This window comes from Streptomyces sp. NPDC031111 (assembly GCF_055570675.1).
Window position 1 is genome coordinate 73,555 of sequence record NZ_JBVIGS010000018.1, and the last position, 57,671, is coordinate 131,225.

General features: G+C 71.9%; 52 protein-coding genes, 1 pseudogene and 1 riboswitch. Of the genes and pseudogenes, 37 read left to right on the forward strand and 16 right to left on the reverse strand.

The features are described 5' to 3' along the window. Positions 1–81: 81 nt before the first annotated feature. Positions 82–747: a bifunctional DNA primase/polymerase gene (locus ACZ470_RS30820; protein WP_468432488.1), complete on the reverse strand. Its 666-nt coding sequence runs from the start codon at positions 745–747 to the stop codon at positions 82–84. A 446-nt stretch (positions 748–1,193) separates the two neighbouring features. On the opposite strand from ACZ470_RS30820, the gene nsdA reads away from it, so the two are divergent. The 5 genes from nsdA (at position 1,194) to ffh (ending at position 8,819) form a co-directional block, all read left to right on the forward strand. Further along, entirely contained in the window at positions 1,194–2,690 is a 1,497-nt protein-coding gene (gene nsdA, locus ACZ470_RS30825) for a transcriptional repressor NsdA (protein ID WP_468432490.1), read from the forward strand. 348 nt (positions 2,691–3,038) lie between these two features. Next, a complete protein-coding gene (locus tag ACZ470_RS30830; RefSeq protein ID WP_468432492.1) occupies positions 3,039–4,379 on the forward strand; it encodes an ammonium transporter in 1,341 nt (446 codons plus the stop codon). Beyond that, positions 4,376–4,714: a P-II family nitrogen regulator gene (locus ACZ470_RS30835; RefSeq protein ID WP_030231663.1), complete on the forward strand. Its 339-nt coding sequence runs from the start codon at positions 4,376–4,378 to the stop codon at positions 4,712–4,714. Before ACZ470_RS30830 ends, ACZ470_RS30835 begins: the two co-directional genes overlap by 4 nt. Positions 4,715–4,758: 44 nt before the next feature. Then, positions 4,759–7,185, forward strand: coding sequence for a [protein-PII] uridylyltransferase (locus ACZ470_RS30840; protein ID WP_468432493.1), 2,427 nt, complete (start codon positions 4,759–4,761; stop codon positions 7,183–7,185). A gap of 83 nt (positions 7,186–7,268) precedes the next feature. Further along, on the forward strand, positions 7,269–8,819 hold the full coding sequence (ffh, locus tag ACZ470_RS30845) for a signal recognition particle protein (RefSeq protein ID WP_468432494.1): 1,551 nt from the start codon (positions 7,269–7,271) through the stop codon (positions 8,817–8,819). Between the two features lie 73 nt (positions 8,820–8,892). Here the strand turns inward: ffh and ACZ470_RS30850 are convergent, their stop codons facing one another. Then, the gene (locus ACZ470_RS30850) at positions 8,893–9,750 is read right to left on the reverse strand and encodes a methyltransferase domain-containing protein (protein ID WP_468432496.1); all 858 of its coding nucleotides are present in this window, start codon (positions 9,748–9,750) and stop codon (positions 8,893–8,895) included. A 596-nt stretch (positions 9,751–10,346) separates the two neighbouring features. Here ACZ470_RS30850 and ACZ470_RS30855 point away from each other — a divergent pair. The 17 genes from ACZ470_RS30855 (at position 10,347) to ACZ470_RS30935 (ending at position 23,435) form a co-directional block, all read left to right on the forward strand. After that, a complete protein-coding gene (locus ACZ470_RS30855; protein ID WP_468432498.1) occupies positions 10,347–10,946 on the forward strand; it encodes a hypothetical protein in 600 nt (199 codons plus the stop codon). 408 nt (positions 10,947–11,354) lie between these two features. Further along, positions 11,355–11,774, forward strand: coding sequence for a 30S ribosomal protein S16 (gene rpsP / locus ACZ470_RS30860; RefSeq protein WP_468432500.1), 420 nt, complete (start codon positions 11,355–11,357; stop codon positions 11,772–11,774). Positions 11,775–11,776: 2 nt separating this feature from the next. Then, entirely contained in the window at positions 11,777–12,016 is a 240-nt protein-coding gene (locus ACZ470_RS30865; RefSeq protein WP_003973401.1) for an RNA-binding protein, read from the forward strand. Between the two features lie 83 nt (positions 12,017–12,099). After that, on the forward strand, positions 12,100–12,651 hold the full coding sequence (gene rimM, locus ACZ470_RS30870; protein WP_468432501.1) for a ribosome maturation factor RimM: 552 nt from the start codon (positions 12,100–12,102) through the stop codon (positions 12,649–12,651). Continuing rightward, on the forward strand, positions 12,651–13,484 hold the full coding sequence (trmD, locus tag ACZ470_RS30875) for a tRNA (guanosine(37)-N1)-methyltransferase TrmD (RefSeq protein WP_468432677.1): 834 nt from the start codon (positions 12,651–12,653) through the stop codon (positions 13,482–13,484). Before rimM ends, trmD begins: the two co-directional genes overlap by 1 nt. Before the next feature lie 133 nt (positions 13,485–13,617). Further along, the gene (gene rplS / locus ACZ470_RS30880) at positions 13,618–13,968 is read left to right on the forward strand and encodes a 50S ribosomal protein L19 (RefSeq protein WP_142192901.1); all 351 of its coding nucleotides are present in this window, start codon (positions 13,618–13,620) and stop codon (positions 13,966–13,968) included. Positions 13,969–14,013: 45 nt separating this feature from the next. After that, the gene (gene lepB / locus ACZ470_RS30885; protein ID WP_468432503.1) at positions 14,014–14,745 is read left to right on the forward strand and encodes a signal peptidase I; all 732 of its coding nucleotides are present in this window, start codon (positions 14,014–14,016) and stop codon (positions 14,743–14,745) included. Continuing rightward, entirely contained in the window at positions 14,738–15,829 is a 1,092-nt protein-coding gene (gene lepB / locus ACZ470_RS30890) for a signal peptidase I (protein ID WP_468432505.1), read from the forward strand. The genes lepB (ACZ470_RS30885) and lepB (ACZ470_RS30890) overlap by 8 nt, the downstream gene beginning before the upstream one ends. Next, positions 15,717–16,709 carry a signal peptidase I gene (lepB, locus tag ACZ470_RS30895; RefSeq protein WP_468432507.1) on the forward strand — a complete coding sequence of 331 codons (993 nt, stop codon included), beginning with the start codon at positions 15,717–15,719 and terminating at the stop codon, positions 16,707–16,709. The genes lepB (ACZ470_RS30890) and lepB (ACZ470_RS30895) overlap by 113 nt, the downstream gene beginning before the upstream one ends. A 33-nt stretch (positions 16,710–16,742) precedes the next feature. Beyond that, positions 16,743–17,519 carry a signal peptidase I gene (gene lepB / locus ACZ470_RS30900; RefSeq protein ID WP_468432509.1) on the forward strand — a complete coding sequence of 259 codons (777 nt, stop codon included), beginning with the start codon at positions 16,743–16,745 and terminating at the stop codon, positions 17,517–17,519. Next, entirely contained in the window at positions 17,509–18,036 is a 528-nt protein-coding gene (locus ACZ470_RS30905) for an NUDIX hydrolase (protein ID WP_468432511.1), read from the forward strand. The genes lepB (ACZ470_RS30900) and ACZ470_RS30905 overlap by 11 nt, the downstream gene beginning before the upstream one ends. A 53-nt stretch (positions 18,037–18,089) precedes the next feature. Next, positions 18,090–18,398, forward strand: a complete 309-nt coding sequence (locus ACZ470_RS30910; RefSeq protein WP_003965949.1) for a DUF2469 domain-containing protein — start codon at positions 18,090–18,092, stop codon at positions 18,396–18,398. 79 nt (positions 18,399–18,477) lie between these two features. Beyond that, a complete protein-coding gene (locus ACZ470_RS30915) occupies positions 18,478–18,879 on the forward strand; it encodes a YraN family protein (protein WP_468432513.1) in 402 nt (133 codons plus the stop codon). 1 nt (position 18,880) lies between these two features. After that, positions 18,881–20,506 carry a YifB family Mg chelatase-like AAA ATPase gene (locus tag ACZ470_RS30920; protein ID WP_468432515.1) on the forward strand — a complete coding sequence of 542 codons (1,626 nt, stop codon included), beginning with the start codon at positions 18,881–18,883 and terminating at the stop codon, positions 20,504–20,506. Continuing rightward, entirely contained in the window at positions 20,503–21,663 is a 1,161-nt protein-coding gene (dprA, locus tag ACZ470_RS30925) for a DNA-processing protein DprA (protein ID WP_468432517.1), read from the forward strand. The genes ACZ470_RS30920 and dprA overlap by 4 nt, the downstream gene beginning before the upstream one ends. A gap of 281 nt (positions 21,664–21,944) precedes the next feature. Continuing rightward, positions 21,945–22,787, forward strand: a complete 843-nt coding sequence (gene whiG / locus ACZ470_RS30930; protein ID WP_391030535.1) for an RNA polymerase sigma factor WhiG — start codon at positions 21,945–21,947, stop codon at positions 22,785–22,787. A gap of 90 nt (positions 22,788–22,877) precedes the next feature. Then, a complete protein-coding gene (locus ACZ470_RS30935; RefSeq protein ID WP_468432679.1) occupies positions 22,878–23,435 on the forward strand; it encodes a TetR/AcrR family transcriptional regulator in 558 nt (185 codons plus the stop codon). A 175-nt stretch (positions 23,436–23,610) separates the two neighbouring features. On the opposite strand, the pseudogene ACZ470_RS30940 reads toward ACZ470_RS30935, so the two are convergent. Next, positions 23,611–24,210: pseudogene (locus ACZ470_RS30940) on the reverse strand (murein hydrolase activator EnvC family protein); the annotation flags it as partial. 281 nt (positions 24,211–24,491) lie between these two features. Between ACZ470_RS30940 and rpsB the strand changes: the two are divergent. The 10 genes from rpsB to ACZ470_RS30990 all read left to right on the forward strand — a co-directional run bounded on the left by rpsB (position 24,492) and on the right by ACZ470_RS30990 (position 35,209). Continuing rightward, positions 24,492–25,379, forward strand: a complete 888-nt coding sequence (gene rpsB, locus ACZ470_RS30945; protein ID WP_468432519.1) for a 30S ribosomal protein S2 — start codon at positions 24,492–24,494, stop codon at positions 25,377–25,379. Between the two features lie 153 nt (positions 25,380–25,532). Then, the gene (tsf, locus tag ACZ470_RS30950) at positions 25,533–26,369 is read left to right on the forward strand and encodes a translation elongation factor Ts (RefSeq protein ID WP_468432521.1); all 837 of its coding nucleotides are present in this window, start codon (positions 25,533–25,535) and stop codon (positions 26,367–26,369) included. 190 nt (positions 26,370–26,559) lie between these two features. After that, entirely contained in the window at positions 26,560–27,318 is a 759-nt protein-coding gene (gene pyrH, locus ACZ470_RS30955; RefSeq protein WP_030824848.1) for a UMP kinase, read from the forward strand. 120 nt (positions 27,319–27,438) lie between these two features. Beyond that, positions 27,439–27,996: a ribosome recycling factor gene (frr, locus tag ACZ470_RS30960; RefSeq protein WP_145867003.1), complete on the forward strand. Its 558-nt coding sequence runs from the start codon at positions 27,439–27,441 to the stop codon at positions 27,994–27,996. Continuing rightward, on the forward strand, positions 27,996–29,120 hold the full coding sequence (locus ACZ470_RS30965) for a phosphatidate cytidylyltransferase (protein WP_468432524.1): 1,125 nt from the start codon (positions 27,996–27,998) through the stop codon (positions 29,118–29,120). Before frr ends, ACZ470_RS30965 begins: the two co-directional genes overlap by 1 nt. Positions 29,121–29,311: 191 nt before the next feature. After that, entirely contained in the window at positions 29,312–30,424 is a 1,113-nt protein-coding gene (gene rlmN / locus ACZ470_RS30970) for a dual-specificity RNA methyltransferase RlmN (RefSeq protein WP_468432526.1), read from the forward strand. A gap of 24 nt (positions 30,425–30,448) precedes the next feature. Beyond that, a riboswitch (TPP riboswitch) is annotated at positions 30,449–30,554 on the forward strand. 78 nt (positions 30,555–30,632) lie between these two features. Then, a complete protein-coding gene (locus ACZ470_RS30975) occupies positions 30,633–31,718 on the forward strand; it encodes a thiamine ABC transporter substrate-binding protein (protein WP_468432528.1) in 1,086 nt (361 codons plus the stop codon). A gap of 47 nt (positions 31,719–31,765) precedes the next feature. Beyond that, entirely contained in the window at positions 31,766–33,367 is a 1,602-nt protein-coding gene (locus ACZ470_RS30980; protein WP_468432530.1) for an ABC transporter permease, read from the forward strand. Further along, entirely contained in the window at positions 33,368–34,387 is a 1,020-nt protein-coding gene (locus ACZ470_RS30985) for an ABC transporter ATP-binding protein (protein ID WP_468432532.1), read from the forward strand. A gap of 24 nt (positions 34,388–34,411) precedes the next feature. After that, the gene (locus ACZ470_RS30990) at positions 34,412–35,209 is read left to right on the forward strand and encodes a maleylpyruvate isomerase family mycothiol-dependent enzyme (protein WP_468432534.1); all 798 of its coding nucleotides are present in this window, start codon (positions 34,412–34,414) and stop codon (positions 35,207–35,209) included. Positions 35,210–35,277: 68 nt separating this feature from the next. Here ACZ470_RS30990 and ACZ470_RS30995 read toward each other — a convergent pair whose 3' ends face one another. From ACZ470_RS30995 to ACZ470_RS31025, 7 genes are all read right to left on the reverse strand, one after another. Then, the gene (locus ACZ470_RS30995) at positions 35,278–35,979 is read right to left on the reverse strand and encodes an LAETG motif-containing sortase-dependent surface protein (RefSeq protein ID WP_468432536.1); all 702 of its coding nucleotides are present in this window, start codon (positions 35,977–35,979) and stop codon (positions 35,278–35,280) included. 147 nt (positions 35,980–36,126) lie between these two features. After that, complete coding sequence (locus ACZ470_RS31000; protein WP_468432538.1) at positions 36,127–37,248, reverse strand: LOG family protein; 1,122 nt, start codon at positions 37,246–37,248, stop codon at positions 36,127–36,129. Positions 37,249–37,274: 26 nt separating this feature from the next. After that, positions 37,275–37,682, reverse strand: a complete 408-nt coding sequence (locus ACZ470_RS31005) for a VOC family protein (protein ID WP_468432540.1) — start codon at positions 37,680–37,682, stop codon at positions 37,275–37,277. A 121-nt stretch (positions 37,683–37,803) separates the two neighbouring features. After that, positions 37,804–39,111, reverse strand: a complete 1,308-nt coding sequence (locus ACZ470_RS31010; protein WP_468432542.1) for a hypothetical protein — start codon at positions 39,109–39,111, stop codon at positions 37,804–37,806. After that, the gene (locus ACZ470_RS31015; protein WP_468432544.1) at positions 39,093–39,842 is read right to left on the reverse strand and encodes an ABC transporter ATP-binding protein; all 750 of its coding nucleotides are present in this window, start codon (positions 39,840–39,842) and stop codon (positions 39,093–39,095) included. Before ACZ470_RS31015 ends, ACZ470_RS31010 begins: the two co-directional genes overlap by 19 nt. Before the next feature lie 226 nt (positions 39,843–40,068). Next, entirely contained in the window at positions 40,069–41,442 is a 1,374-nt protein-coding gene (locus tag ACZ470_RS31020) for an aspartate aminotransferase family protein (RefSeq protein WP_468432546.1), read from the reverse strand. 2 nt (positions 41,443–41,444) lie between these two features. After that, on the reverse strand, positions 41,445–41,963 hold the full coding sequence (locus ACZ470_RS31025; RefSeq protein WP_468432548.1) for an Lrp/AsnC family transcriptional regulator: 519 nt from the start codon (positions 41,961–41,963) through the stop codon (positions 41,445–41,447). A gap of 207 nt (positions 41,964–42,170) precedes the next feature. Here ACZ470_RS31025 and ACZ470_RS31030 point away from each other — a divergent pair, with 207 nt between their 5' ends. Next, entirely contained in the window at positions 42,171–43,610 is a 1,440-nt protein-coding gene (locus ACZ470_RS31030; RefSeq protein WP_468432550.1) for a gamma-aminobutyraldehyde dehydrogenase, read from the forward strand. A 176-nt stretch (positions 43,611–43,786) separates the two neighbouring features. Next, positions 43,787–44,317: a hypothetical protein gene (locus ACZ470_RS31035; protein WP_468432552.1), complete on the forward strand. Its 531-nt coding sequence runs from the start codon at positions 43,787–43,789 to the stop codon at positions 44,315–44,317. On the opposite strand, the gene ACZ470_RS31040 is transcribed toward ACZ470_RS31035, so the two are convergent. Continuing rightward, a complete protein-coding gene (locus tag ACZ470_RS31040; protein ID WP_468432554.1) occupies positions 44,274–46,283 on the reverse strand; it encodes an AfsR/SARP family transcriptional regulator in 2,010 nt (669 codons plus the stop codon). The two genes, ACZ470_RS31035 and ACZ470_RS31040, sit on opposite strands and share 44 nt — an antisense overlap. 106 nt (positions 46,284–46,389) lie before the next feature. On the opposite strand from ACZ470_RS31040, the gene ACZ470_RS31045 reads away from it, so the two are divergent. Next, positions 46,390–47,271 carry an alpha/beta fold hydrolase gene (locus ACZ470_RS31045; RefSeq protein WP_468432556.1) on the forward strand — a complete coding sequence of 294 codons (882 nt, stop codon included), beginning with the start codon at positions 46,390–46,392 and terminating at the stop codon, positions 47,269–47,271. Here ACZ470_RS31045 and ACZ470_RS31050 read toward each other — a convergent pair. After that, the gene (locus tag ACZ470_RS31050) at positions 47,258–47,962 is read right to left on the reverse strand and encodes a glycerophosphodiester phosphodiesterase (protein ID WP_468432558.1); all 705 of its coding nucleotides are present in this window, start codon (positions 47,960–47,962) and stop codon (positions 47,258–47,260) included. The two genes, ACZ470_RS31045 and ACZ470_RS31050, sit on opposite strands and share 14 nt — an antisense overlap. Before the next feature lie 20 nt (positions 47,963–47,982). Next, positions 47,983–49,044, reverse strand: a complete 1,062-nt coding sequence (locus ACZ470_RS31055; protein WP_468432560.1) for an adenosine deaminase — start codon at positions 49,042–49,044, stop codon at positions 47,983–47,985. A gap of 168 nt (positions 49,045–49,212) precedes the next feature. Between ACZ470_RS31055 and ACZ470_RS31060 the strand changes: the two genes are divergently transcribed. Further along, the gene (locus ACZ470_RS31060; RefSeq protein WP_468432562.1) at positions 49,213–49,950 is read left to right on the forward strand and encodes a DUF4190 domain-containing protein; all 738 of its coding nucleotides are present in this window, start codon (positions 49,213–49,215) and stop codon (positions 49,948–49,950) included. Positions 49,951–50,031: 81 nt separating this feature from the next. Here ACZ470_RS31060 and ACZ470_RS31065 read toward each other — a convergent pair whose 3' ends face one another. From ACZ470_RS31065 to ACZ470_RS31075, 3 genes are all read right to left on the reverse strand, one after another. After that, positions 50,032–51,477 (reverse strand): aldehyde dehydrogenase family protein, encoded by a 1,446-nt coding sequence (locus tag ACZ470_RS31065; protein ID WP_468432564.1) that lies wholly within the window; start codon positions 51,475–51,477, stop codon positions 50,032–50,034. Positions 51,478–52,078: 601 nt separating this feature from the next. Next, entirely contained in the window at positions 52,079–53,635 is a 1,557-nt protein-coding gene (locus ACZ470_RS31070; RefSeq protein ID WP_468432566.1) for a PucR family transcriptional regulator, read from the reverse strand. A 127-nt stretch (positions 53,636–53,762) separates the two neighbouring features. Next, the gene (locus ACZ470_RS31075; protein WP_468432568.1) at positions 53,763–55,886 is read right to left on the reverse strand and encodes an ATP-binding protein; all 2,124 of its coding nucleotides are present in this window, start codon (positions 55,884–55,886) and stop codon (positions 53,763–53,765) included. 329 nt (positions 55,887–56,215) lie between these two features. Between ACZ470_RS31075 and gabT the strand changes: the two genes are divergently transcribed. Beyond that, entirely contained in the window at positions 56,216–57,550 is a 1,335-nt protein-coding gene (gene gabT / locus ACZ470_RS31080) for a 4-aminobutyrate--2-oxoglutarate transaminase (protein WP_468432570.1), read from the forward strand. Positions 57,551–57,671 lie beyond the last annotated feature (121 nt).

Below are 57,671 nucleotides of genomic sequence, written 5' to 3' on the forward strand. Positions count from 1 at the left end.
GTTCCCCCCCCCCCCCCCCCCCCCTCCCCCCCCCCCCCCCCCCCGCGCTCGGGGGGGGGGGGGGGGGAGCGTGCCTCGGGGCTACGTGGCTGAGCGGTGGGCGACGTAGGCCAGGGTGCCGAGGAGTAGGCGGGCTTCCGGGGGGCCGGAGGGGGAGTCCAGGGCGGGGGAGCGGAGCCAGCGCACCGGGCCCAGGCCGCCCCGGTCGGACGGCGGTGCCGTGATGTGCGTACCGGGTCCGAGGCCGCGCAGGTCCAGGGCGGCCGGGTCGTCCCAGCCCATGCGGTACAGCAGATCGGGCAGGGCGGTGGCGGCACCGGGGGCGACCAGGAACTGGGCGCGGCCGTCGGGGGTGACGGCGACCGGGCCGACCGGCAGGCCCATGCGCTCCAGGCGGGCCAGGGCGTGGCGTCCGGCGGGTTCGGCGACCTCGATCACATCGAAGGCCCGTCCGACCGGCAGCATGATCGAGGCCCCCGGGAACTCGGACCAGAGCGCGGTCACCTCGTCCAGCGGGGACCCCGCGCGGATCACCGGCGCCGTGTCCAGCGGATGGGCGCCCGGTGCCCGGCAGCCGGACCGGCCGCAGGAGCAGGCCCCCGCGGCGGCTCGGACGCCCGGCACCACGTCCCAGCCCCACAGGCCGGTGTACTCCGCCACGGCGGTGCCGTCCGACGCGCGGCTCCGGCGACGCGAGCCGGACCGGATGTCACGGATGCCGCGGCTGATGCCGATCGTGAAGCCCATGCCCCCTCCAACGGGTCCGACGTACCGGTGGTTACGTTGCGAACGCGGTCTGTGACTCTCTGTTTCGGGCTTCCCGGTGCCGCCTCGCTCAACCAGCGCCTGGAAGCGCCCGGGGTGGTGAGCCCGGCGATGCGCGCCCTCAAGTGCATCGCTGCATCCACTTTTGGCTGTCCCGTGTCAAGTGAATCGCGTGATGGCAACGGTGAGTTCATTCGAAGGGGTGGCGAATGGTGGCGATTGCGGTTCCGCCATGGTGAGACGGGTGATCGTAGGGTTACTTTGTGTGCACGGCTTCTTGGGGCACATGCACTCGTGGGTATGCCGGAGGCAACTCGGCTTTCCGTCCAAAGCGTGGCAACCGACGGACGAGCGGCCCCGACAACCGGCATTCTGATAGGGCTTGGCGCACTCGGCGACAAGTGGTCTTCAGGGATGGGGGCGTTCCAGTGAGCGGCAACGGCGGTGGCGGGACGAACGCTGCGAGCGCGGAGAAGCGCCCGAACGAGCTGCTCGCCTCCTGGTTCGTCCGCAGCGGCTGGTCCAAGGGCGAGCTCGCCCGCCAAGTCAACCGCAGAGCACGCCAGTTGGGTGCCAACCACATCTCCACCGACACCTCGCGCGTACGCCGCTGGCTGGACGGTGAGAACCCGCGGGAGCCGATCCCCAGAATCCTGTCCGAACTGTTCTCCGAACGCTTCGGTGTCGTCGTCTCCGTGGAGGACCTGGGCCTGCGCACCAACCGGCCGGCACCCTCCGCGACCGGCGTCGACCTGCCCTGGACGGGCCCGCAGACCGTGGCCCTGCTCAGCGAGTTCTCGCGCAGCGACCTGATGCTGGCGCGGCGCGGCTTCCTCGGGAGCTCGCTGGCCCTCTCGGCGGGCCCGTCCCTCATCGAACCGATGCAGCGCTGGCTCGTCCCCGCCCCGTCCGCCCCGCTGTCCCGGGCCGAGGCGGACCAGACGTCCTCCTCCGCGCGTGCCCGCGGCCGGCTCTCCAAGCCGGAGCTGGACCTGCTGGAGACCACCACCGTGATGTTCCGGCAGTGGGACGCCCAGTGCGGCGGCGGCCTGCGCCGCAAGGCGGTCGTCGGACAGCTGCACGAGGTGACCGACCTGCTCCAGGAGCCCCAGCCCGAGGCCACCACCCGACGGCTGTTCAAGGTCGCCGCCGAACTCGCCGAACTGGCCGGCTGGATGTCTTACGACGTCGGGCTCCAGCCCACCGCGCAGAAGTACTTCGTCCTCGCCCTGCACTCCGCCAAGGAGGCCGGCGACCGGCCGCTCGGCTCGTACGTGCTGTCCAGCATGAGCCGGCAGATGATCCACCTCGGCCGGCCCGAGGACGCCCTGGAACTGATCCACCTCGCGCAGTACGGCAGCCGGGACTGCGCGAGCCCGCGCACCCAGTCCATGCTGTATGCGATGGAGGCCCGCGCCTACGCCAACATGGGACAGCCCGGCCGCTGCAAGCGGGCGGTCCGGATGGCCGAGGACACCTTCGCCGAGGCCGACGAGTGGGACGAGCCGGACCCCGACTGGATCCGCTTCTTCTCCGAGGCCGAGCTGTACGCGGAGAACTCCCACTCCTACCGCGACCTCGCCTATGTCGCCGGCCGCAGCCCCACCTACGCCTCCCTCGCCGAGCCGCTGATGAGGCGGGCCGTGGAGCTGTTCGGCCAGGAGGGCGGCGAGCACCAGCGCTCCTACGCCCTCAATCTGATCGGCATGGCCACCGTCCACCTCCTCCAGCGCGAGCCCGAGCAGAGCGCGGTTCTCGCCACCGACGCCATCAAGGCGGCCAAGAAGGTCCGTTCCGAGCGCGTCAACACTCGTATCCGAAAGACGGTCGACACGGCCGTACGCGACTTCGGGGACCTCGCCGAAGTCGTCGAACTCACCGAACGGCTCGCCATCGAGCTGCCCGAGACCGCGGACGCGGTCTGACACCACCGAGAAACCGCTGGACCCCGGCCGCGGCCGGCCCTCCCGAACTGCCCGACTCGGCTCCCCCATGCCAGGTCATTCGGAGGCCGACCGCGGCCGGTCGTGTGTCTCCCCGGCCACGGCTCGCCGCCGTACACCGAAGGTTGCGTCACGATAACGATCGGCGCGCCCCGGATCCGGCAGTTCATCGACCCGTAACACGCCGGGTGCCTTCGTCACGGCGGCGAAACAACGAGGGGCTTCCACCGAAACGGCGCTGCGCCAATCTCATGGCGCATAACCGGCCCACCCCTCAATCCGCTCAAGGCTTCGCCCGCACGGGGCCGTACCAACGACGAGGAGACGCCGATGGCACCAGCCATCACCCTGGCCGCAGACGCGCCCACGCTGTCCGCCGCCAACACAGGGTTCATGCTCATCTGTTCCGCCCTGGTGATGCTCATGACCCCGGGTCTGGCCTTCTTCTACGGAGGCATGGTCCGCGTCAAGAGCACCCTGAACATGCTGATGATGAGCTTCATCAGCCTGGGAATCGTCACCGTCCTGTGGGTGCTGTACGGCTTCTCCATGGCGTTCGGCACCGACTCCGGCAGCGTCATCGGCTGGAACTCCGACTGGGTCGGCCTGAGCAACATCGGACTGACCGAACTCTGGGACGGCTACACCATCCCGGTCTTCGTCTTCCTGGTCTTCCAGCTGATGTTCGCCGTCCTCACCCCCGCGCTGATCAGCGGCGCCCTCGCCGACCGCGTGAAGTTCACCGCCTGGGCGCTGTTCATCGCCCTGTGGGCCACGGTCGTCTACTTCCCGGTCGCGCACTGGGTCTGGGGCGCCGGCGGCTGGGCCTTCGAGCTCGGCGTCATCGACTTCGCCGGCGGTACGGCCGTGCACATCAACGCCGGTGCCGCCGCGCTCGGTGTGATCCTGGTGATCGGCAAGCGCGTCGGCTTCAAGAAGGACCCGATGCGCCCGCACAGCCTCCCGCTGGTCATGCTCGGCGCCGGTCTGCTGTGGTTCGGCTGGTTCGGCTTCAACGCCGGTTCCTGGCTCGGCAACGACGACGGCGTCGGCGCGCTGATGTTCGTCAACACCCAGGTCGCCACCGCCGCCGCGGTCCTCGGCTGGCTCGCCTACGAGAAGATCCGGCACGGCGCGTTCACCACGCTCGGCGCCGCCTCCGGCGCGGTCTCCGGCCTGGTCGCGATCACCCCGGCGGGCGGCGCGGTCTCCCCGCTCGGCGCGATCGCCGTCGGCCTCATCGCCGGTGTGCTGTGCGCCATGGCCGTCGGCCTGAAGTACAAGTTCGGCTACGACGACTCCCTCGACGTCGTCGGCGTCCACCTCGTCGGCGGCATCCTCGGCTCCCTGCTCATCGGCTTCTTCGCCACCGGCAAGGGCCAGTCCGACGTCGCGGGCCTCTTCTACGGCGGCGGCCTCGACCAGTTCTGGAAGCAGTGCGCCGGTGTCTTCGGCGTCCTCGCCTACTCCCTGGTCGTCTCCGCGATCCTGGCCTTCCTCCTCGACAAGACCATCGGTATGCGAGTCTCCGAGGACGACGAGGTGGCCGGCATCGACCAGGCCGAGCACGCCGAGACCGCATACGACTTCAGCGGCGCCGGCGGCGGCGCGGCCCGCACCGCCGCCACCGCCCCCGTCGCCCCGGCCGAGAGCAAGAAGGTGGACGCATGAAGCTCATCACCGCCGTCGTGAAGCCGCACCGGCTCGACGAGATCAAGGAGGCCCTCCAGGCCTTCGGAGTGCACGGTCTGACGGTCACCGAGGCCAGCGGCTACGGCCGCCAGCGCGGCCACACCGAGGTCTACCGCGGTGCCGAGTACACCGTCGACCTGGTGCCCAAGATCCGTATCGAGGTGCTGGTCGAGGACGACGACGCCGAGCAGTTGATCGACGTCGTGGTCAAGGCCGCCCGCACCGGCAAGATCGGTGACGGCAAGGTCTGGTCGATCCCGGTCGAGACGGCCGTACGGGTGCGGACCGGCGAACGCGGGCCGGACGCACTCTGACGGCAGACGAACGGAACGGGAGTCGCTGGGTGACGGGGACGGACATGCACAACGAGGCAGAGGACTCGGGACCCAGCGGCTACGCGGCGGCCCGGCTGCACCTTCTCACCGAGGAGGCGCGGTCCGGGCCGCCGCGCCGTGCCGCCCTGGCGGACCTCACGGACGACTGGCTCGGCGGACTGTTCGCGGCGGGCGCCCAGGGGGCCCGCGGGGTGTCCCTGATCGCGGTCGGCGGCTACGGGCGGGCGGAACTGTCCCCGCGCAGCGACCTCGACCTGCTCCTGCTGCACGACGGCGGCGACCCGCAGGCGGTCGCCGCCCTCGCGGACCGCCTCTGGTACCCCGTCTGGGACCTCGGTCTCGCCCTGGACCACTCCGTCCGCACTCCGGCGGAGGCCCGCAGGACCGCGGGCGAGGACCTCAAGGTCCAGCTCGGACTGCTGGACGCCCGGCACATCGCCGGCGACCTCGGCCTCACCACCGCCCTGCGCACGGCGGTGCTCGCCGACTGGCGCAACCAGGCGCCGAAACGTCTCCCCGCCCTGCGCGAGCTGTGTGAGGAACGCGCCGAACGCCAGGGCGAGTTGCAGTACCTCCTGGAACCCGACCTCAAGGAGGCCCGCGGCGGACTGCGGGACGCCACCGCCCTGCGCGCCGTCGCCGCCTCCTGGCTCGCCGACGCCCCGCGCGAGGGCCTCGCCGACGCCCGCCGCCGGCTCCTCGACGTACGGGACGCCCTGCACCTGACGACCGGCCGCGCCACCGACCGGCTCGCACTCCAGGAGCAGGACCAGGTCGCGGCCGAGCTGGGCCTGCTCGACGCGGACGTGTTGCTGCGGCAGGTCTATGAGGCCGCGCGGGTGATCGCCTACGCAGGTGACGTCACCTGGCGTGAGGTGGGACGCGTGCTGCGTTCCCGCGCGGTGCGGCCCCGGCTGCGCGCCATGCTCGGCGGCGGAAAACCCGCCCCCGAGCGCTCCCCGCTGGCCGAGGGGGTCGTGGAACAGGACGGCGAAGTGGTGCTCGCCCGCACCGCGCGCCCCGACCGCGACCCCGTACTCCCGCTGCGCGCCGCTGCCGCCGCCGCGCAGGCCGGGCTCCCGCTCTCCCTGCACGCCGTACGGCGGATGGCGGCCGGCGTACGCCCCCTGCCCGCGCCCTGGCCCGCCGAGGCCCGCGAACAGCTCGTCACCCTGCTGGGCTCCGGCCGCCCCACCGTCGAGGTCTGGGAGGCGCTGGAGGCGGAGGGCCTGGTCAGCCTGTTGCTGCCCGACTGGGAGCGGGTGCGCTGCCGCCCGCAGCGCAACGCCGTGCACATCTGGACCGTCGACCGGCACCTCATCGAGACCGCCGTGCGCGCCTCCGCGTTCACCCGCCGGGTCAGCCGCCCCGACCTGCTGCTGGTCTCCGCGCTGCTGCACGACATCGGCAAGGGCTGGCCCGGCGACCACTCGGTGGCCGGCGAGGTCATCGCCAGGGACGTGGCCGCCCGGATCGGCTTCGACCAGCACGACGTCACGGTGATCGCCACCCTCGTACGCCACCATCTGCTGCTCGTCGACACCGCCACCCGGCGCGACCTGGACGACCCGGCCACCGTGCGCGCGGTCGCCGACGCCGTCGGCGCCCAGGGCACCCTCGAACTGCTGCACGCCCTCACCGAGGCGGACGCCCTCGCCACCGGACCGGCCGCCTGGTCCTCGTGGCGCGCCTCACTCGTCTCCGATCTGGTCGAACGGGTCTCCGCCGTGCTGTCCGGGGAGGTCCCGGCCGGCCCCGAGGAGGCCGCGCCCACCGCCGAGCAGGAGCGCCTCGCCCTCGAGGCGGTCGCCACGGGCGCGCCGGTGCTGTCCCTGTGGGCCCGGGCCGAACCGCCCACCGAGCCCTCCGGCGACCCCGAGCCGCTCGGCGTGGAACTGCGCATCGCCGTCCCCGACCAGGAGGGCGTGCTGCCCGCGGTGGCCGGGGTACTCGCCATGCACCGGCTGACCGTACGGGCCGCCGAGCTGCGCGCGGTGGACCTCCCGGACGGAGTGGACGGCTCCGTGCTGCTGCTGGACTGGCGGGTGGCGGCCGAATACGGCTCGCTGCCCCAGGCCACCCGGCTCCGCGCGGACCTCGTACGCGCCCTCGACGGCACCCTGGACATCGCCGGCCGCCTCGCAGAGCGGGACGCCGCCTATCCGCGCCGCCGGGGCGTGGTCGCACCGCCCCCGCGCGTGACGGTCGCACCGGCCGCCTCCCGGCACGCCACCGTGATAGAGGTCCGGGCCCAGGACGCACCCGGACTGCTGTTCCGGATCGGCCAGGCGCTGGAGGACGCGGCCGTACGGGTGCGCAGCGCGCACGTCTCCACCCTGGGCGCGAACGCCGTGGACGCCTTCTACGTCACTGGCCCCGACGGCGTGCCGCTGCCCGGCGAGGAGGCGGTCGCGGTGGCGCGGAAACTGGAGGAGACGTTGCGTGGGTGAGGACACTCCGGCGTACCGTCGCGCCGGGATACCCTGGAGGGCGATTCCCTAGCCTGTCTCCGACTCCGAGGACCGACGCCGCCGTGTTCGATACTCTCTCCGACCGCCTCAGCGCGACCTTCAAAAACCTCCGCGGAAAAGGCCGGCTGAGCGAAGCGGACATCGACGCCACGGCGCGTGAGATCCGCATCGCCCTCCTTGAGGCGGACGTGGCCCTGCCCGTCGTCCGGGCCTTCATCAAGAACGTGAAGGAAAGGTCGCTCGGCGCCGAGGTCTCCAAGGCGCTGAACCCCGCCCAGCAAGTCCTCAAGATCGTGAACGACGAGCTCGTCACGATCCTGGGCGGCGAGACCCGCCGGCTGCGCTTCGCCAAGCAGCCCCCCACCGTGATCATGCTGGCCGGTCTCCAGGGTGCCGGTAAGACGACCCTCGCGGGCAAGCTCGGCCGCTGGCTCAAGGAGCAGGGCCACTCGCCGGTGCTGGTCGCCGCCGACCTCCAGCGCCCGAACGCGGTCAACCAGCTGAGCGTCGTCGCCGAGCGCGCCGGCGTGGCCGTCTACGCGCCCGAGCCGGGCAACGGCGTGGGCGACCCGGTGAAGGTCGCCAAGGACTCCATCGACTTCGCGCGGACCAAGGTCCACGACATCGTCATCGTGGACACTGCCGGCCGCCTGGGCATCGACCAGGAGATGATGCAGCAGGCCGCGGACATCCGGGACGCGGTCTCGCCCGACGAGATCCTGTTCGTCGTCGACGCCATGATCGGTCAGGACGCCGTCAACACCGCCGAGGCGTTCCGCGACGGCGTCGGCTTCGACGGCGTGGTGCTCTCCAAGCTCGACGGCGACGCGCGCGGTGGTGCGGCCCTGTCGATCCGGCAGATCACCGGCAAGCCGATCATGTTCGCGTCCAACGGTGAGAAGCTCGACGACTTCGACGCCTTCCACCCGGACCGCATGGCCTCCCGCATCCTCGACATGGGTGACCTGCTCACCCTGATCGAGCAGGCGGAGAAGACGTTCAGCCAGGAAGAGGCCGAGAAGATGGCCTCCAAGCTGGCGTCGAAGAAGGGCCAGGAATTCACCCTGGACGACTTCCTGGCCCAGATGGAGCAGGTCCGGAAGATGGGCAGCATCTCCAAGCTGCTCGGCATGCTCCCGGGCATGGGCCAGATCAAGGACCAGATCAACAATCTCGACGAGCGGGACGTCGACCGCACCGCCGCGATCATCAAGTCGATGACCCCGGGCGAGCGCCAGGACCCGACGATCATCAACGGCTCGCGCCGGGCCCGTATCGCCAAGGGTTCCGGTGTCGAGGTCAGCGCGGTGAAGGGCCTGGTCGAGCGGTTCTTCGAGGCCCGGAAGATGATGTCCCGCATGGCTCAGGGCGGTGGCATGCCGGGGATGCCCGGGATGCCGGGCATGGGCGGCGGCCCCGGCCGGACGAAGAAGAAGCAGAAGCAGGCCAAGGGCAAGCAGCGCTCCGGCAACCCGATGAAGCGCAAGCAGCAGGAGCAGGAGGAGGCCGCGCGCCGCGCGGCCGCCGCCGAGGGCGGCAGCGCCTTCGGTCTGCCGCAGCAGGGCGGCAAGGACTTCGAGCTGCCCGACGAGTTCAAGAAGTTCATGGGCTGAGCCGGCTCGCCGGTGTGCCGCCGGGGCGTCCCTCAGCCGAGGGGCGCCCCGGCGGCGTATCCGGAGGTCCCGCTCAGGGAACGCGGGCGACGAGGTACCGGAACACGTTCGGCATCCACACGGTGCCGTCCTGCCGCTGGTACGGATGCAGGGCCTCCGCCAGCTCCTTGTCGACCTGCACCGGGTCCGTGGCCTTGATCGCGGGGTCGAACAGCCCGGTCGACCCCAGGCCCCGTACCGCGCTGTCCAGGTCGGCGTAGCCGAACGGGCAGGCCACCCGCCCGGAGCCGTCCGGCCTCAGTCCCGCACGCTCGGCGGCCCGCTCCAGGTCGTCGCGGTCCGCGGGACGCCAGGTGCCGGTGCCGCGCAGCGGCTCCGCCAGCTTGGCGGCCACCCGCAGCACGGACGTCGTGGCGCACCGCTCCGGCGGACCCCAGCCGGCCAGCACCACGGCCGCCCCGCGGCCGGCCAGCGGCACTGCCTCGGCGAGCTGCTCACCCAGCCGCTCCGCGTCCCCCGCGACACAGCCGATCGGCTCGAAGGCGGTCACCACCGTGTACGCGGGCGTGCCCGCGCGGGTGGCGTCCGCGGGGGAGCCGTGCACGATCCGGGTGTCCGCCCTCCGCGCGTGCGCCTCCCGCCCCTCGGGCAGCAGCCGCTCCCGCGCGAGGTCCAGCCGGTCGGCACAGGTGTCGACACCGGTGACCGCGGCACCGCGCGAGGCCGCCATCAGCAGGGCCAGTCCGGAACCGCAGCCGAGGCCGAGCAGCCGCGTCGCGGGACCCACGTCCAGCCGCTCGTGGACGGCCTCGTAGAGCGGTACGAGCATCCGCTCCTGGATCTCGGACCAGTCACGCGCGCGTGCACGCGGGTCCACACGGGGGACGGCCCCCGTACGAGGCCGGTGCTGCCGCACGAGCGTAGGTGTCATAGGTCAGCGCCCCAATCAGCCGACAGTTGCCGCAGTGCCCGAATCCCTGGCCCCCGTGCGGTGCGCCCGCACTCCCTCCCGTATGCCAGGAAACTCCGCCCTCGACGTGTCGTCCAGTGGAAAGCGGCGCCGGCTTGGTAGTTGCTCGTGCCAGTGGCAAGAATTCACATTCCGGTAATGCCGGGCCGCGCGATCCGCCACGGCGAAGGCACCCGTGCGTCGGTTCCGGCCAAGGTCGGCAGGGCCGGGAGACGGCCGGGAACGGGCCCGGGCGGGGTGGTGCGCACGGCCGGTGAGGGACCCGGTAACGTCGCGCCCGTGGCGTGCCCGCCGAGCGGGACTCCGTGTCACCGTGAGAGCGGCCGAAACGCCTCTTGCGCATCCGCGGACCTCACACGCACCGGCGCGCGGAGACCGCTTACGCGCGGGGGCGTACGTCAGCCTACGCACCACCTTGAGGTGAGCTGCGAGGCTTCTCCGCAGATCAGCGCACCCGTACTCGTCAGGACGCATCAGCGGCAACTGACGGGTACGTGCAAATTATTTGGGATGCCCCGGAATCGGAACACTGAGGCACCCAGGCTCGTTGTCATTACGTGAGCACGACACAGACACCACCTGTTCTCGCCGCAGAACTGGCGCAGGCGTGGGCCGACATTCAGCGGTACCACCCCGAGCTGCCCGATCTTGCCGCGCCCGAGTCACTGATCGGGGAGTCGTCGTCCGCGTGCGGTCACGAACTCTCCTTCGAACGACTGCTGCACGAGGCAGTCCACGGCGTCGCCGCCGCGCGCGGCGTACGCGACACATCACGCGCCGGCCGTTACCACAACCGCAGATTCCTCGCTATCGCCGAGGAGCTGGGCCTGGACCACCCCGAGGAACCGCACCCCAGCAGCGGCTTCTCGCTGGTCACGCTCACTCCCGAGGCGAAGCGCCGCTACCGCGCGACGACGGAGCGCCTCCAGCGCGCCCTGAAGGCCCACTCCGCGGCGACGGCGGGCGACACCGCGCGCAGCTTCCGCGGCCCGGCCGCACGGCACGGCTCCTCCGGGGGCGGTGTGCGTGTCAAGGCCGTCTGCGACTGCGGCCGCAACGTCCGCGTCGTCCCGTCGGTCCTGGCCCAGGCCCCCATCGTCTGCGGCGGCTGCGGCAAGCCCTTCCGAATCCCCGAACCGGTAGCAGCGGCCAGCTGACGACCCCGGCATCTCGTGGATGCCGGGCCCGCGGCCGGTCCCGCCGCCGAGACGGCACCCCCACCCCCGCAGCTGCGGCCGGTCGTTCCGCTGGGGCGGCACGGGTGGGCGGTGGGGGTACCTCCCGCTCGAGCGAAGCCGAGAGTGGGGGAGGCACTCCGCAAGCGCCGGGCCGCGCGACCCACACCCGGCCACAGCAACGCCGGGTGCCGCTCAGTCGTGCCCAGGTGCCACCCCCCACAGCGAGAGTGCCCCGCAGGGTGTGGCACAATGGCTAGCTGTACTCGACAGCCGCACAGGACCCCTCTCTCCTCCGGCTGACGCGTCCATCGGGCATTCGGGTACCGCAACCCCACGCGGCACATCCCGCCGTGCCCAACCACGTCAAATCCAGGAGAACCCACTCCCGTGGCAGTCAAGATCAAGCTGAAGCGTCTGGGCAAGATCCGTTCGCCTCACTACCGCATCGTCGTCGCCGACTCCCGTACCCGCCGTGACGGCCGGGCCATCGAGGAGATCGGCAAGTACCACCCGACGTACAACCCGTCGGTGATGGAGGTCGACGCCGAGCGCGTGGCGTACTGGCTCGGCGTCGGCGCCCAGCCGACCGAGCCCGTGCTCGCCATCCTGAAGAAGACCGGCGACTGGCAGAAGTTCAAGGGCGAGCCCGCCCCGGCTCCGCTGCTCCAGCCGGCCGAGAAGTCGGCCCGCCCGGCCTTCGAGGCGCTCGGTGGCGACGACGAGGGCAAGGGTGAGGCGATCACCCAGAAGAAGAAGGCTGAGAAGAAGGACGAGGCCGCCGCCGAGTCCGCGTCGACCGAGGCCTGAGCATGCTCGAGGAGGCTCTCGAGCACCTCGTGAAGGGCATCGTCGACAACCCTGACGATGTGCAGGTCGCCTCGCGCAACCTGCGCCGCGGGCGCGTGCTCGAGGTCCGGGTCCACCCGGACGACCTCGGCAAGGTGATCGGTCGCAACGGCCGCACCGCACGCGCTCTGCGCACCGTCGTGGGCGCCATCGGCGGTCGCGGTGTCCGCGTCGACCTCGTCGACGTGGACCACGTCCGCTGACGCCAGAAGCAGCACCGGCTCGGGCCGGGGAGGGCCACTGGGCCGTCCCCGGCCCGTAGTCGTATGACAGGAGATCAAGCACAGTGCAGCTGGTAGTCGCACGCATCGGCCGCGCCCACGGCATCAAGGGCGAGGTCACCGTGGAGGTCCGCACCGACGAGCCGGAGCTGAGGCTCGGGCCCGGTGCCGTCCTGGCCACCGACCCCGCCTCCGTCGGGCCGCTCACCATCGAGACCGGCCGCGTCCACAGCGGCCGCCTCCTGCTGCGCTTCGAGGGCGTCCGCGACCGCAACGGCGCAGAGGCCCTGCGCAACACCCTCCTGATCGCGGACGTCGACCCGGAGGAACTGCCCGAGGGCGAGGACGAGTACTACGACCACCAGCTGATCGACCTCGACGTCGTCACCAAGGACGGCGAGGAGGTCGGCCGGATCACCGAGATCTCGCACCTGCCCACCCAGGACCTCTTCGTCGTCGAGCGCCCCGACGGCACCGAGGTGTTCGTGCCGTTCGTCGAGGAGATCGTCACCGAGATCGACCTGGAGGAGCAGCGCGCGGTCATCGACCCGCCGCCGGGACTGATCGACGACCGTGCCGAGATCGCCTCCGCGCGGGACGCGGAGGACAAGGCGTGATGCGGCTCGACGTCGTCACGATCTTCCCCGAGTACCTCGAACCGCTGAACGTCTCCCTCGTCGGCAAGGCACGTACTCGGGGACAGCTGAACGTGCACGTGCACGACCTGCGCTCCTGGACGTACGACCGGCACAACACCGTCGACGACACCCCCTACGGCGGCGGCCCCGGCATGGTCATGAAGACCGAGCCGTGGGGAGACGCGCTCGACTCGGTCCTGGCGAACGGCTACGAGACCGGCTCCCGCGAACCGGCCCTGATCGTCCCCACCCCCAGCGGCCGCCCCTTCACCCAGGAACTGGCCGTCCAGCTCTCCGAGCGCCCCTGGCTGATCTTCACCCCGGCCCGCTACGAGGGCATCGACCGCCGGGTCGTCGACGAGTACGCCACCCGGATGCCCGTGTACGAGGTGTCCATCGGCGACTACGTCCTGGCCGGCGGCGAGGCGGCCGTTCTCGTCATCACCGAGGCCGTCGCACGGCTGCTCCCCGGCGTCCTCGGCAACGCCGAGTCGCACCGGGACGACTCCTTCGCGCCCGGCGCCATGGCGAACCTCCTGGAGGGGCCCGTCCACACCAAGCCGCCGCAGTGGCGGGGCCGCGGGATTCCCGAGGTGCTGCTCAGCGGCCACCACGGGAAGATCGCCCGCTGGCGCCGCGACGAAGCCCTGCGACGCACCACCGCCAACCGGCCCGACCTCATCGAGCGCTGCGACCCCAAGGCGTTCGACAAGAAGGACCGCGAGATGCTGTCCATCCTGGGCTGGGAACCGGACCCCGCCGGAGAGCCGTACGGCCGATTTTGGCGCAGGACGGACGGCGTGGAAGAATAGGCCGCTGTTGTGCGTCGTCCGGCGTGCGCCCCTGCCGCAGGGGGACACGACGCCCGCTTCGAACCGCACGGCTCTGATTCCGAACCTCTAGTGCCGTTGATGACCTGCGGCATCAGCGAAGAAAGCAGACGAAATGTCTCACCTGCTCGACTCCGTCGACTCCGCGTCGCTGCGCACCGACGTCCCGGCCTTCCGCCCCGGCGACACCGTCAACGTCCACGTGCGCGTCATCGAGGGCAACCGCTCCCGTGTGCAGCAGTTCAAGGGCGTGGTGATCCGCCGCCAGGGTGCCGGCGTGCGCGAGACCTTCACGGTCCGCAAGGTCTCCTTCTCCGTCGGCGTCGAGCGCACCTTCCCGGTGCACACCCCGATCGTGGAGAAGATCGAGCTCGTCACCAAGGGTGACGTCCGCCGCGCCAAGCTGTACTACCTGCGCGAGCTGCGCGGCAAGGCGGCGAAGATCAAGGAGAAGCGCGAGAACTGAGCGCTTTACCGGCGTCACATCGCGGCCGGATAGCATCTGGCCCCGATGGACACCGAAGCACAGCCGACGGAGCGCGACCGCTCCCTCCCCCCGGCCGGACCCGAGAGCACCTCGGGGACGGCCGGTCCGGAGGGGCGGTCGCGTTCCGCGTTGGTGCCGCGTATCACGTCCTGGCTGCCCGGCGGCCGGATTACCCTGACCCTGCTGCTCTGCCTGCTGTTCCTGCTGGCGGTGAACACGTTCGTGGCGCGGCCGTTCCAGATCCCCAGCGGATCGATGGAACAGGGATTGAGGGTCGGGGACCGCGTGCTCGTAAATAAGTTGGCGTACCGCTTCGGCGCCGGGCCGCGGCGCGGTGACGTGATTGTGTTCGACGGCTCCGGGTATTTCGGTGAGGCCGACTACATCAAGCGGGTCGTCGGGGTGGGCGGAGACCACGTGGTCTGCTGCGACGAGGAGGGGAGGATCCGGGTGAACGGCCGGTCGGTCGACGAGTCGGGCTTCCTGTTCCCCGGCGACAGCCCCTCCACGGTGCCGTTCGACGTCGTCGTGCCGGACGGGCGCCTGTTCGTCCTCGGTGACCACCGCAGCGCCTCCAGCGACTCCCGCGACCATCTCGGCTCGCCGGGCGGCGGCATGATCCCGGTCGACGACGTCATCGGCCGCGCCGACGGGATCGTCTGGCCCTTCGACCACGCCACCCGGCTGCACCGGCCCGACGCCTACGCGCGCGTGCCCGCCCCGGAGACGAACGCGGCGGAGGGCGCCCATGGGTAACCGCGGCAAACCCCGTGGCGCCCCGGACAGCGCCGCGGAGAACCTGCTGCCCACCGGCTCCCGCCGCGCGGCCGTCCCGGCGCCCGGGCGCGGCCGGGCGGAGCGGCGCAAGCTCCAGCGCAAGGTCAAACGGCGCCGCAGGCGCAGCGCGGTCAAGGAGATCCCCCTCCTCATCGGTGTCGCCGTGCTGATAGCGCTGGTGCTGAAGACGTTCCTCGTCCAGGCGTTCGTCATCCCGTCCGGTTCCATGGAGCAGACGATCCGCATCGGCGACCGGGTGCTCGTCGACAAGCTCACCCCGTGGTTCGGCTCCAAGCCGCAGCGCGGGGACGTCGTCGTGTTCAAGGACCCCGGCGGCTGGCTCCGGGACGAGCAGACCGCGCCGAAGAAGGAGGACCCCGTCGGGATCAAGCAGATCAAGGAAGGGCTCACCTTCATCGGTCTGCTGCCGTCGGAGAACGAGAAGGACCTGATCAAGCGGGTCGTCGGCGTCGGCGGCGACCGGGTCCAGTGCTGCGACAAGCAGGGCCGGGTCACCGTCAACGGCGTCCCCCTGAACGAGGACTACCTGTACCCGGGCAACGCCCCCTCCCTGACACCGTTCGACATCACCGTCCCCGAGGGGCGGCTGTGGGTGATGGGCGACCACCGGTCGAACTCCGCCGACTCCCGTTCCCACCAGGACACCGACTACGGCGGCACCGTCTCCGAGGACGAGGTGGTGGGCCGTGCCATGGTCATCGCCTGGCCGCTCGGTCACTGGAGCACGCTGGAGGAACCCACGACCTACGCGTCCGTGTCGGACTCGGCGCCGGGGTCGACCGCTGCCGCCCCGCTGTCGCATAGGGTTGCCCCGGACGATCCCAAGGAGATGGTCCAGCTCCCGACCCCTGCGGAACTCCCGCTCGTTATGGGAGTGGTGGGCCTGCGTCGGGCATGGCGCGGGCGGCGGCAGAGAGTGAGGAGTTGGCGTGGGGGATGTGGCGGTTGGCGCACGGTCCGGTCAGGGCGGCGAGGAGCACCGCGGACGCCCCGCGGAGTCGGCCGACCCGGCCGCGGACGGCGCCGTACCCTCCGGGAGTGACGAGCGGGCGGTCGAGGACGGCAGCGTGAGTGAGGACGGTACGAAGCCCGGCGACCAGGGGCCGGGTGACCCTCCGGCACGGGCGAAGCAGCAGCCCCGCTCCTTCTGGAAGGAACTGCCGATCCTGATCGGTATCGCGCTGGTGCTGGCGCTGCTGATCAAGACGTTCCTCGTGCAGGCGTTCTCCATCCCCTCCGACTCGATGCAGAACACCCTCCAGCAGGGTGACCGGGTGCTGGTCGACAAGCTCACCCCCTGGTTCGGCTCCGAGCCCGAGCGCGGCGAGGTCGTCGTCTTCCACGACCCCGACAACTGGCTGGCCGGCGAGCCGACGCCCAACCCCAACCCCCTCCAGAAGGTCCTCAGCTGGATCGGCCTGATGCCGTCCGCGGAGGAGAAGGACCTGATCAAGCGCGTCATCGGCGTCGGCGGTGACACCGTCGAGTGCAAGGGCACCGGCCCGCTGACGGTCAACGGCGCGGCGCTGAACGAGTCGTACGTGTATCCCGGCAACACCCCGTGCAGCCAGGACGACCAGGGCGGACAGTTCAAGGTCAAGGTCCCCGAGGGCCACATCTGGGTCATGGGCGATCACCGGCAGAACTCCCGGGACTCGCGGTACAACCAGGGCGACAAGAACAACGGCATGGTCCCGGTGGACAAGGTCGTCGGGCGCGCCATCGTCATCGCCTGGCCGATCAACCGCTGGGACAACCTGCCCGTGCCGGAAACCTTCGACCAGCCCGCTCTGGCCGCCGGGTCGCCGTCCGGCGCGGTCCTGACGGCCGCGCCCCAGGGGCTCGCGCTCGTGGGCGCGGTGCCGCTGGTGCTCTGGCGGCGCCGGTGGTCCGGCGACGGAGAGGCCCGCCGGGAGGGCTGACCCCGTCCGGTACCGCCGGGTAGGGTGCGGCCCATGAGTGGTCAGAGCACGACACGTACGGTGCCCGGCAACAGGGGCCCGGGCAGTGCCCGGGCGGGCGGCCGGGCCGGGCAGCGGCTGTCCGGGCTGGCCGTGGCGCTGGGCATGGTGCTGTTCCTCGGCGGGTTCGCCTGGGGAGCGGTGCTGTACCGGCCGTACACCGTGCCCACCCCGTCGATGGCGCCGACGATCGGTGCCGGTGACCGGGTGCTGGCCCAGCGCGTCGACGGTGGCGAGGTCCACCGTGGTGACGTCGTCGTCTTCACGGACACGACGTGGTCGGACCTGCCCATGGTGAAGCGGGTGGTCGCCGTCGGCGGTGACAAGGTCTCCTGCTGCCGGGACGGCAAGCTGGAGGTCAACGGCAAGAAGATCGACGAGCCGTACCTGCCCGAGGGCGGTGCCGCCGAGGCCGGCAGCATCCCCGAGGTGGTCGTGCCGGAGGGGCGCCTGTTCCTGCTCGGTGACGAGCGCTCCGGATCGCTGGACTCCACGGCCCATCTGAGCGACGCCGCCAGCGGCACCGTCGCCCGCAGCGCGGTGCAGGCCCGGGTCGACGCCGTGGTCTGGCCGATGGACGGCATGCTTCAGGCGCCCACCGGCTTCGAGGAGCTCGGTGCACTGTCCTCGCCCGGTCCGCTCAGGACCGTCGTCGCGCTGGTGATCGGCGGCGCCGTGCTCATTCTCGGCGGGGCCGCGTACGGGCCCCTCGCCAAGCGGGCGGGCGCGTCCCGGGCCTCAGCGAACACGGGGACCATCGGTGCCCGCTGAGCCCGTCCCGGCGGTCGAGGACTCCTACGCGGGTGGGCTGCGCAGGGTCGCCCGGGTCGTCCTGCTCGACCCGCGGGACCGCATCCTGCTGCTGCACGGCCATGAGCCGGACGACCCGGCCGACGACTGGTGGTTCACACCCGGCGGTGGGGTGGAGGGCGACGAGACCCGTGAGGAGGCCGCCCTGCGGGAACTCGCCGAGGAGACCGGCATCACCGACGTCGAGCTCGGCCCCGTGCTGTGGCGGCGCAGGTGCTCCTTCCCGTTCGCCGGGCGCCGCTGGGACCAGGACGAGTGGTACTACCTCGCTCGCACCACGCAGACCGCGACGGCGGCCACGGCGCTGACCGAGTTGGAGCGGCGCAGCGTCGCCGGAGCACGCTGGTGGACGTGCCCGGAACTCGCTCGGGCACATGAGACGGTGTATCCGACGAGACTCGCCGGGCTGTTGCGCACACTGCTCGACGAAGGTCCCCCGGCCGGGCCCGTGACCCTGGACACCGAAATCGTCCGGTGACTCCCGGGACTGGCGCACAATGGTGGGATCGCACGGCTGAAGGGGAACATGCCATGAGCGCCGAGGACCTCGAGAAGTACGAGACCGAGATGGAGCTGAAGCTCTACCGGGAGTACCGCGATGTCGTCGGTCTGTTCAAATACGTGATCGAGACCGAGCGGCGCTTCTATCTGACCAACGACTACGAGATGCAGGTGCACTCGGTCCAGGGTGAGGTGTTCTTCGAGGTGTCGATGGCCGACGCCTGGGTGTGGGACATGTACCGACCGGCCCGGTTCGTGAAACAGGTACGGGTGTTGACGTTCAAGGACGTGAACATCGAGGAGCTCAACAAGAGTGATCTCGAACTACCGGGCGGGTGACCCGGTCCCCCCGTCGAGTGACTGAGTTGTCCACAGTCGCCGAGTTCTGCACCAAGATCCACTGCGTGGCCCGGAACGCGTGACGGTTGGCGCCGGAGGTGGTGCCGACATGAACGCACAACGGGCACGCAGCGCACTCGGCAGGTACGGCGAGACACTGGCCGCCCGGCGGCTGACCCAGGCCGGGATGACGGTCCTGGAGCGCAACTGGCGCTGTGGCAGGACCGGCGAGATCGACATCGTGGCCAGGGACGGGGACGCCCTGGTCGTCTGCGAGGTGAAGACCCGCAGGGCAGGGCCCTTCCAGCACCCCATGGAGGCGGTCACACCGGCGAAGGCGGACCGCCTGCGGGGCCTGGCCGAACGCTGGCTCCAGGAACACGGGGGAGCACCGCCCGGCGGGGTCCGCATCGACCTGGTCGGCGTGCTGCTCCCGGCCCGCGGCGCACCCGTGGTCGAGCATGTCCGGGGGGTGGCCTGACATGGCGTTCGCCCGTACGTGCTCGGTGACGCTGGTGGGCGTCGAGGGCGTGGTCGTCGAGGTCCAGGCCGACCTGGAGCCCGGAGTCGCGGCCTTCACGCTGGTGGGGCTGCCGGACAAGAGCCTGACGGAGAGCAGGGACCGGGTCAGGGCGGCCGTGGTCAACTCCGGCGGCGAGTGGCCGCAGAAGAAGCTCACCGTGGGACTCAGCCCCGCGTCGGTGCCGAAGGCCGGCAGTGGTTTCGATCTGGCGGTCGCCTGCGCCGTGCTGGGCGCCGCCGAACGGATCGATCCCCGGGTGCTCGCCGACATCGTCATGATCGGCGAACTGGGGCTGGACGGAAGGGTGCGGCCGGTGCGCGGCATCCTCCCGGCGGTCCTCGCCGCGGCCGACGCGGGATACGAACAGGTGGTGGTGCCGGAGTGCGCCGCCGCCGAGGCCTCGCTCGTACCGGGCGTGTCCGTCCTGGGCATCCGCAGCCTGCGCCAGCTGATCGCCGTGCTCACGGACGAACCCGTGCCGGAGGAGGACCCCGAGGAGCAGACGGGCCCCGACCCGCTGCTGGCCGGGCTGCGCGCCCCGGGCACGGGCGCGGACACCGGCATGCACAGCGTCGGCGCCGCGACGCAGGACCACGGCCACGACCTGGCGGACGTCGTGGGCCAGCAGTCCGCGCGCACGGCGGTGGAGGTCGCCGCGGCGGGCGGACACCACCTCTTCCTCGAAGGCCCGCCGGGCGCCGGAAAGACCATGCTCGCCGAGCGTCTGCCGTCGATCCTGCCGCCGCTGGACCGGCAGGCCTCGCTCGAGGTCACGGCCGTGCACTCGGTCGCGGGACTGCTGCCCCCGGGCAAACCCCTGATCGACACCGCCCCCTACTGCGCCCCGCACCACTCCGCCACCATGCAGGCGCTCGTCGGCGGCGGCCCCGGGACGGCCCGGCCGGGAGCGGTCTCCCTCTCGCACCGGGGCGTCCTCTTCCTCGACGAGACACCCGAGTTCAGCAGCAAGGCCCTGGACGCACTGCGCCAGCCGCTGGAGGCCGGGCACGTGGTCATCGCGCGCAGCGCGGGCGTCGTGCGTTTCCCGGCGCGCTTCCTGATGGTGCTCGCCGCCAACCCGTGCCCCTGCGGGCGCTTCTCGCAGACCAACGACCAGTGCGAATGCCCGCCCTCCGCGATCCGCCGCTACCAGGCCCGGCTGTCCGGGCCGCTGCTCGACCGGGTCGACCTGCGGGTCGAGGTCGACCGCGTCACACGCGCCGAACTGACGGCGGCCGGCGTCCGGGGCGACACCACCGCCACGGTCGCCGACCGGGTGCGGGCGGCCCGGGACCGCGCCGCGGCCCGGCTCTCCGGCACCCCGTGGCGCAGCAACAGCGAGATCCCGGGACGGGAGCTGCGCAGCCGCTGGCACGCCGCTCCGGGCGCCATGGACGACGTCGAGCGGAGCCTGGAGCGGGGCGTGCTCACCGCCCGGGGCCTCGACCGGGTCCTGCGGGTCGCCTGGACCGTCGCCGACCTGGCCGGCCACGACCGGCCCGACGCCACGGACGTCGCCCTCGCCCTCCAACTGCGCACCGGCGTCCCGCGCGGTGTGCCGATGACGATCGGGGCGGCGGTGTGAGCGCCGTGGACGGGCACGACGACGAGCGGCTCGGCCGGATCTTCCTCACCCGGGTCCTCGAACCGGGCGACGAGGCCGGCGGGCGCTGGGTGCGGGAACTCGGCGTGGACACGGTGGTGCGCCGCCTGCGGGAACGGGGGGAGCCGCTCCCCGGGGTGAGCGGGAAGCGGTGGGCCGGGCTGCTCGCCCGCGCCGAGCGGGCCGAACCGCTCAGGGACCTCGCCGTCGCCCGGGACGCCGGTGTGCGGTTCGTGTGCCCCGGCGCCGCGGAATGGCCGGGGCAGCTCGACGACCTCGGTGACGCACGGCCCCTCGGACTGTGGGTGCGCGGCGGCGCGGACCTGCGGATGTGGGCACTGCGCTCGGTCGCCGTCGTCGGCGCCCGCGCCTGCACCGAGTACGGCGCGCACATGGCCGCCACCCTCTCCGGCGGCCTCGCCGAACGCGGCTGGATCGTGGTCTCCGGCGGTGCCTACGGGGTCGACGGAGCCGCGCACCGCGGCGCCCTCGCCTCGGGCGGCGCGACGGTCGCCGTACTCGCCTGCGGAGTCGACCGGCCCTACCCGCGCGGACACACCGGGCTGATCCGCCGGATCGCGGAACAGGGGCTGGTGGTCGGCGAATTGCCGCCCGGTGACCATCCGACACCGAGCAGATTCATCCTCCGCAACAGGGTGATCGCCGCGCTCACCCGGGGCACCGTCGTCGTCGAGGCCGCCCACCGCAGCGGCTCCCTGGTGACCGCCCGGGCGGCCCGGCGTCTGGGGCGGCACACGATGGGAGTACCGGGGCCGGCCACCAGCGGACTCTCCGCGGGGGTGCACGAACTGCTCCGCCAGGACGCGGTGCTGGTCACCGACGCGGCCGAGGTCGTCGAACTCGTCGGCGACATGGGCGAACTCGCGCCGGAGCGCCGGGGACCGGTGCTGCCCCGGGACCTCCTCGACCCGGCCGGACGCCAGGTGCTCGCCGCGCTGCCGGCACGCGGGACGGTCCGGCCGCAGGAGATCGCGCGCGCCGCGCAGACCACCCCGGACGACGCGATCGCGAGACTGTACGAACTGCGAGCACTTGGCTATGTCGAACGACACGGCGACGGCTGGAAGTTGACGCGCCAGGCGATGATCTCGGTCCGGGACGGCCCCGAGCCCCGCTGACACAGCGTGTTCGGCCGTCCGGGGGAACCCCGACAGGCCTTGCAAATACGTCAGTTGGGCTACTCCATCGATCACGCAGAGCGACGGTTGTGCCCCGGCGGGACGGCTACCGGAACGAATCTGCGCACGGTCCTGCCTCGCCTCTTCGCACACCGCGACGCCGCAGTCACGCTACGCTCACGAGGATCCCGACACGGACAGGCAAGGACAGGCACCTCGACATCGGACAGACAGCACACCCAGGCAGCACCAGTCCACGGCAGAACGGCACTAGGCAACGAATGCCCCAGCACACCTCCGGGTCCGACCGGGCGGCGATCCCCCCAGCCGCCCGTGACGGTGGCAGCGTGCGGCCGCCCGCTCCCTCGACGCTCGACGAGCTGTGGCGGTCGTACAAGGCGACGGGGGACGAACGGCTCCGGGAACAGCTGATCCTGCACTACTCGCCGCTGGTGAAGTACGTCGCCGGCCGGGTCAGCGTGGGGCTGCCGCCCAATGTCGACCAGGCGGACTTCGTCTCCTCGGGCGTCTTCGGGCTGATCGACGCGATCGAGAAGTTCGACGTCGACCGGGAGATCAAGTTCGAGACCTATGCGATCACCCGCATCCGGGGCGCGATGATCGACGAGCTGCGGGCGCTGGACTGGATCCCGCGGTCGGTGCGCCAGAAGGCGCGCAACGTCGAGCGGGCCTACGCCACGCTGGAGGCGCGGCTGCGGCGAACCCCGTCGGAGAGCGAGGTCGCAGGCGAGATGGGCATCGCCGTGGAGGAGCTGCACGCGGTTTTCAGCCAGTTGTCGCTCGCGAACGTTGTCGCCCTGGAGGAGCTGCTGCACGTCGGGGGCGAGGGCGGCGACCGGCTCAGCCTGATGGACACCCTGGAGGACACCGCCGCCGACAATCCGGTGGAGGTGGCCGAGGACCGGGAGCTGCGCAGATTCCTCGCGCGGGCCATCAACACCCTTCCGGAGCGGGAGAAAACCGTGGTCACGCTGTACTACTACGAAGGGCTCACCCTCGCCGAGATCGGCAACGTCCTGGGTGTGACCGAGAGCCGGGTCAGCCAGATCCACACCAAGTCCGTGCTCCAGCTGCGCGCGAAACTGGCGAGTTTCGGCCGCTGAGCCCGACGGCGCGGACCCGGCCGGTCCCCTGGCCGCCATGGGCGGGGCCTCCGTAAAGTGGTCGACGTGCCAAGGATTCGAGCGGCCTCCGTGGCCGAGCACCGGTCGATGCAGCGAGCCGCCCTGCTGGACGCGGCACGCTCACTGCTGTCCGAGGGCGGTACGGAGGCGCTGACCTTCCCGGCCCTCGCCGAGCGCACGGGCCTCGCGCGCTCCTCCGTCTACGAGTACTTCCGCTCCCGGGCGGCCGTCGTCGAGGAACTGTGCGAGGCCGACTTCCCGGTCTGGGCGGCGGAGGTCGAGGCGGCGATGGCGGCCGCCGACGGGGCCGAGGCCAAGATCGAGGCGTACGTCCGCAAGCAGCTGGAACTGGTCGGGGACCGGCGGCACCGTGCCGTGGTCGCGATCTCCGCGAGCGAGCTCGACGCCGGCGCCCGGGAGAAGATCCGCGCGGCCCACGGCGGACTCATCGCGATGATCGTCGAGGCCCTGGCCGACCTGGGCCACACCGAGCCCCGCCTCACGGCGATGCTGCTCCAGGGCGTGGTCGACGCGGCCGTACGCCGCATCGAACTCGGAGCGGCGGAGCATCCCGACGCGATCACGGAAGCGGCGGTCGCGATGACCCTCAGAGGCGTACGCGGCTGACAGCCCCGCTGCGGCAAGTCCCGGCCAACCCCTCCTCCGGATTCCGTCCGGGCTGCGGACCATCCGGTACCGAGCGCCTCCGAAGGAGCGCCCGCCGACGGGTGCGCGCCCCGCTGTGGGGGTGCTGCTGCGCCCACCTGTGCCGCCCCAGCGGCACGACTGCCCGCAGCTGCGGAGGCATGGCAACCCCAAGTACCGGCAACAGCCGCGACGGGCCGTTGCGCAGCAGCCACGGGGGCAGCAGGGTGAGCGGGTCGAGGTAGGTGTCGCCGCGCAGCAGGCCCCAGTGCACGCACGGAGCCGCGCAGTGGGAGCCCGTGGGCTCCACCGTGCCGATCGTCTCGCCCGCCGTCACCTCGTCGCCCTCCGCCACCGACGCGCGGACCGGTTCGTAGGTGGTGCGCAGCGGGGGATCGCCCGTGCCGGTCAGTTCCACCGAGACCACGCCCCTTCCGGCCACCCGGCCCGCGAAGGAGACCCGGCCCGCCGCCACCGCCCGCACCGGCGCCCCCGGAGCCGCCGCCAGGTCCACGCCCCGGTGCCCCCGCCCGTACACCGTCGCCGGTGGTTCCCAGCCGCGCAGCACCCGCGGCCGCACCCCCACCGGCCACGCCCGCCCGACGGTCGGCGTCCCGGTGTCCTCGCCCGCCGGCGTCACCGTCTCCGTCGCCGTCACCGACAGGCTCGACGGCGACGGGGCCAGCAGCGCCGCCAGGGTCAGGACCACCAGAAGGACCAGCCGCGCACACGCCTTCGTGAATGCACTCGTTCGCATGCCGGCGAGCCTTCCGCACATGCGTGATCACGGCCCGGACCTGTGGACCACCGCTCGGTTGTGGACAACGGCGTCACCCGGCACCTCGCGGGTCCCGTACACTTCTGGTGGCGACCCGGGCCACCGGGTCGACTTCGCACGCCCCGACATCGGGACCGGTCTCGGCCGGAACCCCGATGTCAGCGCCCCTCGGTCCTTCGTGGCACGGCGCGTCGTGGGCGTCAGGCGCGGAAGCCGTCCGGCATCCGCGGCACAACCGAGAAATTCAAGGAGATACGGCCATGGCCGTCGTCACGATGCGGGAGCTGCTGGAGAGCGGCGTCCACTTCGGTCACCAGACCCGTCGTTGGAACCCGAAGATGAAGCGCTTCATCTTCACGGAGCGCAACGGCATCTACATCATCGACCTGCTCCAGTCGCTGTCGTACATCGACCGCGCCTACGAGTTCGTCAAGGAGACCGTGGCCCACGGCGGCACGGTCATGTTCGTCGGTACGAAGAAGCAGGCGCAGGAGGCCATCGCGGAGCAGGCCACCCGCGTCGGCATGCCCTACGTCAACCAGCGCTGGCTGGGCGGCATGCTCACCAACTTCTCGACCGTCTACAAGCGTCTGCAGCGCCTCAAGGAGCTCGAGCAGATCGACTTCGAGGACGTGGCCGCCTCCGGCCTCACCAAGAAGGAGCTGCTGGTCCTCTCCCGCGAGAAGGCCAAGCTGGAGAAGACCCTCGGCGGTATCCGCGAGATGCAGAAGGTGCCCAGCGCCGTCTGGATCGTGGACACCAAGAAGGAGCACATCGCGGTCGGCGAGGCCCGGAAGCTCAACATCCCGGTCGTCGCCATCCTCGACACCAACTGCGACCCCGACGAGGTCGACTACAAGATCCCGGGCAACGACGACGCGATCCGCTCCGTCACCCTGCTCACCCGCGTGATCGCCGACGCCGTCGCCGAGGGCCTGATGGCCCGCTCCGGTGTCGCCGAGGCCGGCAAGGGCGAGAAGGCCGCCGGCGAGCCGCTGGCCGAGTGGGAGCGCGACCTGCTCGCGGGCGAGAAGAAGGCCGAGGAGGCCGCTCCGGCCGCCGCCGAGGGCGAGAAGCCGGCCGAGGCCGCCGCCGAGGCCCCCGCCGCCGAGGAGGCCGCTCCGGCCGCCGAGGCCGAGCAGGCCTGACGCCTCTCAGTGCCGTTGACGGCGGGAGCGGTGACATGACATCCGCTCCCGCCGTTCACCCGTAGGTCAGCGGCGAGTCGGAGACCTGCCCTCAAGTAGGTGACCGACCCGCAGATCTCCGAACCTCCAGACTTCGAGAAAGATCACAGACTCATGGCGAACTACACCGCCGCCGACGTCAAGAAGCTCCGGGAGCTCACCGGCGCCGGCATGATGGACTGCAAGAAGGCGCTGGACGAGGCCGAGGGCAACGTCGAGAAGGCCGTCGAGGCGCTCCGCATCAAGGGCCAGAAGGGCGTCGCCAAGCGCGAGGGCCGCTCCGCCGAGAACGGCGCCGTGGTCTCGATCATCGCCGACGACAACTCCTCCGGTGTCCTCGTCGAGCTGAAGTGCGAGACGGACTTCGTCGCCAAGGGCGAGAAGTTCCAGGCCGTGGCCACCGCCATCGCCGAGCACGTCGCCAAGACCTCCCCGGCCGACCTCGAGGCCCTGCTCGCCTCCGAGATCGAGGCCGGCAAGACCGTCCAGGCGTTCGTGGACGAGGCCAACGCCAACCTCGGCGAGAAGATCGTCCTGGACCGCTTCGCGCAGTTCGCCGACGGCTACGTGACGGCGTACATGCACCGCACGATGCCCGACCTGCCCCCGCAGATCGGTGTGCTCGTCGAGCTCGACAAGCCGAACGCGGAGATCTCCAAGGGCGTCGCCCAGCACATCGCCGCCTTCTCGCCGAAGTACCTCTCCAAGGAGGACGTGCCGGCCGAGGTCGTCGAGTCCGAGCGCCGCATCGCCGAGGAGACCACCCGCGCCGAGGGCAAGCCCGAGGCCGCGATCGCCAAGATCGTCGAGGGTCGTCTGAACGGCTTCTTCAAGGACGCCACGCTGCTCGGCCAGCCCTACGCGCTGGACAACAAGAAGTCCGTCCAGAAGGTCCTGGACGAGGCCGGTGTCACCCTGAAGCGCTTCACGCGCATCAAGGTCGGCATCTGAGTCCGTACCGCGACGGGCGCGCGACCCCGATAGGGTCGACAGCAGTCGTTCGGACACGCGTCCGCGCACGCGCGCGTGCCTGACGACAGCAGATCTGACGAGGAGGCCATTGCCGTATGGGATGCGAACCACGCCCCACCGGCAATGGCCTTCTTCGTATGTGCAACACGTGAAAGAGGCGGGATCCCCGATGACCACCAAGGCTGAGAAGAGCGACGACGGCAAAGTACGCGGCCGGTTTCTGCTGAAGCTGTCCGGAGAGGCCTTCTCCGGTGGCGGGGGCCTCGGCGTCGACCCCGACGTGGTGCACGCCATCGCGCGCGAGATCGCGGCCGTCGTACGGGACGGCGCGCAGATCGCGATCGTCATCGGCGGCGGCAACTTCTTCCGCGGCGCCGAACTCCAGGTGCGCGGCATGGACCGCGCCCGCTCCGACTACATGGGCATGCTCGGCACCGTGATGAACTGCCTCGCCCTCCAGGACTTCCTGGAGAAGGAGGGCGTCGACTGCCGCGTGCAGACCGCCATCACCATGGGGCAGGTCGCCGAGCCGTACATTCCGCTGCGCGCCGTGCGGCATCTGGAGAAGGGCCGCGTGGTCATCTTCGGCGCCGGTATGGGCATGCCGTACTTCTCCACCGACACCACCGCCGCCCAGCGCGCCCTGGAGATCGACGCCGAGGCGCTGCTCATGGGCAAGAACGGTGTGGACGGCGTCTACGACTCCGACCCGAAGACCAACCCGGACGCCGTGAAGTTCGACGCGCTCGGCTACGGCGAGGTCATCACCCGGGACCTGAAGGTCGCCGACGCCACGGCCGTCACGCTCTGCCGTGACAACAGCCTCCCGATCGTGGTCTTCGAGCTCCTGAAGGAGGGCAATATCGCCCGCGCCGTCAAGGGTGAGAAGATCGGCACGCTGGTGGGTGACCAAGCCGGCCGCAACTGACCGGGGGATGGACAATGTCCTGCCGGTCGGGAACCGTGCAGGAAGAAGACGCGACGCAGCCGGCCGCCGCCCCGACAAGGAACCGCAGCCGGGCCTACTCAAGACACGCAGGAGCAAGTGGTGATCGAAGAGACCCTCCTCGAGGCCGAGGAGAAGATGGAGAAGGCCGTCGTGGTCGCCAAGGAGGACTTCGCCGCGATCCGCACCGGCCGTGCGCACCCGGCGATGTTCAACAAGATCGTGGCCGACTACTACGGCGCGCCGACGCCGATCAACCAGCTGGCCTCGTTCTCCGTGCCCGAGCCGCGCATGGCCGTGGTGACCCCGTTCGACAAGAGCGCGCTGCGCAACATCGAGCAGGCGATCCGCGACTCCGACCTGGGCGTCAACCCGAGCAACGACGGCAACATCATCCGGGTGGTGTTCCCCGAGCTGACCGAGGAGCGCCGCCGTGACTACATCAAGGTGGCCAAGGGCAAGGGTGAGGACGCCAAGGTGTCCATCCGCTCCGTGCGCCGCAAGGCCAAGGACGCCATCGACAAGCTGATCAAGGACGGCGAGGTCGGCGAGGACGAGGGCCGCCGTGCGGAGAAGGAGCTCGACGACACCACCGCGAAGTACGTCGCCCAGGTGGACGAGCTCCTGAAGCACAAGGAAGCCGAGCTGCTCGAGGTCTGATGAACGACTCTTCCTGGGGGACGCCGCAGACCGGGTACTGGGGGCCGTCCGACCACGGGCCCGGCCGGGGGGCTGCCCCCGCGGGTCACGCGTACGATGCGCACAACGTGCAGCAGACGCGTCCCATGCCCATCGTGCCCGACGTACCCGACCACGGCGGAAACCAGGATGCGGACCGAGGGGCCACTCGGCTGAGCGGCCCCTTGTTCCGAGACGAGCCGACGCGGGCCCGACCCCTCCCGGGGGAGGTGCCGCAGAATCCGGAGCCCATGCCCGACGCCCCGCAGCCGGCCCCCGCACCGCAGAAGAAGAGCGCGGGCCGCGACCTCGGCGCCGCGATAGGCGTCGGCGTCGGACTGGGCGTGGTGATCATCGCGTCGCTGTTCGTCGTCAAGGCGGTCTTCGTCGGCGTGATCGCCGTCGCCGTGGTGGTGGGCCTGTGGGAGCTGACCAAGCGGCTCGAGGAACGCAAGGGCATCAAGGCGCCGCTCGTGCCGCTCGCGCTGGGCGGCGCGGCCATGGTCGTCGCCGGATACGCCCGGGGGGCCGAGGGCGCGTGGGTCGCCATGGCGCTCACGGCGCTGGCGGTGCTCGTCTGGCGCATGACGGCACCCCCCGAGGGTTACCTCAAGGACGTCACCGCGGGTGTCTTCGCGGCGTTCTACGTGCCGTTCCTGGCGACGTTCGTCGCGATGATGCTGACGGCCGACGACGGCCCGTGGCGCGTCCTGACCTTCCTGCTGCTGACCGTCGTCAGCGACACCGGCGCGTACGCGGTCGGCTGGCGCTTCGGCAAGCGCAAGCTCGCCCCGCGCATCAGCCCCGGCAAGACCCGCGAGGGCCTGCTGGGCGCGGTGACCTTCGCGATGGTCGCGGGCGCGCTGTGCATGCAGTTCCTGATCGACGACGGCACCTGGTGGCAGGGTCTGCTGCTGGGCCTCGCGGTCGCGGCCAGCGCGACACTGGGCGACCTCGGCGAGTCCATGATCAAACGTGATCTGGGCATCAAGGACATGGGCACACTGCTCCCCGGCCATGGCGGCATCATGGACCGCCTGGACTCCCTGCTGCCGACGGCACCGGTGGTGTGGCTGCTGCTGGTGCTTTTCGTCGGCTCGGGGTGAGGCCGGCTGCTGCTGGTGATCTTCGTCGGGGCGGGTTGACGGCGAACGGGTACTCTGGAAGGGCTCGCGGCGTACTGCGGGCCCTTTCGTACGTCCCCCCGCGGGTTGTCCCTGGCTCAGGCACAGCGGTGCCGTCGTCCCCGCCCCTGCGGAGTTGCCAGACCCCCGTCGTCCTGAGGAGTTGCCCGACCGTGGCCCGTCCCGTTCCCGGTGAGCTCACCTTCGTCGCCCCCCGCGGAGCCAAGAAGCCGCCGCGGCACCTCGCCGATCTCACGCCCGCCGAGCGCAAGGAGGCGGTCGCCGCGGCCGGTGAGAAGCCGTTTCGCGCCAAGCAGTTGTCGCAGCACTACTTCGCGCGGTACGCGCACGACCCGGAGCAGTGGACCGACATCCCGGCCGGCGCGCGCGGCAAGCTCCAGGAGGCGCTGCTTCCGGAGCTGATGACCGTCGTACGGCATCTGTCGACCGACCAGGGCACGACCCGCAAGACGCTGTGGAAGCTGTTCGACGGGACGCTGGTCGAGTCGGTGCTGATGCGTTACCCGGACCGGGTGACGATGTGCATCAGCTCGCAGGCCGGCTGCGGTATGAACTGTCCGTTCTGCGCCACGGGGCAGGCCGGACTGGACCGGAACCTGTCCACCGCGGAGATCGTGCACCAGATCGTGGACGGGATGCGGGCGCTCCGGGACGGCGAGGTGCCCGGCGGTCCGGCGCGGCTCAGCAACATCGTGTTCATGGGCATGGGCGAGCCGCTCGCCAACTACAACCGCGTCGTCGGGGCGATCCGGCGTCTGACCGACCCCGAGCCGGACGGGCTGGGGCTGTCCCAGCGGGGCATCACCGTGTCCACCGTCGGCCTCGTCCCGGCGATCCACCGGTTCTCCGACGAGGGCTTCAAGTGTCGGCTCGCCATCTCGCTGCACGCCCCCGACGACGAGCTGCGCGACACCCTCGTCCCCGTGAACACGCGGTGGAAGGTGCGCGAGGTGCTCGACGCCGGGTTCGAGTACGCGGCCAGGTCGGGGCGGCGGCTCTCCATCGAGTACGCGCTCATCCGGGACATCAACGACCAGGCCTGGCGCGGTGACCGCCTCGGCCGGATGCTCAAGGGTCGGCCCGTGCACGTCAACCTCATCCCGCTCAACCCCACGCCCGGCTCCAAGTGGACCGCCTCCCGCCCCGAGGACGAGAAGGCGTTCGTGGAGGCGATCGCCGCGCACGGTGTGCCGGTGACGATCCGGGACACCCGTGGACAGGAGATCGACGGGGCGTGTGGTCAGCTCGCCGCGAGCGAGCGGTAATGTGACCCGAGTAAGTACATCTTCATATTCCGACAGGGGAGCGCCACAGCGCTGAGAGTGCGGCACCGGCCGCAGACCCTCCGAACCTGGCCCAGGTCATTCTGGGTAGGGAGATCGGTCATCACTCGAGCTGTTGCGCCCTGCCCGGGACCCCCCAAGGTTCCCGGGCAGGGCCGCGTCTCTTCCTGGTCACTCCAGGAGGAATCAAGTGGGCATCACCAAGAAGGTCACGGTCCTGGCCGTCGGGCTGGGGCTGGTCACGCTGTCCGCGTGCGGGTCGTCCGACGGGGACGACGGCAGCGGCGGCGGCGGGTCCAAGACCGTGACCCTCGTCAGCCACAACTCGTGGGCCGCGTCCAAGGACGTCGTCGCCGCCTTCGAGAAGCAGTCCGGCTTCAAGCTCAAGGTCCTAGAGGACGGCGACGCCGGGCAGGCCGTGAACAAGGCCATCCTGACCAAGGACAACCCCCAGGGCGACGTCTTCTTCGGCGTCGACAACACCCTGCTGTCCCGCGCCCTCGACAACGGGCTGTTCCAGCCGTACGAGGCCAAGCGCTCCGACCTGATCCTCCCCGAATACCGCGTCGACGAGGACAAGCACCGGGTCACCCCCATCGACAGCGGCGACATCTGCGTCAACTACGACAAGGCGTGGTTCAGCGAGCACGACCTGACCCCGCCGAAGACCTTCGACGACCTGATCAAGCCCGAGTACAAGGACCTCCTCGTCACCGAGAACGCCTCCACCTCCTCGCCCGGCCTCGGCTTCCTGCTCGGTACGGCCGCGCGGTACGGGGACGACGGCTGGCAGGACTACTGGAAGGAGCTCAAGGCCAACGGCGTGAAGGTGGTCGACGGCTGGGAGCAGGCCTACAACGAGGAGTTCTCCGGTTCGGCCGGCGGCAAGAAGGCCAAGGCCGACCGGCCGCTGGTGGTGTCCTACGCCTCCTCGCCGCCCGTCGAGGTCATCTACGCCGACCCGAAGCCGGACACCGCGCCCACCGGCGTCGCCGAGGGCACCTGCTTCCGTCAGGTCGAGTACGCCGGGCTGCTGAGCAACGCCAAGAACCCCGAGGGAGGAAAGGCACTGCTCGACTTCCTGATCAGCAAGCGGTTCCAGGACGACATGCCGCTCAACATGTTCGTCTACCCGGTGCGGGAGGCCGCCCAGGTGCCCCCGGAGTTCACGAAGTTCGGGCCGGAGGCGAAGGACCCGCAGACCATGGAGCCCGCGAAGATCGCCGACAACCGTGACCAGTGGGTCAAGTCGTGGACCTCGCTCGTACTGAGGTGACGCGGGCCGCGGCGAGGCGGCGCGGGAGCGCGGCGCGGCTCGGCCTGATGGCCGCGCCCGTCGCGTTCTTCGCCGTCTTCTTCGCCTATCCCGTCGCCGCGATCGTCGCACGCGGCCTGAAGACCGACGGGACCTGGCAACTCGGGCGGATCGGGGACGTACTGGCGCAGTCGGACATCCGGCAGGTGCTGTGGTTCACCACCTGGCAGGCGCTCGCCTCCACCGCCCTCACCCTGCTGATCGCCCTGCCCGGCGCGTATGTCTTCGCCCGCTTCGAGTTCCCCGGCAAGCAGGTCCTGCGGGCCGTGGTCACCGTGCCGTTCGTGCTGCCCACGGTCGTCGTGGGTACGGCGTTCATGGCGCTCGTCGGGCGCGGAGGACTCCTCGACGAGCTGTGGGGCGTACGGCTGGACACCACCATGTGGGCGATCCTGCTCGCGCACGTCTTCTTCAACTACGCCGTCGTCGTGCGCACGGTGGGCGGGCTCTGGTCGCAGCTGGACCCCCGGCAGGAGGAGGCCGCGCGGATGCTGGGCGCCTCGCGGTTCACGGCCTGGCGGACCGTCACCCTGCCCGCGCTCGCGCCCGCCGTGGCCGCCGCCGCGCTGATGGTCTTCCTGTTCACCTTCACCACCTTCGGTGTGGTGCAGATCCTCGGCGGGCCCACCTTCTCCACCCTCGAAGTGGAGATCTACCGGCAGACCTCCGAGATCTTCGACCTGTCCACGGCGGCCGTCCTGACGATGATCCAGTTCGTCGCCGTGGGCGCGATCCTCGCCCTGCACGCCTGGACCGTACGGCGACGGGAGACCGCGCTGCGGCTGGTGGACGCGTCGGTGACCGCCCGCCGGCCGCGCGGGGCCGGGCAGTGGGCGCTGCTCGGCGGAGTCGTCGCCACCGTCGCCGTGCTGCTCCTGCTGCCGCTCGCGGTGCTGGTGGAGCGCTCCTTCGGCGCCGCCGACCTCGGCTACTACCGGGCGCTGACCGAGGAGGACGGGGGAGCGTTCCTGGCCGCGCCGATCGAGGCGGTCGGCAACTCGCTCCAGTACGCCGTCGCCGCCACCGTCATCGCCGTGGTGATCGGCGGTCTCGCCGCCGTCGCGCTGACCCGGCGGGACGCGGGACGGCTGGTGCGGGGCTTCGACGCGCTGCTGATGCTGCCGCTCGGCGTGTCCGCGGTGACCGTCGGCTTCGGCTTCCTGATCGCCCTCGACGAGCCGCCGCTGGACCTCAGGGCCTCCTGGATCCTGGTCCCCCTCGCGCAGGCGCTGGTCGGCGTCCCCTTCGTCGTACGGACCATGCTGCCGGTGCTGCGGGCCGTGGACGTACGGCTGCGGGAGGCGGCGGCGGTGCTGGGGGCGTCGCCGTGGCGGGCGTGGCGGGAGGTGGACCTGCCGATGGTGCGGCGGGCGCTGCTGATCGCGGCCGGGTTCGCCTTCGCGGTGTCCCTGGGGGAGTTCGGGGCGACGGTCTTCATCGCGCGGCCGGAGAACCCGACCCTGCCGGTGGCCGTGGCACGGCTGCTGGGGCGGCCCGGGGACCTCAACTACGGCCAGGCCATGGCCCTGTCGACGATTCTGATGATCGTGTGCGCGGTGGCGCTGCTCGTTCTGGAGCGGCTGCGGACCGACCGGACCGGGGAGTTCTAGATGCTGCTGAGCCTGGAGGCCGCGACCGTCCGCTTCGGCGAGCGGGCGGTGCTGGACGCCGTCGACCTGGGGGTCGCCGAGCACGAGATCGTGTGCGTGCTCGGGCCCAGTGGCAGCGGCAAGTCGACGCTGCTGCGGGCGGTCGCGGGGCTCCAGCCCCTCGACTCCGGGCGGATCCTGCTCGACGGGCGTGACCAGTCGGGCGTGCCCGCGCACAAGCGCGGGGTCGGGCTGATGTTCCAGGACCACCAGCTCTTCCCGCAGCGTGACGTCGGCGGCAACGTGGCCTTCGGGCTGCGTATGCACGGCGCGTCTCGCGGCGAACAGGCCGAGCACGTAAGGGAGTTGCTGGACCTGGTGGGTCTGCCGGGGTCGGCCGGACGCGCCGTCGTCGCGCTCTCCGGGGGCGAGCAGCAGCGCGTGGCGCTCGCCCGCGCCCTCGCGCCCAGCCCGCGGCTGCTGATGCTCGACGAGCCGCTCGGGCAGCTCGACCGGTCGCTCAGGGAGCGTCTGGTCGTCGAACTGCGCGAGCTGTTCGGCCGGTTGGGCACCACCGTGCTCGCGGTGACCCACGACCAGGGTGAGGCGTTCGCGCTGGCCGACCGGGTGGTGGTGATGAGGGACGGGCGGATCGCCCAGTCCGGTACGCCTCTTGAGGTGTGGCAGCGCCCGGCCGACGCGTTCGTGGCCCGCTTCCTCGGCTTCGAGAACGTCGTCGAGGCGACGGTGGGCGACGATGTCGCGGTGACCCCCTGGGGCAAGCTCCCCGTGCCGGAGGGCGCCCCACAGGGCACGCGCACCCTTCTCGTGCGCCCCGCCGGTGTCCGCCTGGTCCCGGCGGCCGAGGGCCTGCGCTGCACGGTGGCCGCACGCACCTTCCGCGGCACCCATGTCACCGTCCACCTCCAGCCCGCCGACGCGCCCCGCCTGGAGGCGGCCTGCGCGCTCAGGACCGCGCCGGAGGTCGGGGACGAGGTCGGGGTGGACTTCGACGCCGCGGAAATCGCCGTGCTGGGCTGAGCGGGGCTTCCTATGGTGGCCGGTATGACTGGACTCGCACATGATCGCTACTGCCAGGAAATCGCCGACCAGGTCGAGCAGTTGCGCACGGTGGTGACGTCGGGCGCCGCACTGTCCGGCACGGTTCCCACCACGCCCGACTGGTCCCTCGAACAGCTCGTACGGCATCTCGGCGGCGCCCTGCGCTGGGTGGCCGTCCTGGTGCGGACCGGGGCCGAGGACGACGTCCCCGAGGAGCGGGTGCCGGGGTTCGACGGGCCCCAGGTGTGGGGCGATCCCGGCGTCCTGGACGCGTGGCTGGCGGAGTCCGGCGAGCTGGTCGTCGGTGCGCTGCGGGAGGCCGGGCCGGACGCGAAGGTGTGGAGCTGGGCGGGGATCCACAACGCCGGGTTCTGGGCCCGGCGCATGACGCACGAGGTGACCGTCCATCGCGCGGACGCCACCCTTGCCGCCGGGCTGCCCTACGAGGTGGCGCCGGAGATCGCCGCCGACGCGGTCGACGAGTGGCTGGAGATCGTGGAGTGGGCGCAGCGGACGCTGCCGGAGGACGCGGTGCGCGACATGCGCGGGCCCCGGCGCGCCATCCATCTGCACGCCACGGACGGGGTGCCGGGGCTGAACGCCGAGTGGCTGATCGAGCTCGGTGAGAACGGCGTCAGCTGGCGCCGGGGCCACGAGAAGGCCACCGTCGCCCTGCGCGGCCCGCTCACCTCCGTGCTGCTCGCCTTCTACCGCCGGCTGCCGCTGGATGCCCCCGGGCTCGAAGTGCTCGGCGAGCGGGAGCTGTTGGAGTTCTGGCTGGAGCGGGCGACGTTCGGCTGAGCGGCCCGGAACGGCAGTGGCCCGCCCCCCCGGGAAGGGGGACGGGCCACCATGGTGTCCGTGAGGCGTCAGCGTCGGCTGTTCGCCCCGCGGCGGCGCATGCCGAAGAAGACCGCGCCACCGCCGACCACGACCAGGGCGGCCGCGACGCCGGCGATCAGGCCGGTGTTGGAGTTGGCGCCGGTCTCGGCGAGGTTCGACTCACCGGCCGGGGACGGAGCGTTGCTCGCGGTGTCCGCCGGTGCGGTGCTCTCGCTCTCCGGAGCCGACGGGGTCGGCGTGCCGGGCTCCTCGGACGGGGTGGAGGAGGACTCCGACGGGGTCGGCGTGGGCTCCTCCGGAGCCGGGGGCTCCTCTTCCTTCTTGCAGGCCGTCGCCGGGGTGACCAGGTTCGGCTTGATGTCCTCGTCGACGTAGGGCGTCGCCTTGACGTGGACGCGGTACTCGGCGTTCGGCTTCCAGTCCTCCTCGAAGGTGATGGTGGTGCCCTCACGCGAGCCCTTGACCACCTGTTCGCCGACCTTCTTGATGTCGGCGCCGTTGTTCTGGAGGAACACGGTGATGGTGGCGGGGACGCCGGCCGGGTCCACGTCGGTGACGGTGATGACACCGTTGTCACCATCGCACTTGGCCTCGGCCGAGAACTCGTTGATGTTGCAGGCCGCCGCGTTGCCGGCGACGCCGATCGCGAGGGCGGCGGACGCGGAGACGACACCGAGGGCGCGCACGGAGCGCGCGACGGTACGGCGGGATACGGACAGAACTGCCACGTTTGTCCTTTACGGGAATGTCAATTGCGGGGGGTGGAGGGAGAGTTGATGCAGCATCAGCACTCCCATGTGGCTCCCAGGTCTATAAGCGCCACATAAGTAGTGTCAACGCATATGCCTACGGCGGGCCCGGCTTTTGCCTGCTTATTAACCGCCCAGACGTTTCAAGGCCTCCGGGGCCTCCTCGATCCGGTCGACCAGGGCGATCCGCGCCTCCATCGACCGCTCCCGGGCGAGCGAGCGCAGCAGCGGCCAGGCCGGCAGTTTCTCCGTCCAGTGGGCCCGGTTCACCAGGACCATGGGCGTGGGCTCGCCGCGCGACTCGTAGTAGTTCGGCGTCGTGTTGTCGAAGATCTCCTGTACGGTGCCGGCGGCGCCCGGCAGGAACACCACGCCCGAGTTGCAGCGGGCCAGCAGTCCGTCCTCGCGCGTGGCGTTGGCGAAGTACTTCGCGATGTGGGAGGCGAAGGCGTTCGGCGGCTCGTGACCGTAGAACCAGGTGGGGATGCCGATCGAGTGGTTGCCCTTCGGCCAGCGGGTGCGGACCTCGAAGGCGGCACGCGCCCAGTCCGTGATCGACGGGGTGAACGAGGGTGCGGCCGCCAGGAGTTGGCAGGCCTCGTCCAGCACGTCCGCGTCGTACGGGGCCGCGTAGGCGCCGAGGTTCGCCGCCTCCATCGCGCCGGGACCGCCGCCCGTCGCCACGGTGAAACCGGCGTGGGTCAGCGCCCGTCCGAGCCGGGCGGCACCCCGGAACTCCTCGGTGCCGCGGGCCATCGCGTGACCGCCCATCACGCCCACGACCCGTGCTCCGCGCAGGAGTTCGTCGAGGGCGTCGGACATGGAGTCGTCGTGGACCGCGCGCAGCATGGAGGCGAAGATGTCGCCGTCCGCCTTGGTCCGCTGGAACCAGGCGTAGGCCAGCGCGTCCGGTGTCGCCTCGTAGCCCTTGTCGAGCGAGGCGAACAGATCGCCGGGCGTGTAGAGATGCCCCCGGTACGGGTCGAAGGGCAGGCCCGGGACGGGCGGGAGGACCAAGGCGCCGTCGGCGCGCAGCTTCTCCGCCGCGTCCGGACGCATCCGACAGCCGAGGAACACCGCCTCGGCCGTGTCGGTAGTGAGCAACTCCCGGGTCCGGTCGGTCAGATCGACGGCCTGGACACGGAACCCGGAGAGCGTGCCGCGGGAAGAGACGACGGCGTCGAACTCCTCGAGCGTCTCTATCTCGCGGTCCCCGTGATGGACGGCATGGGCGGGACTGGTCTGCACCCGCCCATGCTAGGCCCCAGTTGTGATCAGCCCTGCACGGCGGCCGGGTCCATCCAGATGACCTCCCAGGTGTGGCCGTCGAGGTCGTCGAAGGAGCGGCCGTACATGAACCCGTGGTCCTGGGTCTCGCCGGCGGTCGAACCGCCCGCCGCCAGGGCCTTCTCCACCAGCTCGTCGACCTTCTCGCGGCTCTCGGCGCTCAGCGCCAGCAGCACCTCGCTGCTCTTCGTGGCGTCCACGATCTCCTTCTTCGTGAACTCCGCGTACTTCTGCTTCGTCAGCAGCATCGCGATGATCGTGTCGCTGATCACGACGGAGGCGGCGGTCTCGTCGCTGAACTGCGCGTTGATCGAGTAGCCGAGCTCCGTGTAGAACTTCTTCGAGGCGTCGAGGTCGTTGACGGGCAGGTTCACGAAGATCATCTGCTGGTACATGGCGGGGGCCTCTCCCTTTGGTTCCGTAGCGTTCGTGGGGGTAGACCGGGGGCCCGCGCGGAACTCATCGGCCCGCGGAGATTTTTTCGGATCAGTTTTCGGATCAGGTTCCGTACGACGCTCAGCGGGCCAGCGGCCACGCCGACAGCTCGGCCACGACCAGGGTCAGCGGCCCGAACAGGGCGAGGAGGGCACCCGCGCGGAGCGCGGCGGCCTGGCGAAGGGTGCCCGTGGCCGCCCCGAGGCGCTGGAGCGCGGCGGTGGTGCCGGCCCGGTCCTGCCGGGCCTCGACGGCGGCCGTCAGCAGCGTCGCGACCGTGCAGCCCGCCACCAGCAGCACGCCGAGCGCCACGAGCGGGCCGGAGGACGCGTCCTCGCGGTCGTGCAGCGAGGCCATGGCGTACGCGGCCGACAGGACCGCGCAGACGACGCCCAGCGGGCGTCCGATGCGCGTGGCCTCGGTCATCAGGACCCGCCCGGCCAGCAGGCGCAGCGCGCCGGGCCGGGCCGTCTGGAGCAGTCTGCCGCACAGATGGGTCAGACCGGGGCCGGCCAGGGCGAGACCGACGGCGGTCAGGGCCAGCCCCAGCAGCGCCGAGGGCCGGTCACCCGGCGCGCCCCCGCCGCCCGTACGGCTCGCGAAGGCCTCCACGGCCAGACCCACCGCCAGCACCGCGATGCCCCACGGCAGTCCGGACGGCGGGGTGAGCGGGACCTGGGGCGCCACCTCCGCGGGGGCCTCGGCATCCTCCGTCGTGGGGTCCTGCTCCGGTGCCGGGGCGGCCGTTCGCCGGCCCCGCGCCGCCGCCCCCAGCTGCCTGCCGAACCGGCCGTACGCACCGAAGGACTCCCGCCCCGCCGTGCGCCGGTACGCGCCGAACCGGCCGTACGCCGGCACCGCTCGGGCCGTGCCCGTCACCGGTTCGCGCGGTCGCAGCGCCATCGCCACCGCGGCGGACGCGCTCAGCGGCACCAGGGCCAGCAGCGTCAGGGCCGCCGGGAGCGGCAGCGGCCGGCCGGCGGCGAGGAAGTCCGTCGCGGCGCCGTCGAAGGGCATGCCGGTGAGGTCGCCGCGCAGATGCAGGAAGACGAGCAGCGCCAGCATCGAGCCCAGCGTGCACGACAGCGCCGTGGTGGCCGCGGAGATCGCCATCAGACGGGCGGGACCGAGCCCGATCGCCGACAGGCCGGGGCGGGGCCGGGTGCCCGGGTCGGTGCGGGCGACCGCGACCGCGAAGTAGACGGTGGCCGCCAGCGGCACCGCGCACCAGGCCAGCCGGAGCGCGGAGGAGGACGGGTCGGGGTTGGCCAGGGCGTGGCCGAGGGCGCTCAGCAGCAGGAAGCCCGTGCCCGCCGACGCGGCCGCGACCAGGAGACGGCGCAGCTGGACGGCGGGATGGGCGCCTCGGGTCAGACGGAGAGCGAGCACGCCGCCCGGCCTTCCGACTCGGCCGTCCCGGAGACCGGCGGCAGATGGACGGTGCGCACCCGCCGCCCGTCGAGCAGCGACACCGTGCGGTCGGCGAGGGCCGCCGTCTGCGCGTCGTTGGTCGCGAGGACCACCGTGATGCCGTGCGAGCGGGCCGCGGTGGTGAGGGTGCGCAGCACATGGGCGCGGTCGACACGGTGCAGGGGAGCGGTCGGCTCGTCGGCGAACAGCACGGACGGCGCCGGGGCGAGGGCGCGGGCGATGCAGACCCGCTGGCGTTCCGCCTGCACCAGCTCCGCCGGGTGCCTGCGGGCCTTGTCGCCGATGTCGAGGCGCTCCAGCCACTCCAGCGCGGCCGACTTGGCGCGGCGCCGGCCGGTGCCGCGCAGCATCAGGGGCAGGGCGGTGTTCTCCCAGACGTTCAGTTCGGGCACCAGCACCGGTTCCGGGTCGATCCAGCCGAAGCGGTCCCGGCGCAGCCGCTCGCGGGCCACGGGGCTCATGGTGTGCACGGGCACGCTGTTGAACCAGACCTCGCCGCTCTTCGCGGGCAGCTGCCCGGACAGACAGCGCAGCAGGGTCGTCTTGCCGCTGCCGCGCGGGCCGCCGACGGCGAGGATCTCGCTCTCCCGGACGCCGAGCGAGACCCCGCTCAGCCCGGGTGAGCCGTCGTCGTGCCGGTAGTGCAGGGCTCGTGCCCAGAGCACGTCGTTGTCCGGTGGGGCCACCATGGCGTACACCTCGGTTCGGATCGGAAATGCCGTGCGCGGTTCGGGTAAGTCCCCCGTCCGGGGGAACGAAGGCAGGGCCGATCGGTCACTGGCACGCTAGGCAGGCCACGGCGGGACGCCGGACAGCACGTGGCCCCGGGCGCCCGTTTCTCACTCGAACGGGCGGCACCGGGGCCGGTGTTGATCATCCAGAAGGAAGATCGGAACCTCGGACGGCGTAAGGGGCCTACAGCTTGGTCCACGCCTCCGAGAGGGTCGCGCGCAGGATCTGCTCGATCTCGTCGAAGGTCTCCTGGTTGGAGATCAGCGGCGGGGCGAGCTGGACGACCGGGTCGCCGCGGTCGTCGGCACGGCAGTACAGGCCGTTCTCGAAGAGCTTCTTCGACAGGAAGCCGTACAGGACGCGCTCGGTCTCCTCCGCGTCGAAGGACTCCTTGGTCGCCTTGTCCTTGACCAGTTCGATGCCGTAGAAGAAGCCGTTGCCGCGGACGTCGCCGACGATCGGCAGGTCGTGCAGCTTCTCCAGGGTGGCGCGGAAGGCTCCCTCGTTGTCGAGCACGTGCTGGTTGAGGCCCTCGCGCTCGAACAGGTCGAGGTTGGCGATGCCCACCGCGGCCGACACGGGGTGGCCGCCGAAGGTGTAGCCGTGCAGGAAGGTGTTGTCGCCGGTGTAGAACGGCTCGGCCAGCCGGTCGGAGACGATGCACGCGCCGATGGGGGAGTAGCCCGAGGTCATGCCCTTGGCGCAGGTGATCATGTCCGGCACGTAGCCGAACTTGTCGCAGGCGAACGTCGTGCCGAGCCGGCCGAAGGCGCAGATGACCTCGTCGGAGACGAGCAGCACGTCGTACTGGTCGCAGATCTCGCGCACCCGCTGGAAGTAGCCGGGCGGGGGCGGGAAGCAGCCGCCGGCGTTCTGCACCGGCTCCAGGAAGACGGCCGCCACGGTGTCGGGGCCCTCGAAGAGGATCTGCTGCTCGATCTGGTCGGCGGCCCAGTGGCCGAACGCCTCCGGGTCGTCGCCGTGGATCGGGGCGCGGTAGATGTTGGTGTTCGGCACCTTGTGCGCGCCCGGGACGAGCGGCTCGAACGGCGCCTTCAGGGCCGGCAGTCCGGTGATGGACAGGGCGCCCTGGGGGGTGCCGTGGTAGGCCACCGCGCGGGAGATGACCTTGTACTTGGTCGGCTTGCCGATCAGCTTGAAGTACTGCTTGGCGAGCTTCCAGGCGGTCTCGACCGCCTCGCCGCCGCCGGTGGTGAAGAAGACCTTGTTGAGGTCGCCCGGCGCCTCGTGCGCGAGCCGCTCCGCGAGCTCCACGGCCTTGGGGTGGGCGTAGGACCACACCGGGAAGAAGGCCAGCTCCTGGGCCTGCTTGGAGGCGGTCTCCGCGAGTTCCGTACGGCCGTGGCCCGCCTGGACCACGAACAGGCCGGCGAGACCGTCGAGGTAGCGCTTGCCCTTGTCGTCGTAGATGTGGGTGCCCTCGCCCCGGACGATGGTGGGGACGGGGGAGTTCTCGTACGAGGACATGCGGGTGAAGTGCATCCACAGGTGGTCGTACGCGGACTTGCTGAGGTCCTTGGGGCTGTCGGTGCTCACGATTATCGGGTTCCCCACATGTAGGTCTGCTTCTTGAGCTTGAGGTAGACGAAGCTCTCGGTGGAGCGCACGCCGGGCACGGCCCGGATGCGTTTGTTGATGACCTCCAGAAGGTGGTCGTCGTCCTCGCAGACGATCTCGACCATCAGGTCGAAGGAGCCCGCGGTCATCACGACGTACTCGCATTCGTCCATGGCGGTCAGCGCGTCGGCCACGGACTCCACGTCGCCCTCCACGTTGACGCCGACCATCGCCTGGCGACGGAAGCCCACGGTGAGCGGGTCCGTGACGGCGACGATCTGCATCACGCCCTGGTCGAGCAGCTTCTGCACCCGCTGGCGCACGGCCGCCTCCGACAGGCCGACGGCCTTGCCGATGGCGGCGTACGGCCGGCGGCCGTCCTCCTGGAGCTGCTCGATGATGGCGAGGGAGACGGCGTCCAGCTGGGGACCGGAGCCGTTCTTGGACTCGCGGGAGTCCTTCGGGTCTGCGCTTCGACTGGCCACGGGGCCACTGTGCACGACGTATCGACAGTTTCGCAAGGCGTGATCGATGAAATTCGTTGTCTGTGGCGTCTCAGCGTGCGGATTTCGCAGGGCCGAGGCGGGTGGGGGTGTTGAAAACGTCAGCCGTCGGTTTAGGGTGGGTGTCTCAGAGGTTGGACACCGGTCATTTATTGACACCCCAGACACCTCGGACACCCACGAGGAACACCAGGAGGGCCTGCAGTGAGCACCGAGCTGCGTCGTCTGCGCAACTACATCGGCGGGGAGTTCCGGGACGCCGCCGACGGCCGGACCACCGAGGTGGTCAACCCCGCGACGGGCGAGGCGTACGCGACCGCTCCGCTGTCCGGGCAGGCGGATGTGGACGCCGCGATGGCGGCCGCCGCCGAGGCGTTCCCCGGCTGGCGGGACACCACCCCGGCCGAGCGGCAGAAGGCCCTGCTGAAGATCGCGGACGCCTTCGAGGAGCGCGCCGAGGAACTCATCGCCGCCGAGGTGGAGAACACGGGCAAGCCCGTCGGGCTGACCCGCACCGAGGAGATCCCGCCGATGGTGGACCAGATCCGCTTCTTCGCGGGCGCGGCGCGGATGCTCGAGGGCCGCTCGGCCGGCGAGTACATGGAGGGCCTGACCTCCATCGTGCGCCGTGAGCCGGTCGGCGTGTGCGCCCAGGTCGCCCCGTGGAACTACCCGATGATGATGGCCGTGTGGAAGTTCGCCCCGGCGATCGCCGCGGGCAACACGGTCGTCCTGAAGCCCTCGGACACCACCCCCGCCTCCACGGTCCTGCTCGCCGAGATCCTCGGCTCGATCCTGCCCAAGGGCGTCTTCAACGTCATCTGCGGCGACCGCGACACCGGCCGTCTGATGGTCGAGCACCCGACCCCGGCGATGGCGTCCATCACCGGCTCGGTGCGCGCGGGCATGTCGGTCGCGGAGTCCGCGTCCAAGGACCTCAAGCGGGTCCACCTGGAGCTGGGCGGCAAGGCCCCGGTCGTGGTCTTCGAGGACACCGACATCGCCAAGGCCGTCGAGGACATCTCGGTCGCCGGCTTCTTCAACGCCGGCCAGGACTGCACGGCCGCCACGCGCGTCCTCGTCCACGAGTCCATCCACGACGAGTTCGTCACCGCGCTCGCCAAGGCCGCCGCCGACACCAGGACCGGCATGCCGGACGACGAGGACGTCCTCTTCGGCCCGCTCAACAACCCCAACCAGCTCAAGCAGGTCGAGGGCTTCATCGAGCGGCTGCCGGCGCACGCGCGCGTGGTCGCCGGCGGCAAGCGCGTCGGCGACAAGGGCTTCTTCTACGCGCCGACCGTCGTCTCGGGCCTCAACCAGGACGACGAGATCATCCAGAAGGAGGTCTTCGGACCGGTCATCACCGTCCAGTCCTTCACGGACGAGGACCAGGCGGTCGAGTACGCCAACGGCGTCGAGTACGCGCTGGCCTCCTCCGTGTGGACCAAGGACCACTCCCGCGCCATGCGGATGTCCAAGAAGCTGGACTTCGGCTGCGTGTGGATCAACACCCACATCCCGCTGGTGGCGGAGATGCCGCACGGGGGCTTCAAGAAGTCCGGCTACGGCAAGGACCTGTCGGCGTACGGCTTCGACGACTACACGCGTGTCAAGCACGTGATGACGTCCCTCGACGCGTAGGCGCTCCGCTGGGGGTAGCCGGATGAACGCCGTTCGGGTTCCCCTGTCATGAGGCCGCGGGCCGTCGGTGGCTGGTCGCGCAGTTCCCCGCGCCCCTTCGGGGGTGCGGGGAACCTGTGTTTCCGGGGATGGGTAGATTTTTTGAACATGTTCAACTCTGGGCGTACGCTGCTGCCATGAGCGACAGAGCCGCCCTGCTCAAGGGCATTCGCGCCTGGCTGGTCTTCTTCGTCGTCTGCCTGGTGCTCAGCGGTGCCACGGCCTTCCCCCTGGTGCACGAACTGCGCTGGACCGAGGAGGCGCTCCGCTCCCTGGGCGCACCGGAGCACCTCCCCGGCCTCATGGACTGGATCGAGCGCGTCCGGGACGGGCTCGACACCGCCGACGCCGAATACCCCTTCCTCCTCTACGGCACCGACTGGCTCGCCTTCGCCCACCTCGTCATCGCGGTCGCCTTCTACGGCCCCTACCGCGATCCCGTCCGCAACATCTGGGTCGTCGAGTTCGGCATGATCGCCTGCGCCGGCACCATCCCCCTCGCCCTCGTCTGCGGTCCGATCCGCGGCATCCCCTTCTGGTGGAGCGTCATCGACATGGCGTTCGGCGTGTTCGGCGTGATCCCGCTGTACGTCGTACGGCAGAGGATCAAGCGACTGGAGGCGCTCACCCCGTACGCCGGTGGGCGTCCCGTTCCAGTGCCTCAGTGAGCGTGCTCAGGTGGCCGGCCACCGGACCCAGGGTCAGCAGTCCGCTGCCCGCCGCCTGTTCGCCCGCCGCGGGGAGGAGCTGGGCACGGGCGCGGAGCATGGTGTCCCTGTCGTCCACGGTGACGGCGGCGCGCCCCACCAGGCACCACAGCGCCTCGGACATCAGGTCCCGGGGCGGGGAGGGGAGGTCGCCCAGCGCGGCGCGCGCCTCCTCGCAGAGGCCGTCGGCCGCCAGGAGCAGCGGGCGCACCCAGGGTTCGTAGGGACCCCAGTCGGTGTCCGGGTCGGCGGAGAACGGCTCGCCGTGGCGCACCGCCACGCTCAGGCGGGCCAGGGCCGGCAGGCCCCGTGCCAGTCCGGGCATGCCCGAGCCGGGGAGGAGGTCCGCGGCCCGGTCGTAGGCGGACGCGGCGTCGGCCGGGGACGCCGTCAGGGAGGTCCGCAGGGCACGGAACCACGTGGTGAAGACCGCGACCAGCGGGAGGTCGTGGCGGGCGGCCAGCGCGTCCGCCGCCCGCGCGTGCCGGTCGGCGCCCGCCAGGTCGGCCAGCGCGCAGCGCGACTGGACGCGGACGAGATGGCCCAGGACCTCGTACCGGGGAAGGTCGTTGCGCGCCGACAGCCCGACGAGCTCCGCCCCGATCGCGTCCCGCCGTGCCGCGAGCCCCGCGCGGTGGAACGTCTGCATGAACGTGCCGTTCAGGGCGAACGCCAGCAGCGAGGCGCCGTCGAGCCGGCGGGCGATCTCCTCCGCGCGGCGGGCCGCCCGGAGCGGGTGTGCCGACTCCTCAGGCGTCGCGCGGTCGGTCGGGAGGGTCCCGCGTGACTCCACGGCGATCGTCGCCAGCAGACGGCAGCGGGCCGCTTCGTGACCGTCGGGCGGCAGCAACCGCAACGTCCGTTCCGCCGCCCCCACCAGCCGGCGCGCCTGCTCCGGGTCGTCGGAGCGGGTCCAGATCGCGGGAACGTCGTACACGCCGATCACGCGGGCCGTCAGCTCCGGGTCGCCGAGCTGCTCCGCCGCGGCGACGGCCGCCGCCCGGTGCCGCCGTGCCGCCTCCAGACCGCCCCCGCCCGTCACCGCCAGGTCGCGCATCAGCCCGGCGGTCGACTCCAGCCGGGTCCGGGCCCGGGCGGCCACGGCGCTCTCGTACGCGGCCGTCGCGCTCGCCCACACCCGGTCGACGGCGGAGTCCGCCTCGGCCGCCGGGTCGAGCCGGGCCGCCTGCCGCAGGACGTCCTCCTCCAGCCGGCGCAGCCGCGGGCCCGGGTCCACGCCCAGGTGCTCACCGAGCATGCCGCGCGCCCGGCGCAGCACGGACAGCGCGTCGGCCTGCCGCCCCGACCGGTACAGCGCCAGCGCGAGCAGCCGCCAGCCGTCCTCCCGCCAGGGGTGCTCCGTCACGTGCGCGTCCAGCTCGGGCACCACCGCCGCGGCCGCTCCCAGCGTCAGACGCGCCTCCGCCCGCCGTTCGACGGCGTGCAGTCGCAGCTCCGTCAGCCGGGCGCGTTCCGCCCGCGCCCAGCGTTCCTCGCCGAAGTCCGCGTAGGCGGGCCCGCGCCACCACTCCAGCGCCTCGGTCAGCACCGTCAGCACCTCGGAGGGGTGCGCGTCGTCCGGGGTGTTCACCGCCCGCTCGAAGCGCCACGCGTCGACCTCATCCGTGGCCGCCCGCAGCGCGTAGCCCGGCCCTTCCGTGACCAGCAGGCGCGGCGGGGTCCGGGGCGGCCGGTCCGGTTCCAGCGCCCTGCGCAGCCCGGCGACGAACGTCCGGACCGTGCCCACGGCCCTGTCCGGCGGCTCGTCCCACAGGTCCTCCACCAGCCGCGCCACCGGCACCACCCGGCGGCGGGCCACCACGAGCCGGGCCAGCACCGCACGGTGCTTCGGCCCGCGCAGCGGCAGCGCGTCACCGGCCTCGTCCCAGGCCGTCACCGCGCCCAGCACCCCGAACGTCACCCGCACGACCGCGTCCGTCCTCCCGTCCGCTTCCGATCCGTTCGTTCATCGGTTGCTGATCCGGGCCCCGGAGAGTGGGACACGGACCGGCCACCGAGCGAAGAGAGCAGCCATGACCCATCCCACCATTCCCGGATTCACCCACCAGCGCGTCCCCGTCGACGAGGGAGTCGCGCTCCACGTCGCCGTCGGCGGTACCGGCTCCCCGGTCGTCCTGCTGCACGGGTTCCCCCAGACCCACCTGATGTGGCGGCACGTCGCCGCGGACCTCGCGGCCGACCACACCGTCATCTGCCCCGACCTGCGCGGCTACGGCGCCAGCGACAAGCCCGCCGAGGCCGGTCCCGACACCTACTCCAAGCGGACCATGGCGCGTGACGTCGTCACACTGGCCCGCCGGCTCGGTCACGAGCGTTTCGCTCTCGCCGGCCACGACCGGGGCGCCCTCGTGGCCTTCCGGGCCGGACTCGACCACCCGTCCGCGATCACCCACCTGGCCTGTCTGGACGTCCTGCCCACCCTCGACATGTGGGAGGCGCTGCACGGCACCTCGGCCGCCGTCGGCTTCCACCTCTACCTCATGGCGCAGCCGCCCGGACTGCCCGAGCGGATGATCGAGGCGAGCGCCGACGCGTTCTTCGCCCACTTCCTGGACCTCTGGGCCAAGGACCCCGGTGCCGTGCCCGCCGACGTCCGTGCGGCCTACCTCGCGGCCTGCCGGGACGCCGTCCCGTCGATCGTCGCCGACTACCGCGCCTCCGCCGGTGTCGACGTGGAGCACGACAAGGCCGACCGGGCGGCCGGGAACGGGCTCACCATGCCCGTCTCCGTGCTCCAGCAGGACTGGGGCGCCGCCCTCGGCTACGAGGCCGCCGCGCTGTGGGGCGCCTGGGCCGCCGACCTGCGCCACTCGACCGTGGACTGCGGCCACTTCATGGCCGAGGAGGCGCCGGCGGACATCGCCCGGGCCCTGCGCGAGCTCATCGCGCGCTAGAACGGGCCCGGTCGTCGCGCAGGGCGCACAGGACGTCGATGCGGTTGGTGGTGATCGAGTCGACGCCCAGGGCCAGCAGGCGGCGCATGGAGCGGCGGGTGTCCGGGGTCCAGACGGACAGCAGGTGGCCGCCGCGGTGGACCCGGTCGGCGAGGGCACGGTCGACCAGGCCGAAGCGGTAGTTCAGCCAGCGCGGGCGGATCGCCTCCAGCAGGCCGGCGCGCGGCGGGGCCAGGGTCGTCCTGGTGAGGGCGATCTCGGCGGCCGGGTCCGCCGCGCGCACGGCGAGCATGGCGGGGGCGCCCGCGCAGTAGTACACGCGGTCCTGGGCACCCTGGTCGCGTACGGCGTCCACGACCCGGCGCGCCGCGCGCACGTCCGGCGTGCCGGGCAGGTCGATCATCACCCGGCTGCCGTCCGTCGCCGCCAGCGCGTCGGAGAGCGTGGGCACCCCGTCGTCCGTGACCCCGCGCACCTCCTCCCACGACAGCGACAGCAGCGGACGGTCGTGCTCCCAGAGCCGCTTCAGCGTGTCGTCGTGCAGCAGCACCGGGACGCCGTCCCGGGTGAGGCGTACGTCGATCTCCACCGCGTCGGCGCCCCGGTGGAGCGCCGAACGCAGCGAGGCGAGCGTGTTCTCCCGGACGCGGTACGGGTCGCCGCGGTGCGCCACGGCGGTCACGTTCTGCATGGCGGCCTTTCGCGGGGTGGTCAGGAGGCGAGCCAGGACGAGGTGTAGGTGTCGATCTCGGCGGCCAGCCGCGCCTTGCCGGCCGGGTCCATGAACGACGCGTCGACCGCGTTCTTCGCCAGTGCGGCCAGACCCCGCTCGTCGAGCTCCAGCAGGCGCGCGGCGACCGCGTACTCGTTGTTGAGGTCGGTGCCGAACATCGGCGGGTCGTCGGAGTTGACGGTGACGAGGACACCGGCCCGCGTGAACTCCTTTATGGGGTGCTCGTCGAGCGTGGCCACCGCGCGGGTGGCGATGTTGGAGGTGGGGCACACCTCCAGCGGGATGCGGCGCTCGGCCAGGTGCCGCAGCAGCTCGGGGTCGCGGGCGGAGCTGGTGCCGTGGCCGATGCGCTCGGCGCCGAGCTCGTTGAGCGCGTCCCACACGGTCTCCGGTCCCGTGGTCTCGCCGGCGTGCGGCACGGAGTGCAGTCCGGCGGCGATCGCGCGGTCGAAGTACGGCTTGAACTGCGGGCGGGGCACGCCGATCTCGGGTCCGCCGAGACCGAACGAGACCAGTCCCTCCGGACGCAGCCGGTCGTCGGTGGCGAGCCGCACGGTCTCCTCGGCGGACTCCAGCCCGGCCTCCCCGGGAATGTCGAAGCACCAGCGCAGTACGGTCCCGAACTCGGCCTCCGCCGCCTTGCGGGCGTCCTCGATCGCGTCCATGAAGGCCCGCTCGTCGATGCCGCGCCGCGTGGAGGAGAACGGGGTGATGGTCAGCTCCGCGTACCGCACCTGCTGCCGGGCCAGCTCACGGGCCACCTCGTAGGTGAGCAGCCGCACGTCCTCGGGGGTGCGGATGAGGTCGACGACCGACAGGTACACCTCGATGAAGTGGGCGAAGTCCGTGAACGTGAAGTAGTCGGCCAGGGCCTCGGGGTCGGTGGGGACCTTGGAGTCGGGGTGGCGGGCGGCCAGTTCCGAGACGATGCGGGGGGAGGCTGAGCCGACGTGGTGCACATGCAGTTCGGCCTTGGGCAGCCCGGCGATGAAGGCACGCAGATCGCGTGGGACGCGCGGATCGACGAGATGGTCGGTCAAGGGTTCCTCCCCGGAACGGCGCCCCCGGCCGCACGGGCGGCGGGGCGCGGATGATCGGCTGATCGGTGACTCGGGGTCATCGTAGGCGGTGGGGCGGGGACCCAGGGGCGGCGCGGGGGGCCCGAGCCGTAGCATGACGGGACGATCGAGGCCAGGGGGGAACTCCAGATGACGGACGCGACGCAGCCGGGCGGGGACACCGCGGGCGCCGACGATCCATGGGCGGCCCCCGAGCCCAGGACCTCACTGGACAAGAACCGTCCGTCCGGCGACGGCCCCCCTCCGCGGTTCCCGGGCACCCCGACCGTCGCCGACGGGCTGTCCGTGCCGTCCGTGCACAACCAGCCCACCATCGCCTCCATGCCGGGAGCCGGCTTCGTCCCGCCCGCCGGGGCCACACCCCCGGGCGGCCCCGCGCCGTTCGACGCCCCGGGCTCCGCGGTTCCCCCGCCGCCCATCGCGCCCACCGGCCCCGGGATACCCGGCGGGTACGGCCATCCCGGCCACCCCGGCCACTCCGGCCACTCCGGCTACGCCGCGGGCTACGGCTGGCCGGGCATGCCGATGCACCGGGAGAACGGCATGGGCGTCGCGGCCATGGTGCTCGGCATCCTGGCCTGCTGTCTGTTCTGCCTGTACGGCGTGGTCTCCGTCGTCCTCGGCATCCTCGCCATCGTCTTCGGCGTCAAGGGCCGCCAGAAGGCCGAGCAGGGCCTGGCGGACAACCACGGACAGGCCCAGGCCGGCCTGATCATGGGCATCATCGGCCTCGTGCTCGGCATCGTCGTGATCGTCCTGATAGCGATCGGCGTCACGGCCGCCATCAACAGCGAGGACGAGGGCCTGGAGGACGAGGAGTACTACGGCGCCCACCACCCGGTGGCCACCGCGCCCGCCTTCCGCTGAGACCTGCCGGCACCCGCCCGCACCGCCGACGGCCCGAGCCCCCGCACAGCGGGCTCGGGCCGTCGGCCTCTTGAGGGACTGTCAGAGCGCCAGGCCCGTGAGGACCATCACCCGCTCGTAGGTGTAGTCGTCCATCGCGAACTTCACGCCCTCGCGGCCCACACCGGACTGCTTGGCACCGCCGTACGGCATCTGGTCGGCGCGGTAGGAGGGCACGTCGCCGATGACCACACCGCCGACCTCCAGGGCGCGGTGGGCCCGGAAGGCGGTCTGTAGGTCGTGGGTGAACACACCTGCCTGGAGGCCGTACTTGGAGTCGTTGACGGCGGCGAAGGCCGCGGCCTCGCCGTCCACCTTCTGCACGGTCAGCACCGGTCCGAAGACCTCCTCGCAGGAGATCGTCGCGTCGGCCGGTACGTCGGTGAGCACGGTCGGGGCGTAGGAGGCGCCGTCGCGCTTGCCGCCGGTGTGCAGCGTGGCGCCCGCCGCGACGGCCTCGTCGACCCAGGACTCCACGCGTTCCGCGGCGGCCTCGCTGACCAGCGGCCCGACGTCGGTGGCGTCGTCGGCCGGGTCGCCGGTGACCTGCGCCTCGACGGCGGCGACGATGCGGGGGAGCAGCCGGTTGTACACCGACGCGTCCGCGATCACGCGCTGCACGGAGATGCAGGACTGGCCGCCCTGGTAGTTGGAGAAGGTCGCGATGCGCTGCGCGGCCCGGTCCAGGTCCTCGTCGCTCGCGAAGTCGGCGAGGACGACGGCCGCGCCGTTGCCGCCGAGCTCCAGGGTGCAGTGCTTGCGCGGCACCGAGTCCATGATCGCGTAGCCGACCTTCTCGGAGCCGGTGAAGGAGATGACCGGCAGCCGCTCGTCCTGGACGAGGGCGGGCATGCGGTCGTTGGGGACCGGGAGGATGCTCCACGAACCCGCGGGCAGCTCGGTCTCGGCGAGCAGCTCACCGAGGATCAGGCCGGAGAGGGGGGTGGCGGGCGCCGGCTTGAGGATGATCGGGGCGCCGGCGGCGATCGCGGGGGCGATCTTGTGCGCGCACAGGTTCAGCGGGAAGTTGAACGGCGCGATGCCGAGGACGACGCCCTTGGGGAAGCGGCGGGTGAAGGCGAGCCGGCCCTGGCCGCCGGCGTCGGTGTCGAGGCGCTGGGCCTCGCCGCCGTTGAAGCGGCGGGCCTCCTCGGCGGCGAAGCGGAACACCGAGACGGCGCGGCCGACCTCGCCGCGCGCCCACTTGATCGGCTTGCCGTTCTCGGCGGAGATCAGGCGGGCGATCTCCTCGGTGCGCTCGACGAGACGGCGGCTGACGTGGTCCAGGGCGGCGGCGCGGACGTGGGCCGGGGTGGCGGCGAAGTCCTCGCGGACGGCGTGGGCGGCGGAGACGGCGTCCTCGATCTGGGCGTCGGTGGGGACGCTGACGGTGCCGACGGTGCGGCCGTCCCAGGGGGAGGTGACGTCGAACGTGGTCTCGCCGGTGGCCTGGCGGCCGGCGAGCCAGAAGGCGGTGGTGGAAGTCATGTGCGGGTTCCGGCCCTTCCGCGTTGGGGGTGTGTGCGTGCGTGGGTTGCTGGGTCCACGGTAGGGCGGGGGGTGGGGGGTGGAGTTTGGCCGAGTCGTAGTGGTGGGGGTGGGGCGGTTCTACGGTTTGGCGGGGTGGGGGCCCTTTGGGTTTGTCGCCCCCGCCGCCCCTTCCCGTCCCGTCCCCGGGGGCTCCGCCCCCGGACCCCCGCTCCTCAAACGCCGGAGGGGCTGGGGGCGCCGGGGTGGGCTGGGAGGGTCCCGGAGGGCTGGGAGGGTGCCGGAGGGCTGGGGGGCCGGAGGGGCTGGGAGTGGTGCCGGAGGGCTGGGAGTGGTGCGGGGTGGGTGGGGAGTGTGGCGGGTGGGCTGGGAGTGGTGCGGGGTGGGTGGGGAGTGTGGCGGGTGGGCTGGGAGTGGTGCCGGAGGGCTGGGAGTGGTGCGGGGTGGGTGGGGAGTGTGGCGGGTGGGCTGGGGGTGTGCCAGGTGGCTGGGGGCCTGAGGGGCTGGGAGGGATGTCGGCCAGAGGGCTGAGGGTGTGCCGGAGGGGGAGGGCTGAGGGGGTGCCGGAGGGGGAGGGGTGTCGGCTGGAGGGGCTGGGTTGCTACTCCGACGTTGTTGCCTTCAGGGCCAGCCACAGTTCCATGCGGGTGTCCGGGTCGTCGAGGGAGCGGCCGAGGATTTCCTCCACTCGGCGCATGCGGTAGCGGAGGGTGTGGCGGTGGACGCCGAGGTCCGCTGCCGCCGCGTCCCACTGGCCGTGGCGGGAGAGCCAGGCGCGGAGGGAGGCGACCAGGTCGCCCCGGCCGGTCGCGTCGTGTTCGTGCAGGGCACGCAGCAGCCCGTCGGCGAACGCCCGGACCGCGTCCTCCGCGAGCAGCGGCAGGACCGATCCGGCGGCCATGTGCTCGTGCTCCACCAGCACCCGTCCACGCCGCCGCGCCACCGAGAGCGCCTGTTCGGCCTGTTTGTAGGCGGCGGACGCGGCGATCGGCCCGGCCGGCGCGGACAGTCCGACGACCAGTTCGTCGTCGTCGGCCTTGCGGGCCGTCTCCCGCGCGGCGGCGTGGTCGCAGCAGCCGGCCACTGCGGCACCCCCGTCGGCGGCCAGCACGACCAGCCGCTCCCCCTCCGGTACGACCAGGACCGCCTCGCCGGAACGGGCCGCGGCGGACTCCACCACCTCGGCGAGGGCGCCGAGGGCGTCACCGTTCGCCTCGCCCCCGGCGGCCACGACGATCCGGAACGGCGCGTCGAGGAGGTCGCCGTACAGGTCGCCGGCGACCGCGCGGGCGTGGTCCGGCTCCCCGGCGAGCAGCATCCGCAGCACGGCGGCGCCGATGCGCTGCTCGGCCGCGTGCAGGGAGCGGGAGCGTTCCGTGGTCAGGGTGAGCAGGGCGACGGCGGAGTGGACGGCGTACCGCTCGGCGGTGCCGAGGGCGGCGGCCGTACCGACGGCGAGCGCCGCGCGGGGGCGCCGGCCGGTGCCGAGGGAGTGCAGTTCGACCCGGTCCTCGTTCTCCGGTCCCGCCACGACCGAGGAGGCGGGCGCGGGCCGTTCCCGCAGCCGGGTCACGTCCGGGGTGAGCCGGGTGGCGCGCCGGCCCGCCCAGTCCGGTGCCGCCGCCACGACGGCACCCGAGGCGTCGTACAGGGCGGCCCACCCGTCGACCTGGGCGGCGAGGGCGGCCAGCAGCCCCTCCGGGCCCTCCGTCAGCGCCTGCTTGGTGAGCTCCCGCTGGGCCGCGAAGCCCGCGGTGACCGAGCGGTACTGGTCGGCGGCGATCGCGGCGGACACGGCCTTGCTGATCGCGAGGAACGGGGTGCGGCGGGGCACCTCCAGCAGCGGCAGGCCCTCCTCGCGCGCGGCGTCGACGAGGGCGTCGGGGATGTCCTCGTAGTGGACGCCGACGGCGAATCCGAGGCCGACGACTCCCGCCCCCACCAGCCGCCGCACATAGCGGCGCATGGCGTCCGGGTCCTCCGCGTCCAGCTTGAGCGCGGTGATCAGCAGGAGTTCCCCGCCCTCCATGTAGGGGACGGGATCGGCCAGCTCACTGGCGTGCGCCCAGCGGACCGGCACGTCGAGGCGGTCCTCGCCCGCGCGCACGGTCAGTTTGAGCGCGGAGTGGTGGACGAGCGAGGCGAGCGTCGGGGGCATCGGTGCCTTGAGCCTTCGGGTCTGCGTCGGGTGTGTGAGAACTCGGTGATCTTTTGGCCGTCACGTATGAACGGCCTGTGTCGATTCTGCCTCACTGTACGGTCCCCGGGTGCCCCGACCGGACAGCTCACTCCCGCAGATCCACCAGCAGCGGCGGCGCGTGCTCCCCCTTGACGTCCGTCAGGGACAACACCGCGTGCCCCGGCGGCACCGCGTGCGCCAACTCCGACGCCGACCACCGCTCCCGCTCGACCTGCCGCACGGTGACCGCCCGCGCGGTCGGCGCCTTGCCGGTGATGGCCCGCCGCAGCGCGTGCACGGCCTTCCCCGCCGGGCTCTCGGCGATGATCTGGCGGTCGGTGACGTCCCGCGCCTCGGTCCACTCCTTCCCCCACACCTCGGCGAAGTCCTGGCCGTCCCAGGGGGTGACCCCGGCCAGCGCCATCCGGCAGCCGGTGGCCCCGAGCAGCGGTCCGCGCAACGGCCTCGGTACGTCGTCCAGGGTGCGCAGGGTGAGTACGGCGCCCGCGTTGGCCGACCGCAGCCGCTGGATGCCGCGCACGGCCTCCGGGGTGACCACACCCGTCGCGTCGTCCAGCACCAGACAGGCGAAGAGGGAGCGGTCCTCGCGCACCGTCACGCTCGCCGTGAACTGGGCGAGGACCAGCCGGGCCAGCATCCGTGAGGCGTCCGCGTGCCCGCGCTGGGGCAGGTCGACGCGCACCCGCACCGGGTGGTCCAGCGCCTTGAGCGAGAACGGCCGGGACCGGCCTGAGGTGTCGAAGAACCCCGCGAAGGCGGGCCGGTCCAGCAGCGCCACCCGGTCCGCGAGGGTGCCGCCGACATCGCCGGGGTGCGCCATCTGCCGCTCCCGGGCGTCGAGTTCACGCAGCAGTGACTCCTGGCCTGTGGCCTGGAGCCCGTCGCGCAGTTCGGCCAGCGGGCCGGGTGCGCCGTCGAGGAGCTGCCGCAGCTCGGGGACGGAGGGGAAGCGGCCGTGCACCGCGCGGAACGGGCCCAGGAGCTGGGCGAGGACGGTGGTGGACCTGCGGCTGTCGCTGCCCGGATGCGGATCCGCCAGGTCACCCACCAGCGCCTCCGCGAGCACGGCGGCGGCCTCGTCGGGGTCCGTCGTGCCGCCGTACAGGTCGAGGTCGTAGACGGAGTCGGGGTTGCCGATCCGTACGACGACGTCGTACGCCTCGGCCGGGCCGAGCCCCGCGCCCGCCGCGCCGACCACGACCACGGCGGCCTTCCCGGCGAGCGCCTGGAGGCACATCGACTCGGCGAGGGGGAGGACGAGGCCGCCGGTCTTGCCGGAACCGGCCGGTCCGACGGCGAGCAGGGAGGTGCCGAGCAGCTCCGGGCCGAGGGCGAGTCCGGTGCCGCGGTAGACGTAGGGGTTGCGCGGGTCGTCGGCGGTGGTGCCGAGCCGTACCTGCCCGGTGAGCAGGTCGTGCCGGGCCTGCCGGGCGGGCAGGTCGCGTGCGCCGGAGGGGTGGGCGCAGGCGGCGGCGCCGTGGCTGAGCACCGCACCGGTGAACGTGGCGAGGCTGTGCCGGCCGTTGTGCACGCCCTGCCAGGCACGGGTGATGCGGGCGTGGTCGACGTCCCGCATCAGCCCGGCGCGGGCGTCGGCGGCGAGCCGCTCGGCGGCGTCGGTGGCCCCGGCGGCGCGGAGGGCGGGCCAGGCGGCGGGGTCGGCCTCCGGAGTGGGCGGGCGCGGGTCCCGTACGGGGCCCCGGCGCCAGGCGGGCGGGCCGTAGCGGCGCCAGATCTCGCCCCAGCGGCCCAGGCGGCCCACGCCGACCATGATGATCCCGGCGACCAGCACGTAGTAGGCGTAGACGACCACCACGGCGCCGAAGCTGTGGGGCTCCGCCCAGGAGTCGGGGATCATCGCGTAGAGGGGGAGCAGCCACCAGCCGCCGAGGTAGCCGTTCCACAGCAGGGACCAGATGAGCCAGCCGACGAGGAACGCGATCAGGGCGCCGCTGAGCAGCTGGCGGCCCGGGATGCGCTCCGGCTCCTCCTCCGGGCGGGGGCGGTGTCCGAACCGCCATACGCCGGGGAGGGCCTCGGGGCGGGGGGTGCGGAGCCAGGTGAGGAACGCGGAGCCGTCGGGCGGGGGTGGCATGCCGGGTGCCCTCGTGGGGCGTGGGGGAGTTGTCGGTACGTCCGGTGGGCCCGCTGGGCGCGGTACGGGGTTCGCGTGTGTGCCCCGTGCGTCCTGGGTACCGTCGCTGTTCATCGCCCCTGCCCCCTGAGCAGCCGCTCCATCCGCCATCAGCGAGTCAATCTAACGCCCTGACAGGGCGAGTTCATCGCTTACACGGCGGAGCTGCGGGCAGTCGTGCCTCCCCCAGTGCCTTAAGGGCCTGGGAGGTACCCCCAGGGCGGCACGGGTGGGCGCAGCGGTACCCCGCGAACGCGGGTGAGTGCAACCCACCCCCGCTATGTCCACCACGGACAACCACAGACCCCGGACAACGCCCACATGGAGCATGCCCACCCCTCGTTCCCCGACCTAGCCTGCGAGAAAAGAACGCACGTGTCCGAAACACCCCCCAGGAGCCCCGCATGACCGCACTTCCGCAGGAGCGCCGCGTCGTCACCGCCATCCCCGGCCCGAAGTCGCAGGAGTTGCAGGCCCGCCGCACCGCCGCGGTCGCGCAGGGCGTGGGCTCCGTGCTTCCCGTGTTCACCGCCCGCGCGGGCGGCGGGATCATCGAGGACGTCGACGGCAACCGGCTGATCGACTTCGGCTCGGGCATCGCCGTGACCTCCGTCGGTGCCTCCGCCGAGGCCGTCGTACGCCGTGCCTCCGCCCAGCTCGCCGACTTCACCCACACCTGCTTCATGGTCACGCCCTACGAGGGCTACGTCGCCGTCGCCGAGGCGCTCGCCGAGCTGACGCCGGGCGACCACGCCAAGAAGTCCGCGCTGTTCAACAGCGGCGCCGAGGCCGTCGAGAACGCCGTGAAGATCGCGCGTGCGTACACCAAGCGGCAGGCGGTCGTCGTCTTCGACCACGGCTACCACGGCCGCACCAACCTCACCATGGCGCTGACCGCGAAGAACATGCCGTACAAGCACGGCTTCGGCCCGTTCGCGCCCGAGGTGTACCGCGTCCCGGTCGCCTACGGCTACCGCTGGCCGACCGGCCCGGAGAACGCGGGTCCGGAGGCCGCCGCGCAGGCCATCGACCAGATCTCCAAGCAGGTCGGCGCCGAGAACGTGGCCGCGATCATCATCGAGCCGGTGCTCGGCGAGGGCGGCTTCATCGAGCCGGCCAAGGGCTTCCTGCCGGCGATCAGCGAGTTCGCCTCGGACAACGGCATCGTCTTCGTCGCCGACGAGATCCAGTCCGGCTTCTGCCGCACCGGCCAGTGGTTCGCCTGTGAGGACGAGGGCATCGTCCCCGACCTGATCACCACCGCGAAGGGCATCGCCGGCGGTCTGCCGCTGGCCGCCGTCACCGGCCGCGCCGAGATCATGGACGCCGCCCACTCGGGCGGTCTGGGCGGCACCTACGGCGGCAACCCGGTGGCCTGCGCGGGCGCGCTCGGCGCGATCGAGACGATGAAGGAGCTCGACCTCAACGCCAGGGCGAAGGCGATCGAGGCCGTCATGAAGGCCCGTCTCACCGCCATGGCCGAGAAGTTCGACATCATCGGCGACGTCCGCGGACGTGGCGCGATGATCGCCATCGAACTGGTCAAGGACCGCGACACCAAGGAGCCGAACCCCGAGGCGACCGCCGCGCTGGCCAAGGCCTGCCACCAGGAGGGCCTGCTGGTCCTGACCTGTGGCACCTACGGCAACGTGTTGCGTTTCCTGCCGCCGCTGGTCATCGGCGAGGACCTGCTGAACGAGGGCCTCGACATCATCGAGCAGGCGTTCGCGCGCATCTGAGCCGGTATCGGGGCAGGTGAGCCGCCCTGGAACGGCCGCCGGGCGGGCCGAGCGGCAGAGCGTGTGAAGAACGTGTGCGGGGTGGATGACAGGAGCCCGTTCGCCCTGTCGCGGGGCCACC

Bases quoted from the DNA above. Each gene is read 5' to 3' on its own strand.
- ACZ470_RS30820 (WP_468432488.1), bottom strand. From the start codon at position 747: ATGGGCTTCACGATCGGCATCAGCCGCGGCATCCGTGACATCCGGTCC.
- ACZ470_RS30830 (WP_468432492.1), top strand. From the start codon at position 3,039: ATGGCACCAGCCATCACCCTGGCCGCAGACGCGCCCACGCTGTCCGCC.
- ACZ470_RS30835 (WP_030231663.1), top strand. From the start codon at position 4,376: ATGAAGCTCATCACCGCCGTCGTGAAGCCGCACCGGCTCGACGAGATC.
- ACZ470_RS30840 (WP_468432493.1), top strand. From the start codon at position 4,759: ATGCACAACGAGGCAGAGGACTCGGGACCCAGCGGCTACGCGGCGGCC.
- ACZ470_RS30850 (WP_468432496.1), bottom strand. From the start codon at position 9,750: ATGACACCTACGCTCGTGCGGCAGCACCGGCCTCGTACGGGGGCCGTC.
- ACZ470_RS30865 (WP_003973401.1), top strand. From the start codon at position 11,777: ATGCTCGAGGAGGCTCTCGAGCACCTCGTGAAGGGCATCGTCGACAAC.
- trmD (WP_468432677.1), top strand. From the start codon at position 12,651: ATGCGGCTCGACGTCGTCACGATCTTCCCCGAGTACCTCGAACCGCTG.
- rplS (WP_142192901.1), top strand. From the start codon at position 13,618: ATGTCTCACCTGCTCGACTCCGTCGACTCCGCGTCGCTGCGCACCGAC.
- lepB (WP_468432503.1), top strand. From the start codon at position 14,014: ATGGACACCGAAGCACAGCCGACGGAGCGCGACCGCTCCCTCCCCCCG.
- lepB (WP_468432505.1), top strand. From the start codon at position 14,738: ATGGGTAACCGCGGCAAACCCCGTGGCGCCCCGGACAGCGCCGCGGAG.
- lepB (WP_468432509.1), top strand. From the start codon at position 16,743: ATGAGTGGTCAGAGCACGACACGTACGGTGCCCGGCAACAGGGGCCCG.
- ACZ470_RS30910 (WP_003965949.1), top strand. From the start codon at position 18,090: ATGAGCGCCGAGGACCTCGAGAAGTACGAGACCGAGATGGAGCTGAAG.
- ACZ470_RS30920 (WP_468432515.1), top strand. From the start codon at position 18,881: ATGGCGTTCGCCCGTACGTGCTCGGTGACGCTGGTGGGCGTCGAGGGC.
- whiG (WP_391030535.1), top strand. From the start codon at position 21,945: ATGCCCCAGCACACCTCCGGGTCCGACCGGGCGGCGATCCCCCCAGCC.
- rpsB (WP_468432519.1), top strand. From the start codon at position 24,492: ATGGCCGTCGTCACGATGCGGGAGCTGCTGGAGAGCGGCGTCCACTTC.
- tsf (WP_468432521.1), top strand. From the start codon at position 25,533: ATGGCGAACTACACCGCCGCCGACGTCAAGAAGCTCCGGGAGCTCACC.
- pyrH (WP_030824848.1), top strand. From the start codon at position 26,560: ATGACCACCAAGGCTGAGAAGAGCGACGACGGCAAAGTACGCGGCCGG.
- ACZ470_RS30965 (WP_468432524.1), top strand. From the start codon at position 27,996: ATGAACGACTCTTCCTGGGGGACGCCGCAGACCGGGTACTGGGGGCCG.
- ACZ470_RS30980 (WP_468432530.1), top strand. From the start codon at position 31,766: ATGGCCGCGCCCGTCGCGTTCTTCGCCGTCTTCTTCGCCTATCCCGTC.
- ACZ470_RS30985 (WP_468432532.1), top strand. From the start codon at position 33,368: ATGCTGCTGAGCCTGGAGGCCGCGACCGTCCGCTTCGGCGAGCGGGCG.
- ACZ470_RS30990 (WP_468432534.1), top strand. From the start codon at position 34,412: ATGACTGGACTCGCACATGATCGCTACTGCCAGGAAATCGCCGACCAG.
- ACZ470_RS31005 (WP_468432540.1), bottom strand. From the start codon at position 37,682: ATGTACCAGCAGATGATCTTCGTGAACCTGCCCGTCAACGACCTCGAC.
- ACZ470_RS31015 (WP_468432544.1), bottom strand. From the start codon at position 39,842: ATGGTGGCCCCACCGGACAACGACGTGCTCTGGGCACGAGCCCTGCAC.
- ACZ470_RS31035 (WP_468432552.1), top strand. From the start codon at position 43,787: ATGAGCGACAGAGCCGCCCTGCTCAAGGGCATTCGCGCCTGGCTGGTC.
- ACZ470_RS31045 (WP_468432556.1), top strand. From the start codon at position 46,390: ATGACCCATCCCACCATTCCCGGATTCACCCACCAGCGCGTCCCCGTC.
- ACZ470_RS31050 (WP_468432558.1), bottom strand. From the start codon at position 47,962: ATGCAGAACGTGACCGCCGTGGCGCACCGCGGCGACCCGTACCGCGTC.
- ACZ470_RS31060 (WP_468432562.1), top strand. From the start codon at position 49,213: ATGACGGACGCGACGCAGCCGGGCGGGGACACCGCGGGCGCCGACGAT.
- ACZ470_RS31065 (WP_468432564.1), bottom strand. From the start codon at position 51,477: ATGACTTCCACCACCGCCTTCTGGCTCGCCGGCCGCCAGGCCACCGGC.
- ACZ470_RS31070 (WP_468432566.1), bottom strand. From the start codon at position 53,635: ATGCCCCCGACGCTCGCCTCGCTCGTCCACCACTCCGCGCTCAAACTG.
- ACZ470_RS31075 (WP_468432568.1), bottom strand. From the start codon at position 55,886: ATGAACAGCGACGGTACCCAGGACGCACGGGGCACACACGCGAACCCC.
- gabT (WP_468432570.1), top strand. From the start codon at position 56,216: ATGACCGCACTTCCGCAGGAGCGCCGCGTCGTCACCGCCATCCCCGGC.